Origin of the sequence: Microcoleus sp. B3-A4 (genome assembly GCF_036705385.1) — a bacterium.
Lineage (GTDB): Bacteria > Cyanobacteriota > Cyanobacteriia > Cyanobacteriales > Microcoleaceae > Microcoleus.
Window position 1 is genome coordinate 1 of the sequence record NZ_JAUBUI010000013.1, and the last position, 51,313, is coordinate 51,313.

Here is a 51,313-nt window from a genome sequence, read left to right on the forward strand (position 1 = left end):
CCCAACTCGTAATACGTTCGTGTCTTAACGGCAGCGCCCAACTGCCACTACTTTCAGGTATCAGTGCGATCGTACTATATCCTTGACCGATACCAACAGGTATACCGTGGGGTAAGGCTGTGGGTTGATGTTCATAGGTGCGTTCTTTGAGTGTACGTGCATGGGGTCTTAACCATGCTGTATGATCGATCGCTAATACTGGACGTTCTACCTCTGACATCTGCTGGATAGATAGTTGCATCAATTGGTCTCGGTCTGGCCTACAGTCTTGTAGTGCTTCATAGACACTCGACCACTGACGCCGAAACAAAGGATTTAGGGCTAAATCTCCTAAGCATGAGATGTGGCGGGTCGTCATCACTGCATCTGCTAGTTCAAAGGTGGCATCTTTACCGTTGCCGAGGCATTGATAAGCAAGTTGACGAAATTCTCGTAATTGTTTTAACTTCATGGCAGGTAGATTTGAGATTTTTAGCTAAATTCTCAATCTTCTACCCTGATGCTGTCTGTTGAAACTATCGCAGGCAGTTTTTTTTTAAGAAAGCATCCGCAACCTCAAAGAGAACGTCAACGGTCGCTGGCACCGATCTTATGGTTGAGTCTCATAGCTGATCGCCAGCGACCGTTGCCGTTCTTGTATGGACGTTTGCCAGTCTTTGGGCGATCGCACTTTTTTACCTGCTTAGTCTAAACTCCAATCCCAAAAGAATCAGCCAGTAACAGAGCGCGATCGGGCTAATGCTGGCGACTAAGAGCCCGATCAAAATTTTCCAGGGCGATCGCAGAAATTGTCCCAAACTCATCCCCAACAGTCCCCAGACCGCAATCCAGAGCGTTTCCCAGCCCTCCCCCCAAACCTGAAGCAACGGCCGCCGATCGATCACCGCGCTAATCATCTGGCTGGTTTCGTGGGCTTGCATTTCGACTCCGTAAATCCGTCCGGGATTGATACCTGCGATCGCCCCCGAACTTGCCAGATCCTTCGCGCTAAAAGACATCATCCCAATCAGCACAATTTTGCCTCGAATCCAGTTCGGATCTACTTGTCCCGCCTTAATTTGCTCCAGGGAAAGCACGCGAAATGGCATTGTCCCGCTGCGAACATTCAGTAAAATTTGGTTGCCGCCTGCATCCGCCCCCACATATCCGCCAGAGTTTGGCTGCACTCTGGTAAATTCAATGCTGCCAAAGCGCATCGCCTCCCGATCGCGAATTCCATTACCTAGCTTAATTCCTCGGGTTGCTAAATAGCGCTCTGCCAGCCGGATTGCGAAGGAAAAACGGTATTCCTGTCGATCGTTGTTAGTACCCAATAAACTGCGGCGCTGGTAGCCATCCGCATCGAGTACGAAATCTGCAAAGCCAACCTGTTCGGGTGGTAGCGCGGGCGGAGGTGCGACGGTAAAGCCACTGCGATCGGGCAAAGCAATCTCCACTCCGATCGCATTCTTGCTGCTGCGAAACACCGATGTTAGTTCAGCATGACCTGGTTCCACCGGAATATCGCGGACAATATCCAGCCCGATCGCGCTCGGTCGATAGGTTTGCAACCGTTTGAGTAAATCGGCAATATCGCGATCGGGAATCGGATAAGTTCTAGCACGTTGAATATCCTCCTCAGTGATGCCGACAATTACAATCCGTTCATCCATTGGCTCAGGAGGACGCAAACGCAAAAATCGATCGAACGCAACCAACTCCCAAAACTGAAGTGCACCGCTCAATCTAGCCATCATCACAGCGACAATCACCATCACCCCTGGAAGCGCTCCTCGTCCCCAAGTCGTGACGCCCGCTTTCACTGCTTGCCATCGATCGGGCTTCATAATAATGTCCGGTTGAATAGTTATCATACTTTTGTACGACTGTTTGGCCGATGCCCGATGCCCGATGCCCGATGCCCGATGCCCCTACAGGATTTATAAGTAATTAACCAGACTTGATATCACTAATCAATCAATCCTTCTTCCCTAGCTCGCACTTCCGTTTGAATCCGCAGATTCTTATCATCATCAGGATACACCTCTAGCACATCTCGAATCTTAGTCCAGTAATACTGCACAGTGCGTTCAGAAACATTCATTCGTTTGGCGATCGCAGTATCCTGTAAGCTCTCGTGAAAAGCAAATTGCAACACCTGCATCCAGGCGGGTTTGAGTTGCAGCCCATTGCGGATCTCTCTGGGTGTATAAATCCGCTCGTGCAGCGCCCAATCAACCATTGCCAGCAAGTCTTTCATCGGCTGGCTCTTATCAACAACCGTGAAGCCACCCATGTGATTGTCGATCGACGGTTTCAGCCAAACTAAAGTCCGAACATGGGCACTCTGCACCACAATATTCAGACTCGGATACTGCTCCATCAACGTTTTGAGGAGTTGAAGCCCTGAATTCGCTTGAGCTGTTTCGCCGATCGTCTCTGGCATCACCAGATCCACAATCACCAAATCCGGGGTCGTCTGCGCTATTTGCTGAAGGGCTGCCTGAGCCGTCGGAGCCGTCAGAATGTCTGCCTCTGGATATTCTTGCTTCAGAATGTTAAGCGTGCCACCTAACACCATCGCATGGTCATCCACAACTAAAAATGTTCGTTTCTCCGGTTGAGGTAAAGTCTGGGGCATAGTTGATTTGTTGCCACACAACATCGTCAGTTTAGGTAATCCGTCAACCCATTTTAGATTTGGGATTTACGATTTTCGATTTGTGACCTAGTTGAAACTAGGGGTTTTAAACCGCTGAAATTCTCATTCAAAATCCCAAATCTAAAATTGTCTCTGTCATCTTCTTACAATAGAGGAATTACGTGGCTCCCGTCCTGCATCTGTCCGCCAACTGGGGTTGGGGATGTCCGCAACGAGAATTGCGCTAAAGCGCAGTTCTATTATAATCTAGGTGTCGAAGCAGGGAAAAGGATGATTTTATGGTAGCCGAAGGTTCGTATCAAGCCAGTACGTTCAATCTAGAATTGGAGGGAGAAATTCAGCGGTTAAAAGCTCAAGTTCTCCTCAGTTGGGAAAAGGAAGCTCGCACTTTAAAGTGGTTCGGTTTAACCGACGGGATGAATGTTTTGGAAGCGGGTAGCGGGCCGGGATTTTTCACAGAAAAACTATTAGAATTGCTGCCAAACAGTCCGGTAACATCGGTAGAAATTGACCCGGTAGTGCACGAAAAAGCAGTAGCATATTTGCAGGACAAAGGGGGCGATCGAGTAGAGCGCATCCAAGCATCGGTTGCGGATACTGGTTTGGCGGCGAACACTTTCGATTTTGCGATCGCGCGTTTGCTGTTCGTTCATCTCCCAGAGCCCGTCGCAGCAGCTAGAGAAATATTCCGCATCTTGAAACCGGGCGGAAAACTGGTGATTATCGATAGCGATGCGGATCTGTTTTGGCTGACAAATCCGCCTTGGTCAGTCGAGATTGTCAGGGAGAAATTCAAGCAGGTGATAGCATCGCGGGGCGGCGATTTATGCGTCGGGCGAAATCTGTGCCGCATTCTCAAAGAAGCTGGGTTTGTTAGCGTTGATTTAGAAGCGGTTGTCAGGCACAGCGATATAATAGGAATTGAAGCGTTCCAACCTTTACTGGACTCCGGGCCCATTTTGCAAATGGTCAAACAGGGGGTGATTTCAGAGTCGGAAATAGAAAGCTATCTGGTTTCGCGGGATAAGTTTGAAGCTGCGGGCGATCGATCGATGATGAGTTTTTGGTTGATGGCGTGCGGGGAAAAAAATCAATAAAATTAAGACCGATATTTCATACAATATTAATGTCCCGTCGCAACACAACTTCTAGCACTCTCCCTTCGGGTAGCATCGTCGGGCGTCAAATCTAGTTACCCGCCAAAAATCACGGATCGTGCAACCCGACTTGAGATAATCCATCTGCGTTAATCTGTGTTTATCTGCCCTCATCTGCGGTTAAAAAAAGAGAACTTCTCGGACTGCAGATGACAACGGATTAACGCTGATTCACGCAGATGAAGGAAGAGAGAGCAGAATAATTTAGTAACTTTACACCTACAAGTCTAACCAATCGTTGGAGCCGATCGCGCAAAGGTTGTTTATGAGAGCCAATGGTTGTCCGTGTCGGCTCAACTTTACCCTTATGCTCGATCGTACATCTGGTTGTATCGGTAATTAAATGTGAAATGAACTAAATGCTGGGATTGGCGATTGTACATCCGCGACTAAGCTTCAAACCACTATAAAAAAATAACTTGTCTAAGGTGAATTCCGCATAAAATCCTTATTGACAGCAGCATTTTGAATTTGATTGCTAAAAATATCAAGCATTCCCATAATTTCTGTGTGTAACTCTATATACTCTTCTCTGTCAACCGTCAAATAGTTACCATGTGCTATTTCATTTCTGGTTTTCAAAAGCTTAATATCGATTAATACTGCCTTAGTAGAGTAAACGGAAAAGTCTATTCCCAGAGTAGAAGTTATTTCTTTCAAAATGTCAGAAGACAGATTGGATGCAGTAGAAATTGCATCTTTGTCTTTGTATGGTAAAGAGCATTTAGTGTTTAAGTTAGAAAGGAAGAAATCACAAACAGGTATATATAATGAGGGTTTATTTGTGTCTCTAGCCTCATTCAATTTTGTCTTCATTGCCAGAGCTAGAAAATTGCTACTAAGCTGATCGTAGCGAAGCTTTTGCATCGCAACATACTCTAGGTAACTATTTGATGCTAATTTGACAAAACCTTCCCAATGGGCATAGAGAATACATATTCCACTCCGAATCAACGCACTATGCCTTTGAGAAGAAACCTTTCTCGATTCTACCAAGGATTTGAGTTCCGAAAGTTCCTTCTTTCGCCAAGCAAGATCGGTGGAAAGCTTATCACTTAATTGTTCAGCAGTTCGGATACTCATTAGGGGGAAAATACTTCTCTACCCAGCGGAATCAGGTAAGGTAAACGTCTTGTAGCATTGAACCCTCCTCCCGAGCGTGTTTGATAAGTTTCATGCGACCAAATACCTTTTATTTTATCAGATATCAGGTTTTTTTGAGGTAGATGTTTATAGTTGTATCCGATTCCCAATGCTACCACTTCATATGCCGATAATAGAAAACCACCCAAAAACCTGTCTTGTTCAGGTTTATATTTCTTGAAACTATCCTCACCTATAGTTTCATCAAGAAGATCGAATGTTGTCTTGAATGCGGTTTCTATGTGGTGATAATCTAACTCTTTATTAGAAGCAAGTTTACGCATTGTTTCGGTTAGGAAAACGTGAACATCACCACCCAATTTTTTAACGCTTATATCATCCTTATCAAATAAAAGTATGAAACGTAATACTAATTCCATATCATACTGTTCTTCATAGAGTCTATCACTTAAAGCAGTGCATTTTTTGAAGGGTTCATAATCTGCCAGTGAACGCATCAAGTGATATAAATCTTTATTCAACATCAAAAGAATGCAATTTCTCACTTCTTGAGGTGTTGCAACTGAACCTCCTGTATTCAGTCGCTGAAATAGCTCATATTTAATCATTTCATCGCTTTCTTTCTGAACAATATTGACAGCAATTTTTGAGCGTTTAATCAATAAACGCTGTGCTTGGGTGAAAGAATTATCTCGATCGTTTGGGTCGTCCCATTTTTTACCTTCTAAAGAAGCTAAATATGTAGTTTTTTGTAAAGGTACTGGCTGTGTATTGTTTTCGGCTTCATCTTTTTTCAAAATACCGACAAATTCATATATTGTTGATAGTCTCTGAACACCATCTACAACATCCCAAACACCATCATCTCTTTGGCTAACAAAAATTGGTGGAATAGGTATACCTAGCAAAATCGATTCTATGAAGGTTGATTTTTGGTGATCGGACCAACGAAAAAATCTTTGAAAATCTGGATGGATATCGATCTCACTATTTTCATAAAGGCTGATCCACTCTCCAATAGACATTGAGTAGCCATCAGTCCGAATTTCTTGCCTTGTTTTATCAATTTCATCTTGCAGGGACATAGTTCAAGGTGTGTTAAATTTTGTTATGTATAACCATTTCTGTAGAATAGGAATACTTAGCTATTCTACTGTGTTGGGTTGCGCTTGACAAAAAGTCACTGTTTAACCCTGCAATTATAGCAGATCAACCAATTTGTTGCGTAAATTTGATTAATCGACCAAATTACTGCTGCCTAACCCCATTAAGAAACTCTGTCCTTGCCTCAATTCTTGAAGGCGTTAAAACGCAACGCACCAGCAATTCTAAATCCAATTCCGGCAGCAACTCACTTCTTGAAACTTGCTCATAATTATCCTCCCGCAACCCATACACAGCCAACTGATTATTTTCCCAAAACCAGACTTCAGGAATGCGAAGTCGCAGATATTTAGCGAGTTTATTAGTACTCCCGCTAGTAATGGTTACCTCCACTGCGAGATCGGGATGCTCTTTTCTTGAACCTATATAATAAGACTCGTCAGGTTCAAATGATACATCTCTTGCCCGGTCTCTGCGAGTTGCGCTTCCTACAGGAATATATTCAATCCCCATTTCACAAAAGTAGAGTTGTAGCAAAAAATTAAGAATACAACTGATTGTCTCATGTGCTTCACCCAGTGTCATAAACTCGATCCACCCATCAAGATAAGTTATCCGCAAACCCGGAGAGTCGGCCATCAAAGATGCGATCGCCTCAAATTGCTCCCAAGTATAATAACCGGGGAGAATCAATCGCTGTTCTGCAAGCGTACCTATTTCTTCTAAAATTTTTGCTGTCATAGGTATCACCATCCTATTTTAAATATTACTAGCCCCTACCCAGCACAAACCAGGCAGGGGCATTCACTCACATTCTAACTTAATGAACTAGCTCGATCGCCCTTTTAGTCAACGCCTCAGCAGTTAACCCATTAAACGCCATCAACTGACCAGCACTAGCAGTAGTTTCCCCCCGCTTCCAAGCGAAAGTATCCCGCTTGCAATTGCTGCGTAGCATCACAGGTTCCAACATCCCAGAAGCACCGCCTGTCACGCCAATCAAGGCATCTCCACCAAACAATTCGGTAAATTTATCATCGCTCAAAAAGCCGCCGTCAGCTTCCGAACAAGTATCCCAAGCAACATCGCCTTGACGGTACAAACGCCGGGGATTCACAACAGAAACAATCCGCACTCCAATCCCTTCTGTTTCCAAAAATGCCGCCGCTTCAAACACTGGCATTAACGTCATGTCGCCGACAACTGCAAACACAACTTTCTTGCTCCCCCCTTGATTGTGGGGAGCTTGCGGGGAATCGACTTCGTGCAGCACTATTGCACCGTCTTGCAAACCTTGGCGAGTCTGTTCAAAAGTAGTGCGAATTGGCAGTGGCGACTTGCTTGCAGTAATCACAACTCCCTTATTTTTAGCAGCCAAAGCCCACTCATAACAAGCTTGAATGCTGTTAGCATCCGGTGGAAACAAAGGAAACACATTTCCGTTCCGCATCATCGCCGCAAAATAAGCCTCAATTTCCGGCCTCTGGTGCGTCCAACCGTTACGGCCTTGTTCCAATGCACCCGCTGTAAATAAGGTGACAGTTGCCGGAGTTGGACGGCGCAATTCTGCCATTGCTTGGGTTACAGTTTGCCAAATTGGTAAACCGTTGATGGCAAAAGATTCGTAGGAACACCACAAACTCCGCGCTCCAAATAGCGATAAACCTACGGCTAAACCAGCGCAAGCATCTTCGCTCAAAGGTTCGTAAACTTGACCGTTGGGCGATTGATTGTACAGGTCATCTGTGGTCGGGTGAATAATTTTGAGAGCTTGGTTGATATTGGCAATTGCCGATGCTTCATTGCCGTCAGCATTAGTGACAACAAAAGTACGATCGCGCTCGCCAACTTTCCCTACCAAAACCCCCATTGCTGTGGTCGAAATCTTCGGTTCTCCGCCAACTGCAAATTCTTCTAAAGGCAATTCGCCTAAATCTGCCAGCGGCAATGTAAACTCAGTAACAACTGTTTTCGCCGCCGGCCCGCCGCCCGCACGCTCGCAATTTGTCCGCACCAACTCCCAAGCAGCAGCAGTCAAAGCGCGCTCTTTCAAAGCACTGATAATGTGCGGAGCATCCAGCGTATCTTTTGGATAAAGGTTGTGAGATTTTGCTCCGCGCGCGTGGACGCCGGCACCTTTCAACTGTTTGATAATAAACACAGTTAATTTGCCGCCGAGAGCAGATTTTGCCGCTTTGTCAACTCCTTGTAAAACAGCTTTGGTAAATGCCATGCGCTGTTCGAGCGAAAAAGCAGTGCTGTCAACATAATCTTCGGGTTGATTTTTATCGTCAAATTCCTTAGCATCAACTAAGATAACTTCTTCAAAACCGTTGCCTTGCCAATAAGCAATCATTTCAGCATTAGTTTTAGTCGAAACCATGCTGTGATGTTCCTGAGAATATCCGTTCCAAACCAACACAGGCAAAAAGTTAGTAACGCTGGGATAAGCAGTGTGGAAATGCCCCATGCTGCTCATCGGATAGGGTTCGCCCATGCCGCCGTCGCCTATTGTGAAAGCAAACAGTTTTTCCCGGTGCAAAAGCGCTCCAGCCATTGCGAAATGCTGCCCTTGTCCGAGGGGGCCGGCCGGTGCTAAAAGGCCGGGAATGAAACCGGAAAGATGTCCTAACAAACCGTCTTTTTCTCGGAATTTATCGCGCACTTGCTGCACGTTGAAAATTCCCATATCTTCCAAAGATCGATCGAGAAACATGGCGCTGTAAAAGCCGGGGGCGTGATGGCCGACTTCGGTGACAATGTTCTTGTGTCCGAGCATCACCAAAGCGGCATAAGCCTCAGCTTGGCTAGCAAAACCCCCCGGATGTCCCGATGCCTTGCTAGCGGTAACTTGCAGCGTCAGGTAGCGCAGGGCGTCTGCTCCCAGCATCGTTTGAAAGACGGCGACGGGATCGGCAGGATCGGCGATCGACTTGCTCCCCTCGGCGATCGCAGGTGTTTTCCCATAAGTATCAAAACCAGGGACTGTTTCAGAAAAATATTGAATGCCTTCGCAAAAAGCGGGCGTTGTTGACGTTGCCTGCGGGGTAGTTGCTGTCATGCTTGATACCGGAAAAATTTGAATTGGATTAATGTAAGAGTAATTTTATAGCTTCCGTGTTCCAAAAAATCATGAGTTCTATTATGTCAGTGATAAATAAGTAAAATATCTCACTTTTTCAGCTAATAAGTAGTGGTTTGAGAACCCCGAATTTTTTAATAAGTCGGGGTTCTGTGTTTACCCATTACTAATCCATCTCAAATCTCAAATCTAAAATTGTTCCAGCCGTTCCCGGACATCGATATAAAGCGCAGTACCGCTTTCAGAAAGAGAAGGCACAGCCTTTTGATTCCCCAGCCAAACAAAAAAACTGCTAAGTGCAGGAGTCGGATCTTGATCGCGGCGCAGCGTGTAGATCAAACCTTCGCAAGGCCCATTAACGCGGCTAGTCGTGCAAATCGCTTTCTGGTTATTTACAATACCCACAGTGACATAATTTAGCTGTTTATTACGGTTATAATTTTCAAGGCGCTGAGTCACTTGTTGGCAGCGAGTTAGAGGATCGTAGCCAGAACTAGAAAAGAAATTAGAATTCCAGCGAATCCAAGGCTCCCTGAACCCTTGCGGATTTTGATACACAGTCACCGGTTCGCCCGTCGAGGTATCGCACACAAATCCTCCATAACCTCGATTCGGTTGGTTTTGACCCGAGTCGCTGCTGATAGAAAGATTGCTGAGAATATCAAAGCCGTTATGCTTATTTTGTGATAGCAACTCCCTAAAAGCCTCGATCGGGATTGCCGCGTTCAACCCCGTTTTTATCTCTTCAATCTGACCGTTCCACTGGCTCCTAATTGTGCCAACAGTATCTCCCTGACCGTGAATTCCTACCACCCTGCCATCAGCATCAAATACAGGCCCGCCACTCATCCCGCGCCTGGTTACAGCTTGGTAGCGCAGACGGTATCCTGATGAGGCGCTGCCCAACCGAGAAGAGATGATACCAGCAGTAAACTCAAGTTTTCGTTCAAATCCCGAAATTGGCAGCGGATAGCCAGAAACGTAAATAGCAGAACCGACAACAGCACGTTCTGACTCGCCCATTGGTGCTACTGGATACTGTTCTCGGCTCTGAAACTGTATCAAAGCCAAGTCTATATCCCTGTCATTTTTCGGGAGTCGCTGTATTCTAATCGCAGCATAATCCTTCTCCAAATGAGTGCGAATGCTGTATTTTTGAGCGAGGCTTGCCACCACATGATTAGCTGTCAGAACCGTGTAAATATTACCCTGTTTGGCAATAATTACTCCCGATCCACTCGCCAAAAAACCCAGCGTATTGTTGACTTCTACAGTTGTCAACGTCGCTAGCTGGGCAATTTCTTCTGCTGTTTTGGCACAGGCAGCATATTGTTGGCTGACAACCGCCGTCACTGTTAATGCACCTGTCAAGATGATTGTCAGCGCGTCAAACCGCAAACTCCACACATTCATCGATAACTCCCTAGATGAAACGAGGCGAACTGCAAATATATACTAATCGCAATTCCCCAACTGGATTTAACCATGTTCTCCAATAATTCCGCTGTTGGTTCACTTCCATATTCAAAAGCATAGACGCCAAAATTTGGATCTCGATACTTGCCCCTACAGTTAATCCCAATCAAGAAACCTTTGGCATTAAAAATCGGGTCGCGACTCATACCGATTTTAACCTCATTTGTATAGCCCAAGCTATAACCTTGAGGCAAAGATTTGGGTAGCAGCACCGAAACGAAGCCCGCGTCACCGCCAAAGCCCCAACCTCAGCACCCGCAGGAAAGCCGACGGCAAGCATTGGCTCAGACACCGCTCCTGCCTCAAGGCTGAATGGTGTTATTTTATACTCGATCGCGCTGCGAAACTGAACGATCGCCAGATCGCTATTGCCCAGCCGCCTCGGAACTCCTAGCAGTGGGTGGAGGAGGCCGTCGTCGGTGACCATTGTCGGATCGCCACAACGTGCCAGTTAGTAAGCACCATATAGGTTTGGCCCTGCTGCCGGACGATCGTCCCAGAACCAGAAGATATTCCCGTCGGGATGCGTACCGCTTTTTGACGCGCCAAGTTTTCCACCTCAATCCTTGGAATTGGTGATGGGATGGAAAATTTGCCAATCTTTAAGGCTGTCGGAACGGTGGGGAAAAGGGGGCAGTTGCGCGCTATCGGCAGTGTTTTCCCCTAGCTTTTCGCTGACATCAATGTAAGGAATTTTACTTGTCTCATCAAAAGAGGCCATCCCGACATATCCTTGCCGCCAAGCCAACAAATTATACAAAGAGCCGATCGGGTCTTGGCCGGGTCTGAGGGTATAAATCAAATTTTGACACCGCCCATTGACTTGATTCGCCGTGCAGATGACGTTCTGGCCGTTCATTTGGCCCGCAGTAATGTACTTAAGCATTCGTTGGCGGCGATAGGTTTCGAGGCGTTGGCTGACTAATTGACACCGAGTTACCGGATCGTAGCCAGAACCGGAGAAATAATCGGAAGTCCACTCAATCCAAGGCTCTACGGCACCTTGAGCGTTTTGGTACACCGTCACCGGCGCACCGGTCGAGGTACTGCACCAAAATCCACTTTCCCCCTGTCCTCGCCGACCGTAACTCGGTTGAGAAGCAACCGTCAGGCCGGTGAGGACGATCGCTGTTGTCGCCAAAACTTTTGTCAATAATTGCTGTTTCATGATGTGTTCACTCTTTTTTATGGGATTCGGGACAAAAATCACCGAATGCTGCCATAACACCCTTGACGCGCCAGTTCGTTACAGATCCGCTGACTTGGGAATTATGTTTTTGGCGACTTGACCAGAAACCAGGTTTTTTTACGAAAACACTTCGTTGCAGCCCTTATGCCTGGTTAAAAAACCCGGTTTTTTTGCTCTTGATGCGTAAGTTTTGATATTGTTCGCGACTTGCACGTTCCCTCTAACCGCGATTTCGGCGCTGTTAAAAAAGCGCTCCGAAGCCGAGCTTAAAATGCGGGCGCAAGTCGGAATTCTGTCCTCATTACTACTAATCAAACTCAGGCTTTTACCAACGGGAAAGAGGCTTTTCACCTCAGACCTTGGAAGGGATCGAGTTGCAACGGTACATCACACCACTGACAAGGTATTTGATATCACTTACGAGCTGGGTCGCAAGCTTGATCTGCTGAGACAGGCAAACTGCTTGGTTAGACCAGTGAGGGGTAAAACCCCTTTTATCTGATCTAACACTAAAATCCACGTATTAACAAGAACTCTTAACTTGTTTTCATCTCCGTACTGCGGGAAATACTTCTAAGTGAGTGTAATCAGGGTCTAAGTGCTTTCTACCACCAAAATTTACCCTCCATACACTGATGTTTAGTAAAGTATTAAAAACTATGAACCGTATCTGCAAACAGTTAGGATATTTAGGCGTTTGGTTAATTTTGATGGGCGGTAGCAGTTGTTCTAGCTCAGATGCAGCTACCTCAACCGAAAACCAGAGCCAACTCTCAGCAAGCGCCCCTCAGTTCCAAAACCTACAGCTAACGGGAAATCAAATTGAGGCTCGATCGAGTCAATTAACGCAGTCCTCTAACTCTGTTGCCTCAGTTTTAGGCAGTGTAGCAGTCTCAGAAAATACTGCCACCGTTACGGTTTATAAGGTAGATAATTTGTGTCAAACTCTGAAGCCGGAAACAGTTACAGGCCCAGAGAACCAGTTAATGTCATCTGCGGTTAATGAAGTGTTAAAGCAGCAGATTTTCGATAGTCTTGGTTTGGCTGGTTATCGCCTCAAGATCGATCGCGACCTCGGAATAGCTACCGTGGATCTGCGAGCCTCCGGAAATTCGCGGCAGAAATTGCAAAATCTGTCCAGTTGTCAAATGTTAGGTTTGTTCGGGGGCGTGCGCCAAACTTTAACCAGTTATGCTCCTTGGCAAATCAAAACTGTTCGTTTTACAGAGCTTGGAGAGGATATTTTGAGCACCGTTCGAGAATAAGCTATTAAAATTATTGGAGATGGGACTTACGCAATTCTCCCCTTAAAAACAAGGGTTGGCAGGGATTGAACCAACCTTCAAACCCTTTGAGATTTGTTGATACTTCTAAGTCCTGTGACCCAAACCCCGGTAACTCCTATGACACTACCTAACGGCCCCAAAGCTCCACCCCTTGTGCAGCTAATTCAATGGATCGGCGATCCCCTGACATTCATGGATAAATGTGCCAAACAATACGGCGACATTTTCACAGCTCAAGTGAACAACGGGAAACCATTGGTGATGATCCACCACCCCCAAGCTGTCCAGGAGATGCTCAACAGCAGCGCATTTCACGCTCCAGGCCGCCTGAACAGCATCCTAAAACCCTTGATGGGAGAACAATCCATGATTATGCTGTCGGGAGAAAGGCACAAACGCGAGCGCCAATTATTGATGCCACCCTTTCACGGGGAACGGATGCGGAATTACGGCCAACTAATTTGCGATATTGCTCAAGATGTTGCCAGCAAATGGTCGGTCGATCGACCTTTTGTGGCCCGCAGCGCGATGCAGGAAGTCACCATGCGGGTAATCTTGCAAGCTGTCTTCGGCATGGATGACGGGCCGCGATTGGAAGAGATCAGGCCCCTACTTGCCTCAGTCCTCGATATGACCAACTCTCCCCTGCGATCGAGCATACTGTTTTTCGGCTGGATGCAGCAAGATTGGGGCTCTTGGAGTCCTTGGGGACGCATGAAACAGCGGCAGCGGAAAGTTGACGCACTGATCGACGCGGAAATTGAAGAACGCAGACAGCAACCAGACGCCAACCGCACCGACATTCTCAGCTTAATGATGGCCGCGCGCGACGAAAACGGGCAACCAATGACCAATGAAGAATTACGCGACGAGTTGATGACGCTGCTGTTTGCAGGCCACGAAACCACAGCAACGGCTCTAGCTTGGGCATTTTACTGGATTCACCACTTGCCCTCGGTGCGCCAGAAGTTGCTGCAAGAATTGGACAGTTTGGGGGAAAATCCCGACCCGATGGAGATTTTCCGCTTACCTTACCTGAGTGCAGTTTGTCAGGAGACGCTGCGAATTTACCCGGTGGGAATGCTGACGTTTGCGCGAGAGGTGATCACGCCCGTGGAACTGATGGGACATCAACTCGAACCGGGCACGGTTGTCATCGGCTCGATTTATTTGACCCACAGACGGGAGGATTTGTATCCAGAACCCCTGCAATTTAAACCGGAACGGTTTTTGGAGAGGCAATTCTCGCCTTATGAGTATTTGCCCTTTGGAGGCGGCAGCCGCCGCTGTATCGGCTTGGCGCTGGCGCAGTTGGAGATGAAACTCGTGCTGGCAACCATTTTGCGGGATTTCGACCTAGTATTGGCCGAGAAAAAGCCCGTACAGGCCAAACGCCGAGGGGTGACTTTAGGGCCTGCCGGCGGCGTGCGGATGGCCCTGCTGGGGCGGCGGATGCCACAGCAGAAGCCTGAACCTGTTGCTAGTGGGGTTTAAAGTCGCAGCAGTTGCAGCGGGCGATCGAACTTTCTGCTTTGAGTGTCCACCATTTAGGGAGAAGGTGCGATCGTCCGCTGCAACTGCCACCATTTTTTGTAGCACCCGCTACAGATAAATAGCTAGAATCCTTAACCTGTAACCCTCTCCCCCTCTCACTTTTCAAATTTTCAGTCTAAAATGATATGAACCTTGCAAACACAGCCTAAAAGCAAAAGTGGGTGATTGCAATAGTCCTCTTGATATCTCAAAAGCCTGCCTGCCATACTTTAAAAACATATGCATACCCTGTTATTCAGCAAGGTCGGAAGCGCGTTGGCATTGCCAGCAATCTTCCGGCCTCTTTATTTTTTGGGCTACTTAAGGCATTGGAGACAAGATGTAGAAGGCAAGGCAAAAGTATAAATTCTCCCCCTGTCCTCGTTTCCCCCTGTCCCCAATCTAGAGCTTCTGCCTCTAATTCCAATAGAATCCGACAGCAAGTTTAAGGAATCACTAAGGAATAATTAATAACTTGTTAAATTATCTCCTTCTGCCCTTCTCTTAATCTTCTGTTTTCAGAAATTCCGATACCGAGACAGACTTCGGGAGACTCTCCAGATCTTGAATTTCGCTTTCGTGGGCAAAAAACTCAACTTCTTTGTCGTCAATCTGGATCTGATAGCTAGCGGTAGCTGTCACAACCCGTCGCTTTTTTTTATCTTCTATTAAAACCCAACACACGACAGGCCTTACCCATCTCTCAACGTGCTGGTTTTGCTTCGTACTCCCAAAGGCATACCAGCCTTTAGCTTCAATAATTTGAAGCACTTTAAAATCGTTATTTGCCATATATTTCTATCGCGTTAACTTCAGTATTCTTCCTAGATAGAACGGCTAACTTGCTAAGCAGCGCAAAAGTTCGGCAATTCCAAGCCACACTAGATAACCTGATTTTTGGTCAGGAGAAGCGGGTTGGCAGGGCCTTGTCTGCGTTGTTGCCAGCTAAATTTAGTGGGATCTTTTTGTACTCTCCCACAATTACTGTCAAGTATCTATACCGCATCCTCAAAAAATATTCTCGCATGAGCCTCAACAGCCGCCAACTAGACCTTAGCTAGCTGCATCTAAGTGGATGCTAACTGCTTCTAACGTCTGGTTGGTGATAGCGATCGGCATACAATCCTGTTAAGAGTTTTTGCTGCAATCAACTATCATCTTTACCCGATGGGGTAAAACTTAACTAGAGGTTGCCGCTTTCAATTTTAAGCCTCGGCGCGCCTAATTCCTAATTAATTGTATGGTGTAGTTGATAATTGCCAAACCGTCGATCGCACTAAACTACCGTGTCTGACTCTTCAATTACCGTCACAGTTAAACTGTTCGCCGCCTTCGGTGAAGCCTACGGCGTTTCGGAACTTACATTAGAACTTCCTCCCGAAACCCCAGTGTCTCAAGTGCTCGAAAGCTCGATCGCCCAATATCCTCAATTAGAACAATGGCGCGATCGCACCCGCTTCGGCCTCAACCTGGAATTCGTCTCCCCCGACACCATCCTCCAAGACGGCGACGAAGTTGTACTCATCCCTCCCGTCAGCGGCGGGTAGGCTAAGTTGGTTAATCTGAAATGTTGCACCATTCTCAATAAGCTTTTTATGAACAGGCTTTCGGGCCTCTTCCACAAGAGATGAATTTTATTGTGGAAGAGGCCCGAAAGCCTGTTCTTGAGAATGGTGCAACATCTCAGTTAATCAAAAATTCGAGGTTTTGTAGTTGTGTTCGATCGCACGACTTCCCAATTCTTAGCCCAAAAAAGATTTGTTAAGTTTTGTAACAATTTCGTCGGCAAATCATCCTTGAGCTCGATCGGACTCGCGTGCGGGCCTGACAATCTGGATTCCCAGCCCGATCCTGAAAACAAGTCAAATCCTTGTGGGGTGAGCGTCCCGCCCGCCCAAATATCAAAGTTAAATACACCACTGTTTAACTGAAAAATCAATCCCGACTAAAAAAATCGGGTATGGTTGACGGGGTAAATTGACCGTGCTAATCTTGCACAAGAATTAGAAAACATCGCAAAACTAGAGAGTTGAGCTATGACCCAGGCGACCAGAACCCAATCCACAGCAGCAACCTTCACAGCCCTTAAATGTAAAGAATGCGGCGAAGAGTACGAACTCCAAGCCAAGCACGTCTGCGATTGCTGTTTTGGCCCGCTTGAAGTCAAGTACGACTACGACGCCATCCGCCGCACCGTGACTCGCCAAACCATCGAAGCCGGCCCCAACTCGATCTGGCGCTACCGCGCATTTTTACCAGTCGCTACAGATAACGTCATCGATGTCGGCACCGGCATGACTCCTCTATTAAAATCCCACCGCTTGGCGCGCCGCCTCGGTCTAAAAAATCTTTATATTAAAAACGATGCCGTCAATATGCCCACTCTCAGCTTTAAAGACAGAGTGGTGTCAGTCGCCCTCAGCAGAGCGAGAGAATTGGGTTTCACAACGGTATCCTGTGCCAGCACCGGCAATTTAGCTAACTCCACCGCTGCGATCGCCGCCCACGCCGGACTCGACTGCGTAGTGTTCATCCCCTCCGACTTAGAAGCAGGCAAAGTCCTCGGCACTCTGATTTACAATCCAACTGTCATGGCAGTTCACGGCAACTACGACCAAGTTAACCGCCTCTGTTGCGAAGTCGCCAATACACATGGCTGGGGATTTGTCAATATCAACTTGCGTCCCTACTATTCCGAAGGCTCAAAAACCCTCGGTTACGAAGTTGCCGAACAGCTAGGCTGGCAATTGCCCGATCACATCGTCGCTCCCCTCGCCTCCGGCTCTTTGTTCACAAAAATTTACAAAGGTTTTCAAGAATTCATCGAAGTCGGTTTAGTTGACGAAAAGAAAGTTCGGTTCAGCGGCGCCCAAGCTGACGGCTGTTCCCCCATCGCTCAAGCATTCCGCGAAGACCGTGATTTCGTAAAACCGGTGAAACCGAATACAATTGCTAAGTCGATCGCGATCGGCAATCCAGCCGACGGTATGTACGCCTTGGAAATCGCCCGCAAAACCAACGGCAACATTGAATCCGTCAGCGACACCGAAATCATCGAAGGCATGAAACTGCTAGCAGAAACTGAAGGCATATTCACAGAAACTGCAGGTGGCACGACAATCGCAGTCTTGAAGAAACTCGTAGAAGCAGGTAAAATCAATCCCGATGAAACCACCGTCGCTTACATCACCGGCAACGGTTTGAAAACGCAAGAAGCAGTTCAAGGCTACATCGGCGAACCCATCACCCTCGAACCGAAACTAGAAGCGTTCGAGCGCGCCCTAGAACGCGCCCGCACGCTCGAACGCTTAGAATGGCAACAAGTTTCGGTTTAACAGCTATTAGTCAGTAGTCGGTAGTCATTAGTCATTGGTTGTTAAGCTGTGGACTGATGATTACTGACTGCTAACTGATGACTAATGACTGAGGACTAATAACTAATAAATGACTACTGACTAAGGACTAAAAAAATGACCGTCAAAGTTTTAATTCCCACTCCCCTGCAAAAATTTACCAACAATCAAGCCACCATCGAATGCGCCGGCGATAACATTTCCGAACTAATTGAATCGCTGGAAACCAATTGTCCTGGAATCAAAAAAAGCCTGTGCGACGAAAAGGGAGAACCCCGCAGATTTCTCAACTTCTACGTCAACAGCGAAGACATCCGCTTTTTGGATGGCTCAAAAACAGCCCTCCAAGATGGCGATGAAGTCAGCATTGTTCCTGCTGTTGCTGGTGGCTGATTAATTTTAAAATAAACGCAAGTGAACGCAGATAGATTTAAATAACTATCTGCGTTCCCTTGCGTTTATTTACGGTTTAAAAACTACTCCTTCCCTAACCGAGAAAATCTTACAAATCCCGGATTTGGTAAGTAGCTGCTTCCTGAAATACATCGATTCGCAACTCTTCAATCTTGACAAGTTCAAATGTCTTAGCAAGAGAGATCTCATATCAAACCCGTTGACATCGGAATGATTCATCTCTCTCTTCCGTTTCTCTGTATCCTCTGCGCCCTCTGCGGTTTAATCCTTCCAATACAACCGGAATTCCTATCAGGAGTTACGTCGATCTATACTGACGTTTTTTGAGGTGGATCTACTTATGAAATCAAATCTAGGTTTGTAGTTGCGCTTGGGCGTCCAAGCGCAACTACAAACCTAAAACTTATTTCTTTGTTCGCAGTACGTCAGGAGATTATCGCACTAGGAAGCTGCCCTTGCAGCAGTCCGGGGACGACGCCGGCCAGTCACCTGATTGGCAGGGGATGGCAATGATGGGGATGATGGGGATGATGGCGATGCCGATGATGGCGAGGATAATAGCTTAGGTGCTTCCAGGGAACCTGCAGATACTGCTGCCTTTTCCGATCGCACTGCTTCTTCAGGAATTTGCATCAGGAATACTAGCATTGGATTGCTTTGCAGTTCGCGGCGCATTACCCGCTGAATTGCTTTTTCTATTTGGGTTTGCACTCCTACCCAGTCAATGTCAACTTGCGAGTCAGCAGTGGCGGGTTTGACAAATTCTGACCAGCGATCGCTCAAAACTGTTTCAATGGTTTGAGTGATTAATTTGATCACCTCCGCGCGATCGGCTGATGTCACTACACCTTTCAAGTGAACTTCTGGTTTGGCAACTAATTTGCCTTCCCAATTTAAAGCCGCCGCTACAGTTACAACGCCATCTCCGGCCAACTGCTGGCGTTCTTTCAGGACGTTCGCCTTAACAACCCCCGATCTAGAAGCATCTACCAATTCAATTCCTGAAGGCACTTGACCAGCGACTCGCATCGAATTTTCGGTCAACTCTACGACATCGCCGTTGTCAATAACCACCATATTGCTAGCGGGAATGCCCATGCTTTGAGCCGTCTTGGAGTGCTGGATCAGCATCCGGTGTTCCCCGTGAACCGGCAAGAAGAACTTGGGACGAGTCATGTTAATCATTAACTTTTGGTCTTCTTGACAGCCGTGACCCGAAACGTGAATGCCTTTGTCGCGGCCGTAAACCACGTGTGCTCCCAGCATCATCAGTTTATCGATCGTGTTTACCACTGCGATCGTATTTCCCGGAATCGGATTAGCTGAGAAAATGACAGTATCGCCCTTTCTGATTTTCAGTTCGTGATGTTCGCCGTTAGCAATGCGAGTCATCGCCGCCATCGGTTCGCCTTGGGAACCTGTAGTTAAAATCAGCACCTTGTCTTCAGCCAAATTGCGGATTTCTTTCAGCGGTTTGAAAATACTATCTTCGCATTTGATGTAGCCGAGATTGCGGCAGTGAGCGATGACGTTAAGCATCGACCGGCCAACCACTCCGACATACCGATTGTTTTTCTTAGCCAAGTCCAAAACAATTTGCAATCGGTGTACCGAGGAAGCAAAAGTCGTCAGCATCACTCGTCCCGGTGCTTGAGCGATAATTCTGTCTAAATTCGGCGCCACAGAACTTTCCGAAGCGGTAAAACCGGGAACTTCTGAGTTAGTAGAATCGCTGATCAAGCACAGCACGCCTTTCTCGCCGTACTCGGCCAGCTTTTGCAAATCAAAATGCTCGCCGTCTACAGGAGTGTGGTCAATTTTAAAGTCTCCCGTGTGGATCACAATTCCGACTGGAGTGTGAATTGCCACAGTAAAACTGTCGGCCATCGAGTGAGTGTTGCGAATGTATTCTACTAAGAAATTCTTGCCTATTCTGACAGTATCTCTCGGTCGAACCGTTCTCAATTCAGTGCGGTGAGACACTCCGGCTTCTTCGATTTTTCCGGCTAGCAAAGCCATCGCCAAACGGGGGCCGTAGATGACCGGAATTTCAAATTGTTTGAGGTGATAAGGGATACCGCCTATGTGGTCTTCGTGACCGTGAGTCACGATCATACCTTTAATTTTGTGGCTGTTTTCCCGCAGGTAAGTCATGTCTGGGAGGACAATATTTACCCCGTGCATTCCATCTGTCGGGAACGCTAAACCGGCATCTAAAAGAATGATTTCGTCGCCGTACTCGAACACACAAGTGTTTTTACCGATTTCGTGCAGCCCGCCGAGGGGAATAACTTTTAGAGCAGATGCAGTTGTATTTTTGTTGATCATGCGTATCCTTTGTTAGTTATTTTTGTTATTGGTCTGTGGTCTGTAGTCTGTGGTCTGTCGCCTTTCGTCTTTCGTCTACTGTTCGTTGGTAGGGCGATATTTTTCCAAATATTTATGGAAAACTCCCTGGCGGGTTTTACTATCCCGTACAGTCAGTTGTCTTAGGCCTTCATTCTTCTATCTTCAGTCTTTAATCCTTGACTGTTAGCTACTTACTAACACTTAATTACTAATGACTGATGACTAAGAACTAATGACTGATAACAACCAATATTCAGTTGTCTGAAAACTCGTTCTCGCTCGTCTTGCTAGCTGATACTGCGGCTAGCTGATTGAGTACGTCCTTTAACTTTTGAGTTACCTCAACGGGCGGATCGCACAGGGGCGGACGGGTGGAGCCTACATCCCAGCCTTGAAGTTTGAGAGCTGTCTTGACGGGAATGGGATTTGTGGTGAGAAAAAGAGCTTTAAACAGGTCAAAAAGTTGCAAGTGAATCTGGGTAGCGACTTGAACTTGACCGGCCTCGAAAGCTTCGATCATCTGTTGCAGTTGCTCTCCTACCAGATGGCTGGCTACGCTAACTACACCAGATCCTCCTACCGCCAACATTGGCAAAGTTAGGGAATCATCTCCAGAATAGATGGCAAATTCAGGGGATGTCAAGCACCGAATTTGACTTGCTTGATCCAAGTTGCCACTTGCTTCTTTTACGGCCACAATGTTGGGGATTTCTGCCAATCGAGCCACCGTCTCCGGCAACATATTCTGACCAGTGCGACCGGGGATGTTATATAACATTATAGGCAATTCTGGAGCAGATTGCGCGATCGCCCGGAAATGATTGTATAAACCTTCTTGCGGGGGTTTGTTGTAATAAGGAACCACCTGCAAACAGCCGTCTAACCCGAGTTTAGCTGCTTTTTGGGTAGCTGCTACTGCTTCTGAAGTAGAATTCGATCCGGCTCCTGCGATTACCAACGCCTTACCGACCACCGCCTTTTGTACCACCTGAAATAATTCGTACTCTTCATCCCAGGTCATAGTGGGAGATTCGCCAGTAGTGCCGCACACTACCAAGCTATCTGTACCGCGATCGGCTAAATGAACTGCCAATTGTTCTGCTACCGCATAGTTAACGCTGCCGTCTTCCTTAAACGGCGTAATCATTGCAGTCAGAACCCGTCCAAACTTTACCACACTTTCTCCGATTTTAGACTGTTGATTTTTGATTTTAAATTTTTGATTTCAGATGAAAGGTTTATCTAAAATCCCCAATTTCAATTTCCAAATTGCCAGGGTTCCCCTTAATTAGAAGCCGCCGCCACTTGGGTTCGCAACAAATTTTTTTGGACCAGCAACTCAGCTATCTGCACCGCATTTAAAGCCGCTCCTTTGCGGATTTGATCGCCAGACAGCCACATCTCCAACCCGCAGGGGTGAGAAATATCTTGACGAATCCTGCCAACTAACACCTCATCCTTACCGCTGGCTTCTGCGGGCATCGGGAAATAATTAGCTTGCCAGTCTTCTACCAGCTTAACTCCGCTTGCTTGCTTTAAGATTTCCCTGGCCTCGATCGCGCTAAAAGGTTCTGCAAACTCTAGATTAATTGCTTCCGAATGAGCACGCAGTACGGGAACCCGCACACAAGTTGCCGTAATTTTAATCTCGTCCGTACCAAATATCTTCCGAGTTTCGTTTACCATTTTCATCTCTTCTTCACAATACCCTAAATCATTAATCGGGGTGTTGTGCGGAAACAAATTAAATGCTAAGGGGTAAGGAAATATATCTGTTTTGGGTGTTTCCCCCTGCAAAATTGCTCTTGCTTGAGCTTTCATTTCCTCCATTGCCCTTGCCCCCGCCCCGCTGGCAGACTGGTAAGTCGCTACAACGATGCGCTGTATTGGCCTAACTTTGTGAAGTGGCCAAACGGCAACTGCCATCAAAATCGTCGTGCAGTTGGGATTAGCAATTATACCTCGGTGAGCTGCCGCCGCTTGGGGATTGACTTCTGGAACCACTAGCGGTACTGTCGCATCCATGCGGAAAGCGCTAGAATTGTCAATTACCACTGCCCCGGCTGCCACCGCTTGCGGAGCCCATAACTTAGAAGTAGAGCCGCCGGCAGAGGCGAGCACCAGATCTACATTATCAAACGATCGCGCCGAAACTGCTTCGACCGGCAGCATCTCACCGCCAAAAGGCAAAGTTGTGCCTGCTGAACGTTCCGAAGCCAGCAGCTTCAAGTTAGAAATCGGAAAATTCCGGCTGTGCAATAGTTCTAGCAACTCGGCACCGACTGCACCGGTAGCTCCTAAAATGGCAACTCGATAGGATTGAGACAAATTAGTTTCCTCCACAAAATAAACTCTAAACGATCGAAATCAAAAATTTAAATAACTGCAATTCTCAATATCAAACTTAATTAATGTTATGCGACATCAGGAGCATGAGAGGATAGCAATGGTGCAGTTAAGCGAAAAGGGCGATCGAACTTCCCGATCGATCCGTGCGATCGTACCCAGTGCCAGTTTAGCATCTTTTGCCAATCGCCCACGCCCAATCCGCATCCGGTTAAGTTTTGCGATATATCTGCATTTTCGCAGGCGCATCCATTGACTTTGACTGGCCGCAGAGGCCGGCAAGATTGACATCACGGGGCGATATGTGCTATGGTGCATCGGCAATTAGTGGACTTAACCTCCACATTCCTAGCAGCAAAAGCTAGTATCCTCCAACCAAAACTATTTGGCAAGAGCCAAAAAAGTAGCCGGCAATGACTTACAGTCTCATCCGGTAAAGGTGTTGTAGTTGTGCCGTTACGAGTCAAAACGTACAAAATTAAAATGCAGGCAAAGTCAGATTTGTATGTATTTTATTACACTATTGTTAAATATCAAAAAAGCCGATGAAAGTAACCCAGGAAAAACTTCCAGCTAGCCAAATTGGTCTGGAAATCGAAGTACCGTCAGAAAAGTCAAAACAAGCTTACGAGCAAGTAATTAAACAATTTGCTCGCGAGGTTAGTATTCCTGGGTTCCGCAAAGGCAAAGTTCCCCGTCAAGTTTTGCTACAGCGCCTAGGCCAGACTCGTTTGAAGGCGACGGCTTTGGAAAATTTGATTAATGATTCCCTGCAAAAAGCCCTCGAACAAGAAAAAATTGCGGCAATTGGCAGTTTTGAACTTCGCACCGAGTTTGAAGAATTACTAGCTAAGTTCGATCCAGAACAGCCTCTGATTTTTTCGGCGAAAGTTGATGTACAACCTGAAGTGAAAATGGGTCAGTACACAGGTTTGCAGCTTCAAGCAGAAGAAGCTAAGTATGATGAGGCTCAGGTAGATGAGGTATTGGCAAAATATCGATCGGACAAAGCTACTTTAATCCCCGTAGAAGGCCGAGCGGCTCAGTTGGGAGACACGGCTTTGGTTGATTTCTCCGGTAGATTTGCGGAAGCACCTGAAGGCGAAACTCCCGCAGAAATTCCCGGTGGCGAAGCAGAAGACTTTCAAGTAGAATTATCGGAAAATCAGTTTGTACCGGGCTTTATCCAAGGCATGATCGGGATGAATCCGGGAGAAACTAGAGAAGTTTCCGTGCAGTTCCCAGATGAGTACAGCAGTGAAGAATTAGCCGGAAAACCCGCAGTCTTTACGATTACCCTCAAAGAACTTAAGGAAAAAGAATTGCCGGAGTTGGACGACGACTTCGCCCAAGAAGTCAGCGAGTTTGAAACTTTAGCAGAACTGCGCGAATCGCTCGAAACTCGGTTTAAAGCAGACCAAGAAAACAAGACATCAGCTAATAAGGAAAAAGCTATATCAGCAGCCCTCGCGCAGCTAATAGAAGTGGAAATTCCCGAAACAATGGTCGATCGCGAAATCGATTATTTGTTGAATCAACAAGCCGTCCAATTGAAAAATTACGGCATAGATATCAACCAACTGTTTACGGAAGAAAATATGGGCCCGATGCGGGAACGCTCGCGCCCGGAAGCAATCGAGCGCCTCAAGCAGAATTTAGCTCTGGCAGAAGTAGCAAAGCTGGAATCCTTATCTGTTGAACCAGCAGAAGTAGCAGCAGAAGTAGCAAAAATCAGAAAGCAGTTTCCCAAAGGAGATTTTGACCCCCAAAGGTTGCAAGAATTTGTAGCAGAAGACTTGCTCAAACAAAAAACCCTGAAATGGTTGGAAGAAAAAGGGACAATCGAACTCGTACCTGAAGGCTCTCTGACTCCCGCAGCAGAAGAATCAGAAGAATCAGACGCTGAAGATTCAGCAGAACCAGCCACGAGCGTTGAAGTGGAAGTCGTAGGCGAAGAATAGAACTTAATGTGTTCAAATGTCCTAATTGGGACATGAAATCAACCATGATTTTAACGGCGCACCCGATCCTTAACTACAAGCTCCGGGTGCGCCCGATCCTTACTAAAAGCTCGGGGTGTCCACTAGAAGCAGCGATGATTTACCCGTAAGTATTTTAACTCATTCACCCCGCGAGCCTTGCGAGTCACTACAGCGTTGCGCCCAGCGCAGAAAGCACTTTCAAAACTCAAAACTCCCCATTCCCCCGATATCCGTTCAGAAGAGGCATAATAGTTAAAAGCTGGCGGCTTAATTTAAAGCTTCATCAGCAGCAGCAAATTGTCTAGAATCCTTGACTGGTGTCTTATGGTTGTATCTCAATCTTCCAATTACCTAATTACAAGCTATAACGATTTTGATGTCAGTTCCAGCCCCAGCAATGTAGTGCCGATGGTGCTAGAACAGTCGGGGATGGGGGAGCGGGCCTTTGACATTTACTCGCGCTTGCTGCGGGAGCGAATTGTGTTTTTAGGAACTCCCGTAACCGACGAAGTTGCTGACTCAATAGTGGCTCAGCTATTGTATCTAGATGCCGAAGACCCAGAAAAAGATGTCCAAATGTACATAAATTCCCCTGGCGGCTCGGTGACGGCCGGCATGGCAATTTATGACACAATGCAGCAAATCCGCCCGGATGTGGTGACGATTTGTTACGGTTTGGCAGCCAGTATGGGCGCATTTCTGCTGACAGCAGGAGCCCACGGTAAGCGGATGTCTCTTCCGAGTTCCCGGATTATGATCCACCAGCCGCTTGGAGGCGCTCAAGGTCAAGCAGTTGATATTGAGATTCAAGCCAAAGAAATCCTTTATCATAAGCGTAAGCTGAATCAACTGCTAGCGCACCACACGGGTCAACCGATCGAGAAATTAGAGGCTGATACAGAGCGCGACTTTTTTATGTCAGCCGAGGAAGCCAAAAATTACGGTTTGGTCGATCGAGTTATCGCTAAGGAAAACCTTCCGACGGCGGGAGAGAATGTCACTGCACTGAATTAAGAGGCTGTTATGTCTAAGTACGACTCCCATCTAAAATGTTCGTTTTGTGGCAAGTCTCAAGAGCAAGTACGCAAGTTGATCGCAGGGCCCGGGGTGTATATCTGCGACGAATGCGTAGACTTGTGCAATGAAATTTTAGATGAGGAGTTGTTTGATTCGAGTGCAGTGCCTGCAACGGCTGTGGCCCCGAAGCAGGAAACGACGCAAAAGCGCCGGGCTACCTCGGGCAAAAGTATGTTGATGAGCCAAATTCCGAAGCCGAGGGAAATTAAAAATTACCTCGACGAAAACGCGATCGGGCAAGATGAGGCGAAAAAGGTGCTCTCGGTGGCAGTTTACAACCACTACAAGCGCCTAAGCTTTATCCATGCCAAAAATAGCGGTAAGCACCCGCCGGAAGAAGTAGAACTGCAAAAATCGAATATTTTGTTAATCGGGCCGACTGGGTGTGGAAAAACTCTGCTGGCTCAGACTTTGGCGGATATGCTGGACGTACCCTTTGCGGTGGCTGACGCGACGACGCTGACGGAAGCGGGCTATGTCGGAGAAGATGTGGAAAATATTTTGCTGCGTCTGCTGCAAGTGGCAGATATGGACGTGGAAGAGGCGCAGCGCGGAATTATTTATATTGATGAAATTGACAAAATTGCCCGCAAAAGCGAGAATCCTTCGATTACGCGGGATGTGTCGGGTGAAGGCGTGCAGCAGGCGCTGCTGAAAATGCTTGAGGGGACGATCGCCAATGTACCTCCCCAAGGCGGCCGCAAGCATCCCTATCAAGACTGCATCCAAATTGATACCAGCAATATCATGTTTATCTGCGGCGGTGCTTTTGTCGGTCTGGAAAAAGTGATAGAGCAGAGAACTGGCAAAAAGTCAATGGGTTTTATTCAGCCCGGAGAAGCTCAGCCGAAGGAAAAGCGGGCGGCTGATGTACTCAAGCAACTGGAACCGGATGATTTGGTGAAGTTTGGGATGATTCCTGAGTTTATCGGGCGGGTGCCGGTGGCGGCGGTTTTGGAACCGCTGGATGAGGAAACGCTGATGGCGATTTTGACGGAGCCCCGAAATGCTTTGGTTAAGCAGTATCAAAAGCTGCTGAAGATGGATAATGTGCAGTTGGACTTTAAGCCAGAGGCGATTCGGGCGATCGCCCAGGAAGCATACCGCCGCAAAACAGGAGCGCGGGCGCTGCGGGGAATTGTCGAAGAATTGATGTTGGATGTGATGTACGAGTTGCCGTCGCGCAAGGATGTTGCCCGGTGTACGATTACTAAGGAAATGGTCGAGAAGCGATCGACCGCCGAGCTGTTGGTACTTCCGTCTTCGCTGCCCAAGCCAGAGTCAGCTTAAAAGTAGATATTCACAATCACTAGGTGACTCTAATTAAACCTAAAACTTTTAGGGTATTAAGAAACCTGGAAGGGCGGCCACTCTTAGCAGCGCCCCTACTACAAAAACCGGGTTTCTCGGTTTTTTTTTAGCGATCTACTTACCAATCTATGAAATCATCCTCACCTAACTCAGAAGATAACTCGGAAAAATCCGGTTCAGATTCCAATCTAAAAGTTTCCGCCTCCCAAATCTCCAAGTCATCCGACAAATCGACTACTTCCCCGTCAAACATACCAGCCAATTGCCTAGCCGTATTCGCGACATATTGAGCGTCATCACGCACCGCTACAGCCTGAGCGTTAAAGTCATTTTGAGAGTCTGTAGAACCGTTTGTGGGCGATCGCGATTCGGAAATTGCCGGCACATTAACGGCAGTATTTTCAGGCGCTGGCGGGTGTTTTTGTTCTTCTCCACCATTCCCCAAAAAATCATCTGTACTCTCAGAATCCGCCGAATTCTGCACCTGTTGGCCCGCATCACTCACAGGATGAGAATTCGTAGAATTTTCGCCAACACGTCCGTTAGAAGTAGGCAAATCCTTGGCGCGGGAACTATTAGTTTCAGCGGGATTTGTCAAGCCCACCTTTACTGTTACTCGACGGTTAAAAATTTGCAAAAAAGCTTCTTCAATATTAGCTACTTTGTCTTTAACCATATTGAGCAACGGCTGCGAACTAATCTTAACATGAGCAGTATTATTGCTGAAAATTACTAGCTGTCCATGTTGGCGAAGCAGCGATTGAGTTCCATGCGGCCGCACGCGCTCAAGTACTTGTTCCCACACTCGATTTAAATCGATTTCATCGGCTGAATTAGTCGGTGAATAATTTGTTTGATTCGTTTCAGCAGTTGGTACAGGTGCGGGAATCGCTGCAGGAGGTGTGCTTTCTGTTCGATTAGCAATAGGTGGCGGCTGAGGCGGAGGATTTTGCGAATTGGGAACTGAAGATTGTTCAATATTAGATGTCTGGCTCCCCCCCGATTGTAGGGGCGGTGCCCCCGTGCCCGCCCTAGATTGGGGGGGGTGAATTTCTGATGGAGCAATATTTTTCGCTGGTGCCGCTGTTGCTTGTGACTGAGTTCTAATTGCTGAGGGCAGCAATCCCAACAGCGTTACTTCCAGCCACAAACGCGGCTGAGTAGTGTTTTTAATTTGCACTTCGTGGGTTTGCAAATGTTTCTGACCTGCTAAAATCATCTCGGCATCCCAACTGCGGGCAAAATCCCCCAGTTTTTCCCAAGTTGCCGATGTTAAAGCTACTAAATCTGACCGTTTCGGTGCAGCTTTGGCTATTAGCAAATCTCGGTAAAAGCTCGCGAGACTTTGCAGCACGATTAGCGGTTCCCGACCGCGATCCATGAGGTGGCGGGTCATGTCTATTAGTGCTGTAGCGTTATCTGTATCAATAGCTTGCAGCAAATCCATTAAGTCATTTTCGGGGACTGCACCGACTAAATCCCAAACTTTTTCTACTGTTACTTCACTCTGAAATAAGCTTAGTTGGTCGAGCAAACTTTCAGCATCTCGCAGACCTCCTTGGGCGATTTGAGCAACCATTTGTACTGCATCGCTGGCAATATTGATATTTTCTAATTTGGCAATTTTGTGCAAATGAGCAATCATTGCATCGAGGGGGATGCGGCGGAAGTCGAACTTTTGGCAACGAGAAATAATAGTTGGTAATACTCTTTGTGGGTCGGTTGTGGCGAGGACAAATACAACGCGAGCGGGCGGTTCTTCTAGGGTTTTGAGTAGAGAGTTGAATGCCTGGGTGCTTAGCATATGGCAATTATGAACCAGAAGACCGTTAGCGACAAAATTGTGGTTGTCTTCTACTTCAATATCATAAACTTTCTCGACTCCAGCGACTTTTACAGATTCGACTGTCTCCAAACTTGTAATCCATTGAAGGGATTGAATACTTTTTAAAGTCTGATACCCATTTTCTACTGGTTTCAGCACCCATGTGTATGTAGTCGTAGGTTTTACAGGTGTTAGACCTTCTGTAAAATTTAGTTGTTGTTGGGTATCCCAAACCTGTAAGCCAATTGGCAAGGAGTTGATTTTCTGCCCTAGAATATCCTTCTGTATGAATTTGGATACTTGGACTTCCTTCTGGGGAAATGCTGAGCGAGCCATCATCCATGTACCACCAAGCAAGCCCTTCTGGAGTGAGGCGATCGAGCCAATCCATTGTGACGTATTTTCCGTTTCCGTTGGGTTTAACAGCGTCAAAGACATCTCTAAGTTGGGGATGGCAGACTGTGTTGCAACAGACTGATGTATTTCCGTATCCTCGGTTAGGTGTAACTCGTAACTTTGGTCGCAGTGTCGAAAGGCAAGAAGCTTTGTATTCCAACCATTCCCGCTGCTTTTCTCCGTGTGTCCAGCCCAATCTTGGAAATCGGCTATATTTATTTGGGTAGGTGATAAAACCGTCTCCAAGCAATGTTCCGTAGATGAGTCCGAGTGTTTCTGGTTGCAAAACTTCGGCATTTGCCAAGAACTTTTCCGTTCTTGCATCCCAAAGTCCATGTCCTTTTTTATACGGATGTCGCTGCCAATGAGACTGAATGCTCTTAATCCCTTTGCCTTTTTTTTGTAAAAAGTCTGGTATTTCGAGTGGTTCTCCACAGCCACACGCACAGAGAGGTCGGATGGCTTGAGCCTGTTCGAGAATAGAGGCAAAGTCGTAGGATTTTTGTCCGTAGGTATTCCCGTAAAATTGATGTCCTCTGGCAAATCTCCGCAAGCGTCCATCTGTTCCAATTTTGTGAATGAGGGTGCCGCACCCACATTCACAGGGGATAGTATCTTCACTCCTTCTTTTACGTCTTTTGCTCGTATCCATCCCTGTTCTGTCCTGATTGGATGATTGCCCGTACATCTGATTTCTCGGTTGGCGGTTTTAATCACCAGTGTTTGTTTCTCCCCTCGGTCTAACCACCTCAAAACTTTTTTAAATTCCCAAACTTCTGAAGTTTCGTTATAGCTGATAACTTGTTTTCCTTTGATGTTGGGATTGTCGATCCGCATCAGACCTTCGCTAGTTTTTACCTGAGAATCACCAGTCAAACACTCGTCTATTACATATACTTTATAGCGACACTGGACGGGAGCAAATTGAGCTCGTTCGATCAAATCCCGAATGTTATCTACTCCGGTGTTGCTGGCGGCGTCAATTTCGATGACATCTAGTGTGGAACCTCGGGCAATTTCTTGGCAAACGTTGCATTTGCCACAGGGTGTGGGGGTGGGGGCAACCGTAGAAATACAGTTAAGGGATTTGGCGAAAATTCTGGCACTAGAGGTTTTACCGGTGCCTCTGGGGCCGGTAAATAGATATGCTGGTGCTATGCGCTCTTGTAGGATGGCGCTGGTGAGGGTTTGGGCGATCGCCTCTTGACCGACTAATTCGGCAAATGTCTGAGGGCGATATTTGTGGTGCAGGGGTTCGTAGGTCACGATCGAATATTGGTGGTATTAGCTGTAATCTTAGCTAAGGAGACGTTGTTCGAGCGCACCATAGCCAGACTCTCACAGCAAGCCGCCCGGTGGGCTTGCAGGGCGGGAGTGAGCAAACAGTAGGAATTAGCACCCTCCCAACCTCCGCCCCTCGATCGTCCGGGCGATCGGCTGTTCTGCTTGATGTTTTCCGCTGCTGGCTCCCAGAGTTACTATTAATTTATGTGTATTTCTTTTTATTTTGCTACAAACGGAAACAGCCGAACAAACATTTTTTTAGCTGTATTGGTATAATATATTACAGACAATTCACCATTTCTATTGGCCAGTGCCAGCGCGCGATTTTCCGATTTTTCGGAAACCTGCTTGCAGTTAAAGATAAAGTATTAATTAGAGGGTGCGTGTTCCAGTTGCAGAAATCCAGTTGTACCAAGATGATGGTGGAATGATGTCAATGTTGGTTGATCCAGTTGCACTACCAGCTCTACTCTGGAGTCCTGTATAAATATAGCGTCAAATTTTACCCTTTAAAAGCCCATGTCAACCCAAATAATCCTTGTAGAACCAAGGTTGGCAGTAGCCTCTCCCAAACCTAAAAAGGCTAAACCCGGAGATCCGTCCTCAGACCAACTCTTAATGGGAGGGGCGGGATTACTGTTGTTATTGCTTATCGGTTTAGCGGTGTTTACCAAGCTAAAACTCGACGATTTGAATAAAAAGCTCAAATTTGAGGAGTTTAGAAATCGAGAACTCCAGAAAAAATACAAAATGGCTCTGGAAACCATGTCAAAGATGGAAAAGAATCCCGACCTTATCCACTCGCGAGACTTTAATTTAGACTACCTGAGAATGCGGATGGCGGAAGAAGTCTTTCACTTTGCCATTGTGAACCAGATCAAGGTAAAAGTTAAAGAAAAAATTAGTATTGCCCTGCGTCCGACTCAGGGTGCAGTGGGAGATAAAAACGGGAATGCCGGCAGCGGCAGGCAAGTGGATTCGATGTTTGATATCGAATACGAAACTGGCGATCCGGCAATAAAAATAGAAAAACGAGTGCTGTTTCGGATTCAAATTAAGCTGATGAAACTGCCGACTCAGGCAACATCAGCGACAATTAATCAAATTATTGACTGTTTGGAAACTTATCTGAGTCCTTCAGACGACCACGACAGTTGGCAGCCGACAATTCAAGGTCGCATCGTTCATATTGAGTGGGATCAAAAAGCCAAGCCGACGCCGATGTTGGTGCTGGAACAGTCGAATGAAGGGGTGAATGTTACCTTTAGGACTACGAGAACGCCTGCCGGCAGACCTACAAATGTCAATGATAGCCAGTTGGTAGGAGCTAAGGGTCAAAAAAGTAGCAAAAGTAGTTCTAAAACTCCAGCCAAAGGTGGAACGAAAAGTCCTGCCAAGGTAGGAGGAAAGCGTCCCGGTTCTCGGAAATAAGTTGAGGTGGGTTAATATTATTTTCCCGAAAGAACGCCGGTTGTCACCGTTGTTGATGTGTCTTGTGCGAGGTAGCCGTCTTCCATGTGAATAATGCGATCGGCTATATCTAAAATACGGTTGTCGTGGGTGACAAGCAAAATAGTGCAGTGCTGTTCTTTGGCCAAACCTCGCATAATTTCTACCACATCTCGACCTGATTTACTGTCTAGGGCTGCTGTGGGTTCGTCTGCTAATACTAATCTCGGCTGGCTGACTAATGCACGGGCGATTGCCACTCTTTGTTTCTGGCCACCAGAAAGACTGTCGGGGTAATAATCTATTCTTTCTCCCAAGCCTACAGCTTGCAGCATTTCCTCTATTTTATTATTAGTTTCTTGGGGAGAAAGATGACTGTGCAGTTCTAAAGACATTTGCACATTTTGCCTAGCTGTCAAGCATTTGAGCAAATTGTGAGCTTGGAAAATATAGCCGATGTCGCGGCGGACTTTAACTAATTTATTTTTCGGCGTTCCCCGCAATTCTTGGTCGAGAATTTTCAGACTACCTTCTTGGATCGATCGCAAAGCTCCAATCAAGGTTAACAATGTTGTTTTACCAGACCCCGAAGGCCCAGTCATTAGCACAATTTCGCCCGGATAAATATCCAGGTTGATATCAAATAATGTCTGTTTGCGAAGTTGTCCTTCGCCGAAGGAATGATTGAGATTTTTAATCGAGACAACTGGTAAAGTATTCATTGGTAATTGGTAATTGGTAATTCCTTCTTCCTTCTTCGTTCTTCCTTCTTCCTTCTTCCTTCCTTAAAAAATATCCGCTGGGTCAGCCGCCTGCAACTTCCTAACTGCGATCGCCCCCGACACAGAACACATGACAACTGTCATTACAAAAACAGTTCCAGCTTTCATCAAAGTCATGTACATCGGCAAACTCGTAGCACTTCTCCCTAAATGGTACAGCAGCAGAGAAACCCCAAACCCCGGCAAATAACCAAGAATTGCCAAAATCAAAGCCTCTTGAAACACCACACCCAAAAAGTAAATGTCCTTATATCCCATCGCCTTTAGCGTAGCGTATTCGGGTAAATGATCGGTAACATCAGTATAAAGAATTTGATAAACAATCACTATCCCAACGATAAATCCCATTGCCGCGCCGAGAGTGAAAACAAATCCGATTGAGGTACTTTCCTGCCAATATTTTTTTTCAATATCTACAAACTCTTCTTTAGAAGAAATTCTCACATCATTCGGCAAAGTTGCCCTCATTTTATCAACAACAGCCTTAACATCTGTTCCCGGCTGCAAGTGAACAATACCTATATCGATTAAACCTCTTGTTCTCCGCGTCGAAAAAATCCGCATAAAGTTCAAATCGCTGGTGACAAGATTTCCGTCGGCACCGAAAGAGGCCCCTATAGTAAATAAACCATCTACCCTAACGCGGCGATTGTCAACTTCAGTTTCAACAACTTTTCCCTGTGTGAAATATTCTGCTACCGGCCCAAACTCCGGGCGGGAAGCTTGGTCAAATAAAACCACATCTGAAATTTTGATTTTGTCCAAATTATTTTGGATTTCAGGCATATCAAAGATGGGATGAGCGGGGTCAAAACCGATTACCATCAATTGCCGAGTATTTCGCTGGTTGGGGTCGGGGTTTTTCCACAATCCAAAGCCTAAATATACGGGACTAATTGATGTAACGCCGTTAAAGCTCAAGGCTTGATACAAGCGACGCTGGGGAAAACTTTTCATGGCTATTAAAGCCGTAGACTGGGTGCTGGTGATAAAAATATCCCCTTTTAACTGCGAGTGAAAGGTGATGGAGCTTTCAAAGAGCGCGTCTCTAAACCCGAACTGCATAAACATCAGCAAGTCGGCAAATCCAATGCCGGCTAGCGCGATTACTAATCGCATTTTTTCGCGGGTTAACTGTGCCCAAGCTAGCGGTATTTTTGCCATAACAGTCGATTTTATATCGGAGATTTTGGGTTGAGGATTGAATAATTTGAGAACTTAAGTACGGGCTTTGAGAAACCAGGTTTTTACCATTATATTTTTTGATTCAAACCGTTAATATCGGTAAAAAACCAGTCTTTTTGCTCCCCCATACGTAAGTTTTGTCAAGGTAAAATTTAGATATCTATTTTGACTTCAACCTGCAAGTTTGTCAGGGCTGCAACTTTTTTGCTCGATTCCGGAGAGAGGCGAATTCTAACTTCGATCACTCTCGCGTCGGTGTCGGCGGCGGGGTCTGTATTAAGGACATCTTTTTTGCTGATTTGTTTACCGATGCGATCGACTTTTCCTTCCACAGTGCCTGTAAAAACCGGGCTGCTGACGGTAGCGCGCTGGCCGTTTCGCACTTTGGCGATGTCGGTTTCGTAAACTTCTGCTACGGCGTACATTTGGTCGGTGCCACCTAGTTCTACGATGCCGTCTTGAGTGTTGACAGCTTCTCCTTGTCGGCTGTGAACTTTGAGGATGTAGCCGGATACGGGTGCTTTGACGTAGCTTAAGTTTAAGTCTACTTGAGCTTTTTGTCTGGTGGCGATCGCACTTTCAATTGCGGCTTGGGCGGCTTGCACGTCTTCGGGACGGACTTCGGCAATTTGGTCGAGATTTGCTTTGGCTTGATTGATTTCTTCTTGGCCGGTTTCTGCTTTTTGTTTGAGTATTGCTTCGGCTTGATTAATTTGTTCTCTACCAGTTTCTATCTTTTGATTTAAGGTTGCTCGGGCTTGGTAAATTTCCTGCCTACCTGTTTCTAACTTGCGTCGGAGATTGGCTCGGGATTGATTGATTTCCTGCTTGCCAGTTTCTACTGTTTGTTTGATTGTTGCTTTCGTTTCGACTATTTGCTCTTGCAGTGTTTGCACTGTTTTTTCTAATACAGCTTGCGCTTCTTTGACTCTCTGGCGAGCCGTCTCTGCTGCTAAGCGTTTGGTGTCGTAGGCGGAAGCAGAAATTGCGCCTGTTTCTGAGAGTTCTTTATTGCGTTGTTCCTCGGCTTCGGCGTTGGTTAATTCGGCTTTTAGCCGATCGACTGTAGCGTTTTGAGAAGCAATTTCGCCGCGCAATTGAGCTTCTAGCCTAGCCAATTTGGATTGCTGCACCTCTGTTTCTCTTTCGAGTTGTGCCTCCAATTTGGCAAGATTAGCTTGTTCGGCTTCGGTTTCTCTTTGAAGTTGTGCCTCGAATTTGGCGACGTTAGCTTGTTCGGCTTCGGTTTCTCTTCGCAGTTGAGCTTCTAAGCGGGCGACATTGGCTGCTTCGCCTTCGGTTTCTCTTTGCACTTGTGCTTCAAACTTGGCAACTTCTGCTTTTTGAGCGCCGACAACGCCTGTTTTTGCGCCGGCTTGAATTTTCGCTAATTCTGCTTGTTTGACTTTGACTTCTTTGTCGGCTTGTTGGAGGATTGCTTGGAGTCGATCGCGCGTATCGAGAACTGCTATGATTTGTCCTCGACTGACTCGATCGCCCTCTTCCACCTGCAACTGTTCAATTCTTGCTCCCTCCGACGCCGAAGGGGCTGACAATTTGATAACTTCCCCCTGGGGAGTCAACCTACCCAAAGCTGTGACGCTGGTGGGGGTAGCGGCGGCAGTTGCAGTAGCCGTTGCAGCCGCCGCCTTTAACTCTTCGGCTTTTCTAAGTTGAGATACTTGCCAAAAACCGACTCCTGTAGTAACAACAGTGGCGGCGATCGCTAAACCGATGATTCCTCGTCCTGGGGGTTTTAAAAATGATTTATCCTTGACCCGTGATTCCTTTCCCATGACTTATAAAGTAGGTGATTTCCTGATTAAGTTTTTTCCACCCACTGTGAAGTATTGTAAACCAATTTCAGCTATTTAGGAATATCAAAAAGCACTTCGGTCATGTAATGTTCGGCCCAATCTTGACCGAAAGCTTTTTCGAGTACGCGACGGGTTTTGTCGTTTTGCTGCTGCTGGGTGCAGTAGTAAATTTGAGCGTCGAGAATTTCCGATGCTTCGGCGGCAGAGACTGGTTCGGAAGCGACTGCCTGTTTGCAGTGAATTTCAACGTAGGATTCAACAATATCCAAAAACCGACTGTTTTCTTCGATCGACTCTGGCCGCACAAACAGACAAAATTCTGAGAAAATATCGCCCCATTCGGGAATTTGGCGGGGAGAAGAAAATTGCTTAATCGGCAAAATTTCCAGTTGGGTTCGGTAGGGTTCCGACAAAGTTCGATCGGGATTGAGGGGAGAAAGGTCTGCGATCGCGGCGCTAACTTGGCCTTTGCCTGCTACGATATCCGTACCGAACATCGGCAAAGCATAATTCGGTCTGGGAAACATCACGCAGTGCAGAATGTCAAGCAAGGGCCCGACTTTAGCGAGTTCGAGGTGTATTTTGCGGAACTGGGGCGTTTGATAGCAGCGGTTTTCAATGATCAGTTTTTCTCCTTCCAAGCGGCCTTCTACGTATCCCAACTCAGCGGGCAGGTGGTAGGGTTCGAGGTCGAGATAGCGGTGCCATACTGCTTCCATCCGGTCTGCTAAATCGCGGATGAGATGGTGCTGTTGGTCGCGCAGAGAAGGCTGGGATATTTCTAACATTCTTATTTATCGGGGGATAGCTTAATAAAACTTGATTCTACTGTTGCAGGATGCAGGAAAAAAGGTAGATACTTTAACAATATCAGTAGATTGACTTACGATCGAGCAAGTTTTACAGGAGATATTGTATGTTTGGTCTGGGATTGCCCGAAATGGGCATTGTTGCGGTGGTGGCCATACTAATTTTCGGCCCCAAGAAGATTCCTGAGTTGGGAAATGCTTTGGGGAAAACGCTGCGGAGTTTTAAGGATGGCATCGGTCAATCTGAGGATGAAGCTGTTGAGAAGGATAAAGAGGAAGAGGGCCAGCCGAAAGTGTAAATTAGGTTTGTAGTGAGGATTTTAGTCCTCCTTTTTAAGGACTCAACTCCTCACTACGAAACTATTGGGGAAATTTGCCTTCTCTAACTTCAAGGGAATAATCTTTCACAGCTTGGGTAATTGTTTCTCGCAAATTGGCGTAAGCTTTCGCAAAAGGCGGCTGTTTTTCAGAAAGTCCCAGCAAATCGGAAGTAACTAAAACTTGACCGTCGCAGTGCGGCCCGGCGCCGATACCAATAGTGGGAATAGTTAATTTTTGGGTAATTTGAGCGGCTAAGTCTGCGGGAATGTGCTCTAAGACGATCGCAAACGCACCGGCTTCTTGAAGGGCGATCGACTCTGCTAGGATGCGATCGGCTGCTTCGGCCGTTTTTCCTTGTTTTTTGTAGCCGAGTTGGTGTACCGACTGCGGAGTTAAACCGACGTGGCCCATCACCGGAATTCCGGCGGATGTTAGCTGCGAAACTGTGGCGGCCATTGCTGGATATCCACCTTCTAATTTTACAGCTTGAGCGCCGGTTTCTTTCAAAGCTCTCCCGGCCGAGTGCATGGCTTGCTGGGGACTTTCTTGGTAAGTCAAAAACGGCAAATCGACAACAATTAATCCTTGTTTAACTCCGCGACGCACTGCTTTAGCGTGGTGCAGCATTTCATCGAGGGTTATGGGTAGTGTTGTCTCGTAGCCTAAGACTGTCATGGCGAGGGAATCGCCGACTAGGATGATATCTACGCCTGCTTGATCGAGGAGTTGGGCGATCGCATAATCATAAGCTGTCAGGGCAACAATTGACCGCCCTTGTTGTTTCCACTGAATTAATTGATGAGTAGTGACTGACATTTTAGTGCAAAAATATAATATTATCTCCTGCTATTACTTATAATATCAAATATAACAAATTATATACAATCCATATTGTAGGGTGTGTGAGGCGCGGCGATTAAGAATTGTCACAAAAAATTGAGCAAATTAATTCAGCGCCTCACGCACCAGCAAAAACTCAATGCACGCCTGCAATGATCCGCCTCAGAACTAGGTATAAGCTGCGAGTGATCAACTAAATAATTTACAATTTAGGCTGCATCTTGTACATTTTAACAATATTTGTAACTGAGCGATATTTTTATTTATTCCTAAATTTCAGCTAATAACTGTTCCCCGAAAGGATGTTTTTGCAATTGCTCAAATGTCAAATGTCCTTTACTGATTCCTTCCCGCCACAGCCCAACATAATTTTTCCACACAATCTGACTGTCGGGGTGGTTTTCTGGCAAGTTATTGCGAAAAATTTCCACTGCTTGCAAATACAGCGGTTCCGCTTCCGAGTACCGCCCTTGGAATTCATAAAGCCCAGCTAAATTGTTGAGGTGAGTGGCTAAATCCGGATGGTCTTCTGGGAGCGAGCGCCTGTCTATTTCTAATGCTTGTAAATACAGTAGTTCTGCTTCCGAGTACCTTCCTTGGTCATGATAAAGTCCGGCTAAATTGTTGAGGCGACTCGCTAAATTCGGATGGTCTTCTGGGAGCGAGCGCCTGCCTATTTCTAATGCTTGTAAATACAGTGGTTCTGCTTCCGAGTACCTTCCTTGGTCATGATAAAGTCCGGCTAAATTGTTGAGGTCAATGGCTAAACCCGGATGGTCTTCTGGGAGCGAGCGCCTGTCTATTTCTAATGATTGTAAATACAGCGGTTCCGCTTCCGAGTACCTTCCTTGGGATTCATAAAGTCCGGCTAAATTGTTGAGGTGAGTGGCTAAACTGGGATGGTCTTCTGGGAGCGAGCGCCTGTCTATTTCTAATGATTGTAAATACAGTGGTTCCGCTTCCGAGTACCTTCCTTGGGATGTATAAAGTCCGGCTAAATTGTTGAGGTGAATGGCTAAACGCGGATGGTCTTCGGGGAGCGAGCGCCTGAATATTTCCACTGCTTGTAAATACAGCGATTCCGCTTCCGAGTACCTTCCTTGGTCATGATAAAGTGCGGCTAAATTGTTGAGGCGAAGGGCTAAATCCGGATGGTCTTCTGGGAGCGAACGCCTGCCTATTTCTAATGCTTGTAAATACAGCGGTTCCGCTTCCGAGTACCTTCCTTGGGAACGATAAAGTCCGGCTAAATTGTTGAGGTGAGTGGCTAAATTGGGATGGTCTTCTGGGAGCGAGCGCCTGTCTATTTCTAATGCTTGTAAATACAGCGGTTCTGCTTCAGAGTACCTTCCTTGGGATTTATAAAGTTCGGCAAGGTAACTTAAACTACTTGATAATTCCAGTTCCACATCTAACTCTTGTTGAAGGGCGATCGCCTTTTTAAAATACTCGATCGCCAATTCATACTCTTGCTGAAAGTTTTCGCACTCTCCAGACTCTATCCTTCTGTAATAAATCTTCCCCATACTGGCATAAAGACTTGCCAAATAGGGGTCTTCGAGTCCTTTTTTCTGTTCGGTTCGCGCGATTAAATCCTGCAAATCTTCCAGCGGAATCAAACTCGGCGGTTCGCGATCGTCCTCTTCAACTAGGGATCGAAACGGTTCAAATTCAGTTTTGGGAACAGCCGCAGTTTTTTTCGTATCAAAGCGAAACACACCTTTCCGCCAACTCCAAAAATCAGGAGACTCATTGCTAATCAGAATTTCAATTTGTCGCGTCACCCACAAGACAATCGAAAACGGAAACTCCCGCAAGGCTTCCCGCGTCCATTGCAAATAGCCAAAAAACACTTGTTGTTCCGATCGACTTTCGCCAAATTGTTTAAAAAACCGCAATTTTTCCACACCCGTCACGGTGATCACGGCTTTTCCCCGCTGCTGCAAATATGCTTCTTGTTCGACTAAATTGGCGATCGCCGATCGCAAACTCGGTTCACCCCTCGCCAATTCTACGCGATAGCGGCGGATATCCGGTTCGAGTTCTGCTTCATAATCCGAAATCAGGCGATCGCGACAGTCGCTATCATCGCAAACAGCGATTAGCAAGTTGAGAATATCTTTACCCGCTTCTATTGACACGAGTAAATCTTCATAATTATCTTGGTTTTGACTGTTGAGATTCGACATAATTGATTGCCATTAGTATCGAAGTCTCGATCCCCCTAAATCCCCCTTAATAAGGGGGACTTTGAGAACACTCTTGTCCCCCCCTTAATAAGGGGGACTTTGAGAACACTCTTGTCCCCCCCTTATTAAGGGGGGTTAGGGGGGATCGACTTTGGACTCAGACATTACCTTAGTCCCCCTTTGCGGGGACTTCGTTTGACAAGAAGCGGTTTCAACCGCCCTTTCAACCGCCGACTCTAAAAAAAATTATTAACGCGGAAAATCATCTCGCTGCTTTAACAATTCTAGCACGATCGGGTGAATGTCGTACCACAAAACACCATTGCGATATTCCAAAACATATAACCCATGCAGCAAGTCCAAAAACCCTTGTGCTTTCGGGTCAGCAGGTTTAAAATCTGTGTAAGTTGCTATTAACATCTCATAATCAGTCGTTCCTAAACGGGTATCAAAATCGATCCGCAATTTATTAATCGCTTCCTCAAAAACCTCAGCATTAATTTTAATCGCCGCTTCTGGATTCCGTCGCACCAACCGCAAACAAATGCGGCAGCATTCGTTAGCAATTCTAATCAATTCTCGCAATACTCCACCGCTGTATGCGACAAGGCGATCGAGTGTTTCCGGTTCGATCAATTCCCTTCCCAAGCGTTTAGCTAAAATCTCTTTCAATCTCGCCGCCGGTTCCGCCATCGCAACAGCATCAGCATTCCGGCTTTCCCCGCGTTTAAACAGCTTACTAACTGGCATAAACACGACTTGATTGTTAGTTTCCGTTTCGACGGTAGCAGCCAAAGAGACATCTCGCAGCGCCGAAATAGGAGTTGTTAATATTATCCTAAAATTTGGCAAGAAAAGCGCTTTAATATGTTCTTGGTAAACTTGGCGAACTACACCTAAATCCAACTTGTCCAGGTCATCGATCACTACAATTATGTCTTTTTTCGCGCCTTCTTGAACTACAGCCGCAATCTCGTTAATTCTTGCAACCAAATCCGAAACTTTGCGAATAAACTCTTGTTTGATTTCTTCACGAATCGTCGCATCAGCTTTTAACTTGCCTTGAATCATCTTAAACAAGTCAAACCCCACCGATCCGCTGGCGCCCAATTCGTCAATTGTTGTTTTAGTTTTAGTGGCAAACCAGTTATAAAATGATTCTTTAATTGATTTTTTGATGGGAATTTGCTTTTTTTCTGCTGCATCCATCAACTGAACGGCGATCGCAAACAAAATATTAATATGATTAACATCCGACATTTCGATCAAGTCGGAAATCGAGAAAAAGACTGTAAAATAGCGATCGTCCATCTGGCGGCAAAACTCGGCCAACAGTGTAGACTTACCGCAGCCGCGATGTCCCGTAAAAATAATTTTACCGCTACCGGAAGGGTCATCTTCGACTAATTGCTCTAATTCTTCAAGCACTTCTGTCCCGTATTCTACTCGGAAGTTCTCGACTTCTTTCGGAGTTATCAGCGGCGATAACTCCATATTTGCATAGGCTGTCCGAAAGGATTCTAATAATATTTTTGACATGGCACTCTGAGGCTATTATTTAATGTTCTTCATGATTATAAGCTGTCTAGCATCTAAATTGTAGATTTTTTGGCGACCTCTCCGGCCCGCCCCACAATAGTTTTCAAAGCCGGATAGCGTGCCTATATCCCCTTAACAAGGGGGGGGATAAGATTACCCAAAGTGAATATTTTTAAGGGAGATTTAGGGGGATATGAATCTGAGGTGAAATGTTTAATGTTTAATTAATTCCTACTTCCAGCCCAACCACCGCAACAAAGGCACAACTAAATAATGACTAACTCCCAAACAAAGCCCGATCGCACTTCCCAACAAACCAAAGAACACAATTGAGCCCCAAACTTGCAGCCAGCCGAAGGTAACGTTAGACAGTGACAAAATCCCAAAGAAACTCCCCGGAAAAATGTTCCAAGCATTCAGCAACAGAAACATTCCCGTAGAGAAAACAGCCACTACCAAAGCGTGAACTAATTGATGGCTCCGCAAACCCATTCCCACCGTCAGAGAGGCGATCGCAAAAGCTCCCAAAATAACCCCCTGCACACCGCTAGAAGCTGTTGCTTCCATCCAGCACAAACCCGCCAACAAATAACCCTGAGCTCCCATCAATCCAGACAGCCAATACTGTTTTTGCTGGCGAAAACTCCCCGCATCTGTCAAACCGATCGCAGTTCCGAACCCCGCCAACCCAAACAGCAGCACTTCCGGCCCGACAGCGAAAGTCATGTTAGGCATTAATTGCTGCAAACCTTGATTCAGAAAACTGGCAATTTCCGGGCCAATAGGCGAAGCATAGGCCAAAACCAAACCGCCGATCGCCCCCGCAGTTCCTCCAACGCCACCGAGTACCATTTCCCAGCCCGTATCCAGAGAAGCTACCACGATTTGGGCGATCGCGCCGAACACAAAACCAGTCAGGCTGACAGTTTTTTGTGCCCCCGCCATCACTACTTGCCGACAGAATTCTACAATAGCTTGACCCATTGGGGCGATCGCGATTTTGCCCTTACTCCTAGCATAAATCTCCTGCAAACGCGCCCGAACATCGCCAGCCGTCGCCGGACGTTCCCGCACGTTCGATCGCACCATATCGTCCAACAAATTCGCCAAAGCCGGACTCACAGATACAATGTGGCGCCACCGCAACTCCCCCGTCATCGGATCTTCAATTTCCGCCGGATACTTCCCCGTCAGCAAGTGAATGCAAGTCCGTCCGAGGGCATAAAAATCCGTCGCCGGCACCACCCCGCCGCCCACAATTTGTTCCGGCGGACTGTAACCGGGCGAAATCAACCGCGTCGAACTCGGAGAATCTTTCCCCACCGATTCGACACCGCCCATCTGTTTAACTCCCCCAAAGTCGATCGTCACCAATTGCAGTCCGCCCAAACCTTTGCTTAGCAAAACTTGGGGCGATGCCGGGTCTCGCAGCATCAAATTTGAGGGTTTAATGTCGCGGTGAATAATCTGACACCTGTGCAACTCCTCTAAAATTTCCACAGCTTGACTCAGCCAACTAAACACCCATTCCTGCGGACATCCCTGAGAGTGCTCGTCGAGAACCTCTTCTAAAGTTTTGCCGTGAATCTTTTCCATTACCAAACAAGGCAGCCGCTTCGCAGCAGGATTTCCCTCGCCGCCTGCAAAATTTTGCGTTTGGACGTGAAAATAACCGTCAGGATCGACTCTAGGGACGCCCGGGTGTCGCAACTTTGCCAAAACCCAAGCTTCTTGCTCGAACAGTTTCAGCGCTTTCGCGGAAGTTTCGAGCAACACTTTCAGGACGCGCTCGGTTTGAGTTTCTGTGTCCCAAACTGTGAAAATTGCTGCAAAACCCCCGGAACCGAGGCTTTCTACAGGCACGTAGCGATTTTTTAGCCGCAGGGGAGCCCCGCAACTATGACAAAAATTGTTGCCCCAAGTCTGAGGGTAGGGCCTTGGGCAATCTGGATTGATGCAGTGAACGGCTTTTGAAGGGGGGTGAGGCACAACCAGAGTAAAAATGGGGCTAAGTATCCATACTAGACTTACGCGCAGCTAACGCAGAAACCCGGTTTTCAGCGAGGTTAAATGGCTGTAACGACGGATTTGGTTTGAGAAACGAGCTTGCTCTTGCTGCACAAGTCATGTCCATATTATGTGGTATGCTGTCGATTTTTGAGTTGACGGTCTGGAAGTCACGGGATTTTAGATTTTAGATTTTGGATTTTGGATTTTAGATTGCATACTGGATGGCAGTTGAGATCGATCTCAACTGCCATCCACAACTTTAGGTATTTCTAACTACTTAGCCCAGATCCATTACCCCTTACCAATTCTGATTTTTAAGTATTAAATTCTTTACATAAACCGTATTGATCCGCTGTTCGGCTCGCTGCACCATATCTTTCTGTCGAGCGAAATTCCTCCCCGCTCTGCGATCCCCAGCCTTTCCTCCTGCATCCTTCGCCGCTGGCTTTTCATAAGAAATGTTACAAATATTTGCCTAATGTAAAGCAAAATAAATAATACTTATGATGATTAAAAGAATATTAAAATTTGAGAACGCCATTTTATTGATATATTTTTAACAGCCTGCGATCGGGCAAAAAAATTAAGCGAATACTAGGAAGCGAGATATGGCTTACGCGCAAACCCAAACTCAATCAAAGGCTGGGTATAAAGCCGGAGTTCAAGACTATAAACTAACGTATTACACGCCGGACTACACCCCAAAGGATACAGATGTTTTGGCGGCTTTCCGGGTAACACCGCAGCCGGGAGTACCCCCTGAAGAAGCCGGCGCTGCTGTAGCTGCTGAATCTTCCACAGGTACATGGACAACTGTGTGGACTGACCTCCTGACCGACCTCGACCGCTACAAAGGTCGCTGCTACGACATCGAGCCAGTTCCCGGTGAAGACAACCAGTACATCTGCTTCATTGCTTATCCTTTGGATTTGTTTGAAGAAGGTTCCGTCACCAACTTGCTGACCTCTTTGGTCGGTAACGTGTTCGGTTTCAAAGCTCTGCGCGCTCTGCGGTTGGAAGACTTGCGGATTCCCATTGCTTACCTGAAAACCTTCCAAGGCCCTCCTCACGGTATTACCGTTGAGCGGGACAAATTGAACAAGTACGGCCGTCCTTTGCTGGGTTGTACAATTAAGCCCAAATTGGGTCTGTCTGCTAAGAACTACGGTCGTGCCGTTTACGAAGTTCTGCGCGGCGGTTTGGACTTCACCAAAGACGACGAAAACATCAACTCGCAACCGTTCATGCGTTGGCGCGATCGCTTCCTGTTCGTTCAAGAAGCTATTGAAAAAGCTCAAGCAGAAACCGGCGAAGTCAAGGGTCACTACCTCAACGTAACTGCCCCTACCTGCGAAGAAATGATGGAGCGGGCTGAGTTCGCTAAGGAAATCAAAACCCCCATCATCATGCACGACTACCTGACAGGTGGTTTCACTGCTAACACCACCTTGGCTAAATGGTGCCGCCGCAATGGTATTTTGCTGCACATCCACCGCGCCATGCACGCAGTTATCGACCGTCAGAAAAACCACGGTATCCACTTCCGCGTTCTTGCCAAGTGCTTGCGGATGTCCGGCGGCGACCACCTGCACTCCGGTACAGTTGTGGGCAAACTCGAAGGCGAAAAAGGCATCACGATGGGCTTCGTAGACTTGATGCGCGAAGACCACATCGAAGAAGACCGCAGCCGCGGTATTTACTTCACCCAAGATTGGGCTTCCATGCCCGGTGTCATGCCGGTTGCATCTGGTGGTATCCACATCTGGCACATGCCGGCTTTGGTGGAAATCTTCGGCGACGACTCCTGCTTGCAGTTCGGCGGCGGCACCTTGGGCCACCCTTGGGGTAACGCACCTGGTGCAACTGCTAACCGCGTTGCTTTGGAAGCTTGCGTCCAAGCTCGTAACGAAGGCCGCAACTTGATGCGCGAAGGCGGCGACGTAATTCGCGAAGCTTGCAAATGGTCTCCTGAACTGGCTGTTGCTTGCGAACTCTGGAAAGAAATCAAGTTTGAGTTCGAGGCAATGGATACCGTTTGATGATTTTGGGTTTGAGATTTTAGGTTTTAGGTAGCAAACTTGCTGTGGAGTCTTTATCTTTGAAGAAGATTTACAAGTAAGTTTGCATCCAAAATCTAAAATCCAAAATCTAAAATTTGAGGGGGCTGGGGTCAAAATGGATCTCAAACAAGTTGCGAAAGACACCGCTAAGGTGCTGGCAAGTTACCTAACCTATCAATCCGTGCGGATGGTGGTCGCTCAGTTGAGCGAAACCAATCCTCCTTTGGCAATCTGGTTGAACGACTTTTCCACGAAGGCCAAAATCCAAGATGGAGAAGCATACATTCAAGAGTTGCTGAGGGAAAATCAAGATTTAGGATTTCGGATCATGACTGTGCGAGAGTATCTGGCTCACGATGTGACAGAATATTTGCCAGAAATGGTTTCTACTGGCATTCAACAGGCGAATATGGAACACAGACGCCAGCATTTAGAGCGAACTACGCAACTTAATTGGTCTGTTCCTAGCAGTAATCCTGAAACATCAATAGATTCTGAACCGAATCTGGATAATTTGTCGAGTTAATCGATCGACAAGTGCGATCGAACACACACCTTAGAGATACAAAAAATGAAGACTTTACCTAAAGAGCGTCGTTACGAAACTCTGTCCTATTTGCCCCCGCTGACAGACGCGCAAATTGCCAAGCAACTCCAATACATCTTGGATCAAGGCTACATTCCCGGCGTAGAATTCAACGAAACCTCTGCCGCTGAAATGCGCTACTGGACTCTGTGGAAGTTGCCTTTGTTTGGTGCTCGCAGCGTCCAAGAAATCATGACAGAAGTTCAAGCTTGCCGTCAAGACAATCCTAGCTGCTACATCCGCGTCATGGGTTTTGACAACGTGAAGCAGTGCCAAGTGCTGAGCTTCATCGTCCACAAGCCTAACACCAGAGGCTACTAAAAAGTATTGGCTGGGTAATCTAACCTTTAGGTTAACAGTCATTGCAGATTGGAGGCGGGGAATTTTCTCTGCCTCTTTTTTTATGTTTGTAGTAAGGAATGCAAGTTCTTCTTCTTCCTTCTGCTATAGCTTACAAATAGCTTTTAAAACTTGCAGCAACAAAATTGAAGGTTCGGGCTCCATCAAAGTCAGAAAGGGCATTAGCTGATAGGTTGGGGGATTTCCTCTGCGGATATGGACAAACTGATAAAACTCTCCGCTAGTTGCCAGCCCCCAAACAGACTCTTGATATTCTAAACTTTTATAGGCGTAAGTTAGAAGTTGGGGCAAACCAGCGCGGGGAGCAATTAGACTATTTTTAGATTCTATTACTAAAATCCAAAATGGTATATCAGCGGCAATTTGTTTCTCTTTGTTGATTGCTAAAATGTCTAATCTGCCTGTAATCGTTGTGTCTTCATCTTCTATAGTTATGTTAGCAATGTCTTGTTTTAGACTCATCTTTATCGGGCGGCGGTAGAAGCCAGCCAATCGCATTAAGGGAAACGTAGTTAAAGCCTGTACCAGTCCTTCAGACACTCTTTCCACTGAGAGGTATTCGCGAAAATCGTTGCGGATTTGGGCGAGTTCTAACTGTTCTATCTCTGTTAAGGATTCTAAGGATAAAAAATTTGTGTACGTGTCATTATTAAGCTGCTCTTGGAATTTCAAAAATTGACTGACTTCACCGAGCGTTATATTTTTGGCGTTAATAGTTGTTGTCATATTTTGATAGTATTTAAGTTTTAGTTATAATTATAACATAGAGATTGTGATAGTCAATTTGTACCATTCTTAAAAACAGGCAAGAGGCCTGTTACACGACATATTAATTTTTTTGTGGGGCGCGCATCTTGCCCGCCCATGAAAGTGACAAAGGGGATAACTGCGAACCTAATCTATCCTTTCCATCACAATTCCATCAACTATTTCATAACCCCAATTAAAATGTCGATTTGCCAACTGCTGGGCCATGTCATACTCACCTAAATTGCAGAGTTCAACTAACTTTTGATATCCTGCATCTCTTTCTCGCTGTAACCTCTCTCCCCGCAGTTTTTCTCTCTCTTCCTCAGAAGGATTTGGTCGCTCTTCTCCCAGCGGATTAATATCGCTAACTCGTTTCATATCAGCCTCATTAAAAAGGGATTGATTCGACTATTTCACCGTCAACTATTTCGTAGCCCCATTCGGGGTTAGCAGCGATTTGTTGTTCAACTATACTTCTGCCGAGAGGAGTTTGGTAAGCTTTTTGCAAAGAGGAAATACTGGGGATTTCGGCGGCGGTTGGCAGCTCTTTTTGTTCGAGTTTTGGCGGTTCAGCAATTGTTTCAGATGTGGATTGATTGAGGGCTAATTGCGGCGCGATCGCCCCTAACTTCCGCATAACGCTATCCTTGGTGATTTGCGGTTTTTCGTTGAACGAAGACGGCAGATATGGTGTGTCAACGCCCTGCTGTTTTGCTTTGAGTGCATCATCAGCAATGCGATCGCACTTTCGCAAAAATCCCTCCCACAAATCTTTGCCCAAAACCGGGTTTCTCAAATCAGCACGGGCTTTAGATACTGCTGCTTCCAGCGGTTCGCCTTTGTGTACGTAATACTGAATACGCTCTTCTTCAAAAGCAGGATAAGGCACTTCCGGCTCGATTTCCCAATCTCGCTTAACTTTCTGACTTTCTCCTAAAGGAATTCCGGCGATAAATTCATCCCAAAAAGTCGAGGTTAAGCCTTTTGTCATGCTGTCAATAATTTTAAATGCCCATCCAGAAGGATTGCCAAATCCTAAGTTGCGCTCTTGAGCATATGCTTCTAAAGCTCGCTGAAAGTTGTGCAGTTGTTCTTGGGAATTCCAAGGGCCGCTAAATCGGTAATGAGGCGTGACAGCAACGGCTATTTGCTGGCGGGGTTGCCCGAAATATTTGTCGGTTTTAACTACATGATTTGGGGGTGATGTTTCGCGGAAAATTTCTACAGGGTGATTGTTGTTTTCGCGACTTATCGGTGTTATAATATCTGCCGGATTCGGTGTCCAAAAGTTATTGAGTTTTTCCTCGAAAGCATCAATGTCCGCCCAGAGTTCTAGGGTGTCGGTGTTGGGATTTGTTAATTTTTCTTTCAGGAGCGATCGCACTTTGAGCTGCTTTCTCGCTAATTCCTGTTCTTCGTGATTTAAACCGGTGACTTTTTCAATTTCGCTGCTGTTGGTTTTTACCCATTCGCCGGAGTAGGAATGTTGTACTTGCCATTGCAATAATTGGCACAGAAAAATACTGGCTGTGACTCCGCCGGTGATTTTGGCTAGTTTGGGATAGTAAATGGCGGAATTTCCGAGATTTCCTAAAAATATTCCTATTTTCATTTTTTATATTCCTAATTCCCTTGAATAGTAGGGTGATATTCGGCGCACCTTACCTCGACTAAACTAGCATGGAGAAACTTAAGATTTTCTTTAAGCTTCTGTCTATTCCTGACTGAATGGAGTTTCTAGAGTAAAAACGGGGATCGCTTATTCGATCGCCTGATTGACATGACTGAATTAAACGTAATAATAAATTATTTACTGTATCCTCCCTCCCAAAATGAATCTAGAACGCCAAGAGGCTTATTTGAACTTGATCGAGCGAGTGCTTACGTGTCCCAACGGCCAAGAACCAGAGGTTTTGAGTTCGTATTCCGATTTAATTGATGCGGGATTTGTGCAAATGCTAATCCAGATATCGGCTTCAATGGCCCGCGAAGGTGACGAAGATACTGCTAATTTTTTAGTGCAACTTGCTCGTTTGCTGGGGAAATCTTTGGGTTTGTCGCCGGATTTGAAGCCCGCTGGGTACAGTAGTGCAAAGGGGTAGAGAAGAGTTGCGATCGCCTCGTTGTATCATGTTTTGAGAAATGAGGGCGATTCCCTCCCCTTAAGGATAGCTTTGCTTCACCTAATTTTTAAATGCAGCTATGGCTTTACAGTTTATATTCGAGAGGCTCGCAAAACTCATTCACCCCAGTTTTAAAGACATAAATAATCACCGAAGTCACCAAAATATCAGGGCAAATTTTTGCTGCCACTAAATCTCTAAATGCTGCATTCAATTGTCCGTTTTTCAACTCTTCTTTAACCTCGGATTTGCAGATAGCAACGCGGCATCTTTTGGCTAATCCGTCTAACCAATTTTCTGATATATTCGGTTCTTGTCCGGCTTGAATTGCTAGAGATATCGCTGCATCTTCGATGTTACCTTCGCAATCTTCGATTGCGTCTAGGGCTTTTAGGGCTTCGGGATATTCGGCTAATTGCGAGCGAAACTGGGCAATTTGTTGTGAGGTAATAATCACCATATTATTTTCCTGTGTTTTCTGTTGGTTGGATAAGTTTAGCAATTAAAGTTGATATTATAGCATTTTTTTCTTTGGGGTTGGGATTGATTGTTTGAATTTTATCACTGGTGCAATAGTTCAATGTGGTTGAAACCCCCGTCTCATAGCGGAGTCCGACGAGGGTTGAAACCCCCGTCTCATAGCTGAAGTCCTCTCAAGAGGACTGATGAGAAGGATTTAAAGGCTAATTAATCCTCTTCAAAATGTTAGATTACGATGTTGCGAAGTCCGACGAGGGTTGAAACGCCCGTCTCATAGCTGAAGTCCTCTCAAGAGGACTGATGAGAAGGATTTAAATGGTAATTAACAATGTTCAAAATGTCACCCTTAATTAACATTGTGTACATCTTCAGTCCTCTTTCAGAGGACTTTCGCTATGAGACAGGGGTTTCAACCCCTGGCGGACTATGGGACTAACGACAAATCACGATGATCGCCTTTTCAACCTCTGGCGGACTATCGGACTGACGACCAATCCCGGCAATTGTTGCTACAATCAAAAAAAACAACCGCCTCAAAATCTCACCAATGTTAGATAAAATCTGGCGATTCCTCAAACAATTAATTCAGCGGCTATTGGGCACCAATCCGAAAATTGAACATCCTCAACCGCCACCAACTTTGACTGATGCGGAATACGAGGCGAAGTTCATGGAACTTCTCGAAGGGGTGAATCAGGGCTGGGGAAAAGGGGATGTTGCGGAATTCTTACTCGCAAAACGCATTAAAAATGGTGATTTGGCGGCTTGGTTGCGGAGGTTTGGCGATCGATTGTTGGAGGGCGGGCACGGGGACACCGCCGCTACGGATGCGGTGGTATCGCTTCAGGAATTGGCGCGCAGGTTGGAGTTGTTGGGTAGAGTTGTGGGCGGGGAATTGGGAGAGGTGGCGGGGAATGTTGGTAGGGAGATTTTGGTTGTGTTTCCGCTAGTTTCGGATCGAGAGGCTGAGGAATGGAAAAAGCGAGGAGATGAGCAATTTATGAAAGGTGATTTTGAAGAAGCGATCGCCTCCTTCGACAAAGCCTTAGAAATCAAACCAGATGATCACGAAGCCTGGTACATTCGGGGCCTTGTACTGGATGA

Annotated in this window: 46 protein-coding genes; 17 read left to right on the plus strand and 29 right to left on the minus strand. The window is 46.4% G+C overall.

All coding sequences use genetic code 11. The features are described 5' to 3' along the window. The 3 genes from QUB33_RS08455 to QUB33_RS08465 form a co-directional block, all read right to left on the minus strand. The coding region (locus QUB33_RS08455) for a transposase (protein ID WP_333349389.1) at positions 1-451 on the minus strand (451 nt) is incomplete at its 3' end. A 223-nt stretch (positions 452-674) separates the two neighbouring features. Further along, complete coding sequence (locus tag QUB33_RS08460; protein WP_333349391.1) at positions 675-1,853, minus strand: CHASE2 domain-containing protein; 1,179 nt, start codon at positions 1,851-1,853, stop codon at positions 675-677. 95 nt (positions 1,854-1,948) lie between these two features. Then, positions 1,949-2,620 carry a response regulator transcription factor gene (locus tag QUB33_RS08465; RefSeq protein WP_333349394.1) on the minus strand — a complete coding sequence of 224 codons (672 nt, stop codon included), beginning with the start codon at positions 2,618-2,620 and terminating at the stop codon, positions 1,949-1,951. 299 nt (positions 2,621-2,919) lie between these two features. Between QUB33_RS08465 and QUB33_RS08470 the strand changes: the two genes are divergently transcribed. Beyond that, positions 2,920-3,738, plus strand: a complete 819-nt coding sequence (locus QUB33_RS08470) for a methyltransferase domain-containing protein (RefSeq protein WP_333349397.1) — start codon at positions 2,920-2,922, stop codon at positions 3,736-3,738. A gap of 483 nt (positions 3,739-4,221) precedes the next feature. Here the strand turns inward: QUB33_RS08470 and QUB33_RS08475 are convergent, their stop codons facing one another. From QUB33_RS08475 to QUB33_RS08515, 9 genes are all read right to left on the minus strand, one after another. Further along, entirely contained in the window at positions 4,222-4,881 is a 660-nt protein-coding gene (locus QUB33_RS08475) for an MAE_28990/MAE_18760 family HEPN-like nuclease (RefSeq protein WP_333349399.1), read from the minus strand. Continuing rightward, positions 4,881-5,987: a DUF262 domain-containing protein gene (locus QUB33_RS08480; protein ID WP_333349401.1), complete on the minus strand. Its 1,107-nt coding sequence runs from the start codon at positions 5,985-5,987 to the stop codon at positions 4,881-4,883. Before QUB33_RS08480 ends, QUB33_RS08475 begins: the two co-directional genes overlap by 1 nt. Positions 5,988-6,150: 163 nt before the next feature. After that, complete coding sequence (locus QUB33_RS08485; RefSeq protein ID WP_333349404.1) at positions 6,151-6,747, minus strand: Uma2 family endonuclease; 597 nt, start codon at positions 6,745-6,747, stop codon at positions 6,151-6,153. A gap of 79 nt (positions 6,748-6,826) precedes the next feature. Beyond that, a complete protein-coding gene (locus QUB33_RS08490) occupies positions 6,827-9,067 on the minus strand; it encodes a phosphoketolase (RefSeq protein ID WP_333349406.1) in 2,241 nt (746 codons plus the stop codon). A gap of 210 nt (positions 9,068-9,277) precedes the next feature. Continuing rightward, positions 9,278-10,501 (minus strand): COP23 domain-containing protein, encoded by a 1,224-nt coding sequence (locus QUB33_RS08495; RefSeq protein ID WP_333349408.1) that lies wholly within the window; start codon positions 10,499-10,501, stop codon positions 9,278-9,280. Further along, a complete protein-coding gene (locus tag QUB33_RS08500) occupies positions 10,498-10,710 on the minus strand; it encodes a hypothetical protein (RefSeq protein WP_333349410.1) in 213 nt (70 codons plus the stop codon). The genes QUB33_RS08495 and QUB33_RS08500 overlap by 4 nt, the downstream gene beginning before the upstream one ends. Beyond that, the gene (locus QUB33_RS08505) at positions 10,707-10,991 is read right to left on the minus strand and encodes a hypothetical protein (RefSeq protein ID WP_333349412.1); all 285 of its coding nucleotides are present in this window, start codon (positions 10,989-10,991) and stop codon (positions 10,707-10,709) included. Before QUB33_RS08505 ends, QUB33_RS08500 begins: the two co-directional genes overlap by 4 nt. Then, positions 10,955-11,113: a hypothetical protein gene (locus QUB33_RS08510; protein ID WP_333349414.1), complete on the minus strand. Its 159-nt coding sequence runs from the start codon at positions 11,111-11,113 to the stop codon at positions 10,955-10,957. Before QUB33_RS08510 ends, QUB33_RS08505 begins: the two co-directional genes overlap by 37 nt. A 10-nt stretch (positions 11,114-11,123) precedes the next feature. Then, positions 11,124-11,732 carry a COP23 domain-containing protein gene (locus QUB33_RS08515; RefSeq protein ID WP_333349416.1) on the minus strand — a complete coding sequence of 203 codons (609 nt, stop codon included), beginning with the start codon at positions 11,730-11,732 and terminating at the stop codon, positions 11,124-11,126. Positions 11,733-12,412: 680 nt separating this feature from the next. Between QUB33_RS08515 and QUB33_RS08520 the strand changes: the two genes are divergently transcribed. Both QUB33_RS08520 and QUB33_RS08525 read left to right on the plus strand, forming a co-directional pair. Continuing rightward, a complete protein-coding gene (locus QUB33_RS08520; RefSeq protein ID WP_333349418.1) occupies positions 12,413-13,018 on the plus strand; it encodes a hypothetical protein in 606 nt (201 codons plus the stop codon). A 138-nt stretch (positions 13,019-13,156) separates the two neighbouring features. Continuing rightward, positions 13,157-14,533 (plus strand): cytochrome P450, encoded by a 1,377-nt coding sequence (locus tag QUB33_RS08525; RefSeq protein ID WP_333349421.1) that lies wholly within the window; start codon positions 13,157-13,159, stop codon positions 14,531-14,533. A gap of 543 nt (positions 14,534-15,076) precedes the next feature. On the opposite strand, the gene QUB33_RS08530 is transcribed toward QUB33_RS08525, so the two are convergent. After that, positions 15,077-15,364: a hypothetical protein gene (locus QUB33_RS08530; protein ID WP_333203057.1), complete on the minus strand. Its 288-nt coding sequence runs from the start codon at positions 15,362-15,364 to the stop codon at positions 15,077-15,079. 494 nt (positions 15,365-15,858) lie between these two features. Here QUB33_RS08530 and QUB33_RS08535 point away from each other — a divergent pair, with 494 nt between their 5' ends. From QUB33_RS08535 to QUB33_RS08545, 3 genes are all read left to right on the plus strand, one after another. Next, positions 15,859-16,119 (plus strand): MoaD/ThiS family protein, encoded by a 261-nt coding sequence (locus tag QUB33_RS08535; protein ID WP_190734652.1) that lies wholly within the window; start codon positions 15,859-15,861, stop codon positions 16,117-16,119. Between the two features lie 489 nt (positions 16,120-16,608). After that, complete coding sequence (gene thrC / locus QUB33_RS08540) at positions 16,609-17,907, plus strand: threonine synthase (protein ID WP_333349423.1); 1,299 nt, start codon at positions 16,609-16,611, stop codon at positions 17,905-17,907. Between the two features lie 135 nt (positions 17,908-18,042). After that, positions 18,043-18,318: a MoaD/ThiS family protein gene (locus tag QUB33_RS08545; protein ID WP_006632924.1), complete on the plus strand. Its 276-nt coding sequence runs from the start codon at positions 18,043-18,045 to the stop codon at positions 18,316-18,318. 462 nt (positions 18,319-18,780) lie between these two features. Here the strand turns inward: QUB33_RS08545 and QUB33_RS08550 are convergent, their stop codons facing one another. The 3 genes from QUB33_RS08550 to QUB33_RS08560 all read right to left on the minus strand — a co-directional run bounded on the left by QUB33_RS08550 (position 18,781) and on the right by QUB33_RS08560 (position 23,016). Beyond that, positions 18,781-20,667 (minus strand): ribonuclease J, encoded by a 1,887-nt coding sequence (locus QUB33_RS08550; RefSeq protein ID WP_333349425.1) that lies wholly within the window; start codon positions 20,665-20,667, stop codon positions 18,781-18,783. A 274-nt stretch (positions 20,668-20,941) separates the two neighbouring features. Beyond that, positions 20,942-21,865: a 4-hydroxy-tetrahydrodipicolinate synthase gene (dapA, locus tag QUB33_RS08555; protein ID WP_190660532.1), complete on the minus strand. Its 924-nt coding sequence runs from the start codon at positions 21,863-21,865 to the stop codon at positions 20,942-20,944. A gap of 107 nt (positions 21,866-21,972) precedes the next feature. After that, the gene (locus QUB33_RS08560) at positions 21,973-23,016 is read right to left on the minus strand and encodes an aspartate-semialdehyde dehydrogenase (protein ID WP_333349427.1); all 1,044 of its coding nucleotides are present in this window, start codon (positions 23,014-23,016) and stop codon (positions 21,973-21,975) included. Between the two features lie 118 nt (positions 23,017-23,134). On the opposite strand from QUB33_RS08560, the gene QUB33_RS08565 reads away from it, so the two are divergent. From QUB33_RS08565 to clpX, 4 genes are all read left to right on the plus strand, one after another. Further along, the gene (locus QUB33_RS08565; protein ID WP_333349429.1) at positions 23,135-23,290 is read left to right on the plus strand and encodes a hypothetical protein; all 156 of its coding nucleotides are present in this window, start codon (positions 23,135-23,137) and stop codon (positions 23,288-23,290) included. Positions 23,291-23,579: 289 nt separating this feature from the next. Further along, positions 23,580-24,995, plus strand: a complete 1,416-nt coding sequence (gene tig, locus QUB33_RS08570) for a trigger factor (protein ID WP_333349431.1) — start codon at positions 23,580-23,582, stop codon at positions 24,993-24,995. 345 nt (positions 24,996-25,340) lie between these two features. After that, positions 25,341-26,030: an ATP-dependent Clp endopeptidase proteolytic subunit ClpP gene (clpP, locus tag QUB33_RS08575; protein ID WP_333349433.1), complete on the plus strand. Its 690-nt coding sequence runs from the start codon at positions 25,341-25,343 to the stop codon at positions 26,028-26,030. A gap of 9 nt (positions 26,031-26,039) precedes the next feature. Further along, positions 26,040-27,383 carry an ATP-dependent protease ATP-binding subunit ClpX gene (gene clpX / locus QUB33_RS08580; RefSeq protein WP_333349435.1) on the plus strand — a complete coding sequence of 448 codons (1,344 nt, stop codon included), beginning with the start codon at positions 26,040-26,042 and terminating at the stop codon, positions 27,381-27,383. A 139-nt stretch (positions 27,384-27,522) separates the two neighbouring features. On the opposite strand, the gene dnaX is transcribed toward clpX, so the two are convergent. Next, entirely contained in the window at positions 27,523-30,891 is a 3,369-nt protein-coding gene (dnaX, locus tag QUB33_RS08585) for a DNA polymerase III subunit gamma/tau (protein WP_333349437.1), read from the minus strand. Between the two features lie 537 nt (positions 30,892-31,428). Here dnaX and QUB33_RS08590 point away from each other — a divergent pair. Next, entirely contained in the window at positions 31,429-32,340 is a 912-nt protein-coding gene (locus QUB33_RS08590; RefSeq protein ID WP_333349439.1) for a hypothetical protein, read from the plus strand. 17 nt (positions 32,341-32,357) lie between these two features. On the opposite strand, the gene QUB33_RS08595 is transcribed toward QUB33_RS08590, so the two are convergent. From QUB33_RS08595 to QUB33_RS08610, 4 genes are all read right to left on the minus strand, one after another. Further along, complete coding sequence (locus tag QUB33_RS08595) at positions 32,358-33,080, minus strand: DevA family ABC transporter ATP-binding protein (protein ID WP_333349441.1); 723 nt, start codon at positions 33,078-33,080, stop codon at positions 32,358-32,360. 63 nt (positions 33,081-33,143) lie between these two features. Further along, positions 33,144-34,304, minus strand: a complete 1,161-nt coding sequence (gene devC / locus QUB33_RS08600) for an ABC transporter permease DevC (RefSeq protein ID WP_333349443.1) — start codon at positions 34,302-34,304, stop codon at positions 33,144-33,146. A gap of 173 nt (positions 34,305-34,477) precedes the next feature. After that, entirely contained in the window at positions 34,478-36,121 is a 1,644-nt protein-coding gene (locus QUB33_RS08605) for an HlyD family efflux transporter periplasmic adaptor subunit (RefSeq protein WP_333349445.1), read from the minus strand. A 71-nt stretch (positions 36,122-36,192) separates the two neighbouring features. Next, positions 36,193-36,930 (minus strand): phycocyanobilin:ferredoxin oxidoreductase, encoded by a 738-nt coding sequence (locus QUB33_RS08610; RefSeq protein WP_333349447.1) that lies wholly within the window; start codon positions 36,928-36,930, stop codon positions 36,193-36,195. A gap of 128 nt (positions 36,931-37,058) precedes the next feature. Here QUB33_RS08610 and tatA point away from each other — a divergent pair, with 128 nt between their 5' ends. Beyond that, a complete protein-coding gene (tatA, locus tag QUB33_RS08615) occupies positions 37,059-37,250 on the plus strand; it encodes a twin-arginine translocase TatA/TatE family subunit (protein ID WP_190660552.1) in 192 nt (63 codons plus the stop codon). A 61-nt stretch (positions 37,251-37,311) separates the two neighbouring features. On the opposite strand, the gene panB is transcribed toward tatA, so the two are convergent. From panB to QUB33_RS08635, 4 genes are all read right to left on the minus strand, one after another. After that, entirely contained in the window at positions 37,312-38,088 is a 777-nt protein-coding gene (gene panB, locus QUB33_RS08620) for a 3-methyl-2-oxobutanoate hydroxymethyltransferase (protein ID WP_333349450.1), read from the minus strand. Positions 38,089-38,381: 293 nt separating this feature from the next. Further along, a complete protein-coding gene (locus QUB33_RS08625; RefSeq protein ID WP_333349452.1) occupies positions 38,382-40,301 on the minus strand; it encodes a tetratricopeptide repeat protein in 1,920 nt (639 codons plus the stop codon). Between the two features lie 249 nt (positions 40,302-40,550). Beyond that, positions 40,551-41,840 (minus strand): ATP-binding protein, encoded by a 1,290-nt coding sequence (locus tag QUB33_RS08630; RefSeq protein ID WP_333349454.1) that lies wholly within the window; start codon positions 41,838-41,840, stop codon positions 40,551-40,553. Between the two features lie 231 nt (positions 41,841-42,071). Then, complete coding sequence (locus QUB33_RS08635) at positions 42,072-43,829, minus strand: serine/threonine-protein kinase (protein WP_333349456.1); 1,758 nt, start codon at positions 43,827-43,829, stop codon at positions 42,072-42,074. Positions 43,830-44,458: 629 nt separating this feature from the next. Here QUB33_RS08635 and QUB33_RS08640 point away from each other — a divergent pair. The 3 genes from QUB33_RS08640 (at position 44,459) to QUB33_RS08650 (ending at position 46,817) form a co-directional block, all read left to right on the plus strand. Beyond that, positions 44,459-45,889, plus strand: coding sequence for a form I ribulose bisphosphate carboxylase large subunit (locus tag QUB33_RS08640; protein ID WP_006632943.1), 1,431 nt, complete (start codon positions 44,459-44,461; stop codon positions 45,887-45,889). Positions 45,890-46,025: 136 nt separating this feature from the next. Next, a complete protein-coding gene (rcbX, locus tag QUB33_RS08645; protein WP_190745622.1) occupies positions 46,026-46,436 on the plus strand; it encodes a RuBisCO chaperone RbcX in 411 nt (136 codons plus the stop codon). A gap of 45 nt (positions 46,437-46,481) precedes the next feature. Further along, the gene (locus QUB33_RS08650; protein ID WP_006632945.1) at positions 46,482-46,817 is read left to right on the plus strand and encodes a ribulose bisphosphate carboxylase small subunit; all 336 of its coding nucleotides are present in this window, start codon (positions 46,482-46,484) and stop codon (positions 46,815-46,817) included. Between the two features lie 123 nt (positions 46,818-46,940). On the opposite strand, the gene QUB33_RS08655 is transcribed toward QUB33_RS08650, so the two are convergent. From QUB33_RS08655 to QUB33_RS08665, 3 genes are all read right to left on the minus strand, one after another. Further along, positions 46,941-47,582, minus strand: a complete 642-nt coding sequence (locus QUB33_RS08655; protein WP_333349459.1) for a restriction endonuclease subunit R — start codon at positions 47,580-47,582, stop codon at positions 46,941-46,943. A gap of 168 nt (positions 47,583-47,750) precedes the next feature. After that, entirely contained in the window at positions 47,751-47,984 is a 234-nt protein-coding gene (locus QUB33_RS08660) for a hypothetical protein (RefSeq protein WP_333349461.1), read from the minus strand. Positions 47,985-47,994: 10 nt separating this feature from the next. Then, on the minus strand, positions 47,995-49,218 hold the full coding sequence (locus QUB33_RS08665; RefSeq protein ID WP_333349463.1) for a hypothetical protein: 1,224 nt from the start codon (positions 49,216-49,218) through the stop codon (positions 47,995-47,997). A gap of 220 nt (positions 49,219-49,438) precedes the next feature. Between QUB33_RS08665 and QUB33_RS08670 the strand changes: the two genes are divergently transcribed. Next, positions 49,439-49,708, plus strand: coding sequence for a hypothetical protein (locus QUB33_RS08670; RefSeq protein WP_333349465.1), 270 nt, complete (start codon positions 49,439-49,441; stop codon positions 49,706-49,708). 106 nt (positions 49,709-49,814) lie between these two features. Here the strand turns inward: QUB33_RS08670 and QUB33_RS08675 are convergent, their stop codons facing one another. Next, positions 49,815-50,189, minus strand: coding sequence for a hypothetical protein (locus QUB33_RS08675; RefSeq protein WP_333213532.1), 375 nt, complete (start codon positions 50,187-50,189; stop codon positions 49,815-49,817). Between the two features lie 567 nt (positions 50,190-50,756). Here QUB33_RS08675 and QUB33_RS08680 point away from each other — a divergent pair. Beyond that, positions 50,757-51,313: tetratricopeptide repeat protein (locus QUB33_RS08680; RefSeq protein ID WP_333349467.1), on the plus strand; the 557-nt coding region annotated here is incomplete at its 3' end.

Bases quoted from the DNA above. Each gene is read 5' to 3' on its own strand.
- QUB33_RS08460 (WP_333349391.1), bottom strand. From the start codon at position 1,853: ATGATAACTATTCAACCGGACATTATTATGAAGCCCGATCGATGGCAA.
- QUB33_RS08465 (WP_333349394.1), bottom strand. From the start codon at position 2,620: ATGCCCCAGACTTTACCTCAACCGGAGAAACGAACATTTTTAGTTGTG.
- QUB33_RS08470 (WP_333349397.1), top strand. From the start codon at position 2,920: ATGGTAGCCGAAGGTTCGTATCAAGCCAGTACGTTCAATCTAGAATTG.
- QUB33_RS08475 (WP_333349399.1), bottom strand. From the start codon at position 4,881: ATGAGTATCCGAACTGCTGAACAATTAAGTGATAAGCTTTCCACCGAT.
- QUB33_RS08480 (WP_333349401.1), bottom strand. From the start codon at position 5,987: ATGTCCCTGCAAGATGAAATTGATAAAACAAGGCAAGAAATTCGGACT.
- QUB33_RS08485 (WP_333349404.1), bottom strand. From the start codon at position 6,747: ATGACAGCAAAAATTTTAGAAGAAATAGGTACGCTTGCAGAACAGCGA.
- QUB33_RS08490 (WP_333349406.1), bottom strand. From the start codon at position 9,067: ATGACAGCAACTACCCCGCAGGCAACGTCAACAACGCCCGCTTTTTGC.
- QUB33_RS08495 (WP_333349408.1), bottom strand. From the start codon at position 10,501: ATGAATGTGTGGAGTTTGCGGTTTGACGCGCTGACAATCATCTTGACA.
- QUB33_RS08500 (WP_333349410.1), bottom strand. From the start codon at position 10,710: ATGAGTCGCGACCCGATTTTTAATGCCAAAGGTTTCTTGATTGGGATT.
- QUB33_RS08505 (WP_333349412.1), bottom strand. From the start codon at position 10,991: ATGGTCACCGACGACGGCCTCCTCCACCCACTGCTAGGAGTTCCGAGG.
- QUB33_RS08515 (WP_333349416.1), bottom strand. From the start codon at position 11,732: ATGAAACAGCAATTATTGACAAAAGTTTTGGCGACAACAGCGATCGTC.
- QUB33_RS08520 (WP_333349418.1), top strand. From the start codon at position 12,413: ATGAACCGTATCTGCAAACAGTTAGGATATTTAGGCGTTTGGTTAATT.
- QUB33_RS08525 (WP_333349421.1), top strand. From the start codon at position 13,157: ATGACACTACCTAACGGCCCCAAAGCTCCACCCCTTGTGCAGCTAATT.
- QUB33_RS08530 (WP_333203057.1), bottom strand. From the start codon at position 15,364: ATGGCAAATAACGATTTTAAAGTGCTTCAAATTATTGAAGCTAAAGGC.
- thrC (WP_333349423.1), top strand. From the start codon at position 16,609: ATGACCCAGGCGACCAGAACCCAATCCACAGCAGCAACCTTCACAGCC.
- QUB33_RS08545 (WP_006632924.1), top strand. From the start codon at position 18,043: ATGACCGTCAAAGTTTTAATTCCCACTCCCCTGCAAAAATTTACCAAC.
- QUB33_RS08550 (WP_333349425.1), bottom strand. From the start codon at position 20,667: ATGATCAACAAAAATACAACTGCATCTGCTCTAAAAGTTATTCCCCTC.
- QUB33_RS08565 (WP_333349429.1), top strand. From the start codon at position 23,135: ATGGTGCAGTTAAGCGAAAAGGGCGATCGAACTTCCCGATCGATCCGT.
- tig (WP_333349431.1), top strand. From the start codon at position 23,580: ATGAAAGTAACCCAGGAAAAACTTCCAGCTAGCCAAATTGGTCTGGAA.
- clpP (WP_333349433.1), top strand. From the start codon at position 25,341: ATGGTTGTATCTCAATCTTCCAATTACCTAATTACAAGCTATAACGAT.
- clpX (WP_333349435.1), top strand. From the start codon at position 26,040: ATGTCTAAGTACGACTCCCATCTAAAATGTTCGTTTTGTGGCAAGTCT.
- QUB33_RS08590 (WP_333349439.1), top strand. From the start codon at position 31,429: ATGTCAACCCAAATAATCCTTGTAGAACCAAGGTTGGCAGTAGCCTCT.
- QUB33_RS08595 (WP_333349441.1), bottom strand. From the start codon at position 33,080: ATGAATACTTTACCAGTTGTCTCGATTAAAAATCTCAATCATTCCTTC.
- devC (WP_333349443.1), bottom strand. From the start codon at position 34,304: ATGGCAAAAATACCGCTAGCTTGGGCACAGTTAACCCGCGAAAAAATG.
- QUB33_RS08605 (WP_333349445.1), bottom strand. From the start codon at position 36,121: ATGGGAAAGGAATCACGGGTCAAGGATAAATCATTTTTAAAACCCCCA.
- QUB33_RS08610 (WP_333349447.1), bottom strand. From the start codon at position 36,930: ATGTTAGAAATATCCCAGCCTTCTCTGCGCGACCAACAGCACCATCTC.
- tatA (WP_190660552.1), top strand. From the start codon at position 37,059: ATGTTTGGTCTGGGATTGCCCGAAATGGGCATTGTTGCGGTGGTGGCC.
- panB (WP_333349450.1), bottom strand. From the start codon at position 38,088: ATGTCAGTCACTACTCATCAATTAATTCAGTGGAAACAACAAGGGCGG.
- QUB33_RS08625 (WP_333349452.1), bottom strand. From the start codon at position 40,301: ATGTCGAATCTCAACAGTCAAAACCAAGATAATTATGAAGATTTACTC.
- QUB33_RS08630 (WP_333349454.1), bottom strand. From the start codon at position 41,840: ATGTCAAAAATATTATTAGAATCCTTTCGGACAGCCTATGCAAATATG.
- QUB33_RS08640 (WP_006632943.1), top strand. From the start codon at position 44,459: ATGGCTTACGCGCAAACCCAAACTCAATCAAAGGCTGGGTATAAAGCC.
- rcbX (WP_190745622.1), top strand. From the start codon at position 46,026: ATGGATCTCAAACAAGTTGCGAAAGACACCGCTAAGGTGCTGGCAAGT.
- QUB33_RS08650 (WP_006632945.1), top strand. From the start codon at position 46,482: ATGAAGACTTTACCTAAAGAGCGTCGTTACGAAACTCTGTCCTATTTG.
- QUB33_RS08655 (WP_333349459.1), bottom strand. From the start codon at position 47,582: ATGACAACAACTATTAACGCCAAAAATATAACGCTCGGTGAAGTCAGT.
- QUB33_RS08660 (WP_333349461.1), bottom strand. From the start codon at position 47,984: ATGAAACGAGTTAGCGATATTAATCCGCTGGGAGAAGAGCGACCAAAT.
- QUB33_RS08665 (WP_333349463.1), bottom strand. From the start codon at position 49,218: ATGAAAATAGGAATATTTTTAGGAAATCTCGGAAATTCCGCCATTTAC.
- QUB33_RS08670 (WP_333349465.1), top strand. From the start codon at position 49,439: ATGAATCTAGAACGCCAAGAGGCTTATTTGAACTTGATCGAGCGAGTG.
- QUB33_RS08675 (WP_333213532.1), bottom strand. From the start codon at position 50,189: ATGGTGATTATTACCTCACAACAAATTGCCCAGTTTCGCTCGCAATTA.